This is a genomic window from Phenylobacterium composti DSM 19425, from assembly GCF_059568645.1.
This window is the reverse complement of the sequence record NZ_JCANTT010000011.1, coordinates 1-55,601: the sequence shown is the minus strand read 5'-3', so window position 1 is coordinate 55,601 and position 55,601 is coordinate 1. Positions and strand designations below refer to the sequence as shown.

52 protein-coding genes and 1 tRNA gene (1 of these 53 running past the window's edge) are annotated in these 55,601 nt (G+C 71.0%); 37 read left to right on the top strand and 16 right to left on the bottom strand.

The window, feature by feature from the left end; all coding sequences use genetic code 11:
* Positions 1 to 171, top strand: the 3' end of a protein-coding gene (locus tag BO64_RS03200) for a ParA family protein (protein WP_496401829.1). The gene continues 654 nt to the left of window position 1, outside the view; only the last 171 of its 825 coding nucleotides appear in the window; its start codon lies beyond the left edge, outside the window; its stop codon occupies positions 169 to 171.
* 4 nt (positions 172 to 175) lie between these two features.
* Complete coding sequence (locus BO64_RS03195) at positions 176 to 1,051, top strand: ParB/RepB/Spo0J family partition protein (RefSeq protein WP_496401828.1); 876 nt, start codon at positions 176 to 178, stop codon at positions 1,049 to 1,051.
* Between the two features lie 130 nt (positions 1,052 to 1,181).
* Here the strand turns inward: BO64_RS03195 and holA are convergent, their stop codons facing one another.
* From holA to BO64_RS03175, 4 genes are all read right to left on the bottom strand, one after another.
* Entirely contained in the window at positions 1,182 to 2,234 is a 1,053-nt protein-coding gene (holA, locus tag BO64_RS03190) for a DNA polymerase III subunit delta (protein WP_496401827.1), read from the bottom strand.
* 4 nt (positions 2,235 to 2,238) lie between these two features.
* Positions 2,239 to 2,766 (bottom strand): LPS assembly lipoprotein LptE, encoded by a 528-nt coding sequence (gene lptE / locus BO64_RS03185; RefSeq protein ID WP_496401826.1) that lies wholly within the window; start codon positions 2,764 to 2,766, stop codon positions 2,239 to 2,241.
* Entirely contained in the window at positions 2,763 to 5,357 is a 2,595-nt protein-coding gene (gene leuS / locus BO64_RS03180) for a leucine--tRNA ligase (RefSeq protein WP_496401825.1), read from the bottom strand. Before leuS ends, lptE begins: the two co-directional genes overlap by 4 nt.
* Before the next feature lie 155 nt (positions 5,358 to 5,512).
* Positions 5,513 to 5,980, bottom strand: a complete 468-nt coding sequence (locus BO64_RS03175; protein ID WP_496402447.1) for a DUF3576 domain-containing protein — start codon at positions 5,978 to 5,980, stop codon at positions 5,513 to 5,515.
* Positions 5,981 to 6,255: 275 nt separating this feature from the next.
* Here BO64_RS03175 and BO64_RS03170 point away from each other — a divergent pair, with 275 nt between their 5' ends.
* On the top strand, positions 6,256 to 6,639 hold the full coding sequence (locus BO64_RS03170) for an NtrZ family periplasmic regulatory protein (RefSeq protein ID WP_496401824.1): 384 nt from the start codon (positions 6,256 to 6,258) through the stop codon (positions 6,637 to 6,639).
* On the opposite strand, the gene BO64_RS03165 is transcribed toward BO64_RS03170, so the two are convergent.
* A complete protein-coding gene (locus BO64_RS03165) occupies positions 6,629 to 7,114 on the bottom strand; it encodes a thiamine phosphate synthase (protein WP_496401823.1) in 486 nt (161 codons plus the stop codon). The two genes, BO64_RS03170 and BO64_RS03165, sit on opposite strands and share 11 nt — an antisense overlap.
* Before the next feature lie 118 nt (positions 7,115 to 7,232).
* Here BO64_RS03165 and BO64_RS03160 point away from each other — a divergent pair, with 118 nt between their 5' ends.
* The gene (locus tag BO64_RS03160; RefSeq protein ID WP_496401822.1) at positions 7,233 to 7,889 is read left to right on the top strand and encodes a YggS family pyridoxal phosphate-dependent enzyme; all 657 of its coding nucleotides are present in this window, start codon (positions 7,233 to 7,235) and stop codon (positions 7,887 to 7,889) included.
* 42 nt (positions 7,890 to 7,931) lie between these two features.
* Here the strand turns inward: BO64_RS03160 and BO64_RS03155 are convergent, their stop codons facing one another.
* Positions 7,932 to 8,435 carry a L,D-transpeptidase family protein gene (locus BO64_RS03155; RefSeq protein WP_496401821.1) on the bottom strand — a complete coding sequence of 168 codons (504 nt, stop codon included), beginning with the start codon at positions 8,433 to 8,435 and terminating at the stop codon, positions 7,932 to 7,934.
* Positions 8,436 to 8,483: 48 nt separating this feature from the next.
* Between BO64_RS03155 and BO64_RS03150 the strand changes: the two genes are divergently transcribed.
* A complete protein-coding gene (locus BO64_RS03150; RefSeq protein WP_496401820.1) occupies positions 8,484 to 9,167 on the top strand; it encodes a response regulator transcription factor in 684 nt (227 codons plus the stop codon).
* Between the two features lie 107 nt (positions 9,168 to 9,274).
* Here BO64_RS03150 and BO64_RS03145 read toward each other — a convergent pair whose 3' ends face one another.
* Positions 9,275 to 10,081: an exodeoxyribonuclease III gene (locus tag BO64_RS03145; protein WP_496401819.1), complete on the bottom strand. Its 807-nt coding sequence runs from the start codon at positions 10,079 to 10,081 to the stop codon at positions 9,275 to 9,277.
* A 256-nt stretch (positions 10,082 to 10,337) separates the two neighbouring features.
* Positions 10,338 to 11,000, bottom strand: a complete 663-nt coding sequence (locus BO64_RS03140; protein WP_496401818.1) for a LolA family protein — start codon at positions 10,998 to 11,000, stop codon at positions 10,338 to 10,340.
* Positions 11,001 to 11,082: 82 nt separating this feature from the next.
* Between BO64_RS03140 and BO64_RS03135 the strand changes: the two genes are divergently transcribed.
* Positions 11,083 to 11,355, top strand: coding sequence for a UvrB/UvrC motif-containing protein (locus tag BO64_RS03135; RefSeq protein ID WP_496401817.1), 273 nt, complete (start codon positions 11,083 to 11,085; stop codon positions 11,353 to 11,355).
* A 54-nt stretch (positions 11,356 to 11,409) separates the two neighbouring features.
* Here the strand turns inward: BO64_RS03135 and BO64_RS03130 are convergent, their stop codons facing one another.
* A complete protein-coding gene (locus BO64_RS03130; protein ID WP_496401816.1) occupies positions 11,410 to 13,791 on the bottom strand; it encodes a DNA translocase FtsK in 2,382 nt (793 codons plus the stop codon).
* A 143-nt stretch (positions 13,792 to 13,934) separates the two neighbouring features.
* Here BO64_RS03130 and BO64_RS03125 point away from each other — a divergent pair, with 143 nt between their 5' ends.
* Positions 13,935 to 14,339: a hypothetical protein gene (locus BO64_RS03125; protein ID WP_496401815.1), complete on the top strand. Its 405-nt coding sequence runs from the start codon at positions 13,935 to 13,937 to the stop codon at positions 14,337 to 14,339.
* Between the two features lie 12 nt (positions 14,340 to 14,351).
* On the opposite strand, the gene BO64_RS03120 is transcribed toward BO64_RS03125, so the two are convergent.
* Positions 14,352 to 15,224: a dienelactone hydrolase family protein gene (locus BO64_RS03120; RefSeq protein WP_496401814.1), complete on the bottom strand. Its 873-nt coding sequence runs from the start codon at positions 15,222 to 15,224 to the stop codon at positions 14,352 to 14,354.
* A gap of 115 nt (positions 15,225 to 15,339) precedes the next feature.
* On the opposite strand from BO64_RS03120, the gene BO64_RS03115 reads away from it, so the two are divergent.
* The 4 genes from BO64_RS03115 to BO64_RS03100 all read left to right on the top strand — a co-directional run bounded on the left by BO64_RS03115 (position 15,340) and on the right by BO64_RS03100 (position 20,043).
* Entirely contained in the window at positions 15,340 to 15,843 is a 504-nt protein-coding gene (locus BO64_RS03115; RefSeq protein WP_496401813.1) for a hypothetical protein, read from the top strand.
* A 203-nt stretch (positions 15,844 to 16,046) separates the two neighbouring features.
* A complete protein-coding gene (gene dnaK / locus BO64_RS03110) occupies positions 16,047 to 17,963 on the top strand; it encodes a molecular chaperone DnaK (RefSeq protein WP_496401812.1) in 1,917 nt (638 codons plus the stop codon).
* Positions 17,964 to 18,138: 175 nt separating this feature from the next.
* Positions 18,139 to 19,302 (top strand): molecular chaperone DnaJ, encoded by a 1,164-nt coding sequence (dnaJ, locus tag BO64_RS03105; protein WP_496401811.1) that lies wholly within the window; start codon positions 18,139 to 18,141, stop codon positions 19,300 to 19,302.
* A 111-nt stretch (positions 19,303 to 19,413) separates the two neighbouring features.
* Positions 19,414 to 20,043, top strand: a complete 630-nt coding sequence (locus BO64_RS03100) for a response regulator transcription factor (RefSeq protein WP_496401810.1) — start codon at positions 19,414 to 19,416, stop codon at positions 20,041 to 20,043.
* 27 nt (positions 20,044 to 20,070) lie between these two features.
* Here the strand turns inward: BO64_RS03100 and BO64_RS03095 are convergent, their stop codons facing one another.
* Positions 20,071 to 22,011 (bottom strand): outer membrane protein assembly factor BamB family protein, encoded by a 1,941-nt coding sequence (locus tag BO64_RS03095; RefSeq protein WP_496401809.1) that lies wholly within the window; start codon positions 22,009 to 22,011, stop codon positions 20,071 to 20,073.
* 172 nt (positions 22,012 to 22,183) lie between these two features.
* On the opposite strand from BO64_RS03095, the gene BO64_RS03090 reads away from it, so the two are divergent.
* From BO64_RS03090 to BO64_RS03010, 17 genes are all read left to right on the top strand, one after another.
* Positions 22,184 to 22,260: transfer RNA gene (locus BO64_RS03090), tRNA-Arg, on the top strand.
* 256 nt (positions 22,261 to 22,516) lie between these two features.
* Positions 22,517 to 24,331 carry an amidohydrolase family protein gene (locus tag BO64_RS03085; protein WP_496401808.1) on the top strand — a complete coding sequence of 605 codons (1,815 nt, stop codon included), beginning with the start codon at positions 22,517 to 22,519 and terminating at the stop codon, positions 24,329 to 24,331.
* Positions 24,332 to 24,420: 89 nt separating this feature from the next.
* Positions 24,421 to 27,456: a TonB-dependent receptor plug domain-containing protein gene (locus tag BO64_RS03080; RefSeq protein WP_496401807.1), complete on the top strand. Its 3,036-nt coding sequence runs from the start codon at positions 24,421 to 24,423 to the stop codon at positions 27,454 to 27,456.
* A 150-nt stretch (positions 27,457 to 27,606) separates the two neighbouring features.
* Positions 27,607 to 28,110: a MarR family winged helix-turn-helix transcriptional regulator gene (locus tag BO64_RS03075; RefSeq protein WP_496401806.1), complete on the top strand. Its 504-nt coding sequence runs from the start codon at positions 27,607 to 27,609 to the stop codon at positions 28,108 to 28,110.
* A gap of 442 nt (positions 28,111 to 28,552) precedes the next feature.
* Positions 28,553 to 30,496, top strand: a complete 1,944-nt coding sequence (locus BO64_RS03070) for a methyl-accepting chemotaxis protein (RefSeq protein WP_496401805.1) — start codon at positions 28,553 to 28,555, stop codon at positions 30,494 to 30,496.
* A 2-nt stretch (positions 30,497 to 30,498) separates the two neighbouring features.
* Positions 30,499 to 30,783, top strand: a complete 285-nt coding sequence (locus BO64_RS03065) for an STAS domain-containing protein (RefSeq protein ID WP_496401804.1) — start codon at positions 30,499 to 30,501, stop codon at positions 30,781 to 30,783.
* Positions 30,780 to 31,154 carry a response regulator gene (locus BO64_RS03060; protein ID WP_496401803.1) on the top strand — a complete coding sequence of 125 codons (375 nt, stop codon included), beginning with the start codon at positions 30,780 to 30,782 and terminating at the stop codon, positions 31,152 to 31,154. Before BO64_RS03065 ends, BO64_RS03060 begins: the two co-directional genes overlap by 4 nt.
* 10 nt (positions 31,155 to 31,164) lie before the next feature.
* On the top strand, positions 31,165 to 33,402 hold the full coding sequence (locus tag BO64_RS03055; protein ID WP_496401802.1) for a chemotaxis protein CheA: 2,238 nt from the start codon (positions 31,165 to 31,167) through the stop codon (positions 33,400 to 33,402).
* A 5-nt stretch (positions 33,403 to 33,407) separates the two neighbouring features.
* Entirely contained in the window at positions 33,408 to 33,875 is a 468-nt protein-coding gene (locus BO64_RS03050; protein ID WP_496401801.1) for a chemotaxis protein CheW, read from the top strand.
* A complete protein-coding gene (locus BO64_RS03045; protein WP_496402446.1) occupies positions 33,875 to 34,744 on the top strand; it encodes a CheR family methyltransferase in 870 nt (289 codons plus the stop codon). The genes BO64_RS03050 and BO64_RS03045 overlap by 1 nt, the downstream gene beginning before the upstream one ends.
* The gene (locus BO64_RS03040; RefSeq protein ID WP_496401800.1) at positions 34,741 to 35,781 is read left to right on the top strand and encodes a protein-glutamate methylesterase/protein-glutamine glutaminase; all 1,041 of its coding nucleotides are present in this window, start codon (positions 34,741 to 34,743) and stop codon (positions 35,779 to 35,781) included. Before BO64_RS03045 ends, BO64_RS03040 begins: the two co-directional genes overlap by 4 nt.
* On the top strand, positions 35,781 to 36,170 hold the full coding sequence (locus BO64_RS03035) for a response regulator (RefSeq protein ID WP_496401799.1): 390 nt from the start codon (positions 35,781 to 35,783) through the stop codon (positions 36,168 to 36,170). Before BO64_RS03040 ends, BO64_RS03035 begins: the two co-directional genes overlap by 1 nt.
* Positions 36,167 to 36,730, top strand: a complete 564-nt coding sequence (locus tag BO64_RS03030) for a chemotaxis protein CheD (RefSeq protein WP_496401798.1) — start codon at positions 36,167 to 36,169, stop codon at positions 36,728 to 36,730. The genes BO64_RS03035 and BO64_RS03030 overlap by 4 nt, the downstream gene beginning before the upstream one ends.
* A gap of 11 nt (positions 36,731 to 36,741) precedes the next feature.
* Positions 36,742 to 37,092: a DUF8776 family protein gene (locus BO64_RS03025; protein WP_496401797.1), complete on the top strand. Its 351-nt coding sequence runs from the start codon at positions 36,742 to 36,744 to the stop codon at positions 37,090 to 37,092.
* Entirely contained in the window at positions 37,089 to 37,694 is a 606-nt protein-coding gene (locus BO64_RS03020; protein WP_496401796.1) for a response regulator, read from the top strand. The genes BO64_RS03025 and BO64_RS03020 overlap by 4 nt, the downstream gene beginning before the upstream one ends.
* Entirely contained in the window at positions 37,694 to 38,149 is a 456-nt protein-coding gene (locus tag BO64_RS03015; protein WP_496401795.1) for a hypothetical protein, read from the top strand. The genes BO64_RS03020 and BO64_RS03015 overlap by 1 nt, the downstream gene beginning before the upstream one ends.
* A gap of 35 nt (positions 38,150 to 38,184) precedes the next feature.
* Positions 38,185 to 39,777 (top strand): phytoene desaturase family protein, encoded by a 1,593-nt coding sequence (locus tag BO64_RS03010; protein WP_496401794.1) that lies wholly within the window; start codon positions 38,185 to 38,187, stop codon positions 39,775 to 39,777.
* A 17-nt stretch (positions 39,778 to 39,794) separates the two neighbouring features.
* On the opposite strand, the gene BO64_RS03005 is transcribed toward BO64_RS03010, so the two are convergent.
* Positions 39,795 to 40,187: a response regulator gene (locus BO64_RS03005; protein WP_496401793.1), complete on the bottom strand. Its 393-nt coding sequence runs from the start codon at positions 40,185 to 40,187 to the stop codon at positions 39,795 to 39,797.
* A complete protein-coding gene (locus BO64_RS03000; protein ID WP_496401792.1) occupies positions 40,184 to 42,826 on the bottom strand; it encodes an ATP-binding protein in 2,643 nt (880 codons plus the stop codon). The genes BO64_RS03005 and BO64_RS03000 overlap by 4 nt, the downstream gene beginning before the upstream one ends.
* A gap of 197 nt (positions 42,827 to 43,023) precedes the next feature.
* Between BO64_RS03000 and BO64_RS02995 the strand changes: the two genes are divergently transcribed.
* Both BO64_RS02995 and BO64_RS02990 read left to right on the top strand, forming a co-directional pair.
* Complete coding sequence (locus tag BO64_RS02995) at positions 43,024 to 44,406, top strand: pyridoxal-phosphate dependent enzyme (protein WP_496401791.1); 1,383 nt, start codon at positions 43,024 to 43,026, stop codon at positions 44,404 to 44,406.
* Complete coding sequence (locus tag BO64_RS02990) at positions 44,403 to 45,575, top strand: cystathionine gamma-synthase (protein ID WP_496401790.1); 1,173 nt, start codon at positions 44,403 to 44,405, stop codon at positions 45,573 to 45,575. The genes BO64_RS02995 and BO64_RS02990 overlap by 4 nt, the downstream gene beginning before the upstream one ends.
* A 120-nt stretch (positions 45,576 to 45,695) precedes the next feature.
* Here the strand turns inward: BO64_RS02990 and BO64_RS02985 are convergent, their stop codons facing one another.
* Positions 45,696 to 48,065 carry a thiamine pyrophosphate-binding protein gene (locus BO64_RS02985; RefSeq protein ID WP_496401789.1) on the bottom strand — a complete coding sequence of 790 codons (2,370 nt, stop codon included), beginning with the start codon at positions 48,063 to 48,065 and terminating at the stop codon, positions 45,696 to 45,698.
* Between the two features lie 227 nt (positions 48,066 to 48,292).
* Between BO64_RS02985 and BO64_RS02980 the strand changes: the two genes are divergently transcribed.
* Positions 48,293 to 49,795, top strand: a complete 1,503-nt coding sequence (locus BO64_RS02980; RefSeq protein WP_496401788.1) for an MFS transporter — start codon at positions 48,293 to 48,295, stop codon at positions 49,793 to 49,795.
* Here the strand turns inward: BO64_RS02980 and BO64_RS02975 are convergent.
* The gene (locus BO64_RS02975) at positions 49,772 to 50,113 is read right to left on the bottom strand and encodes a VanZ family protein (protein WP_496401787.1); all 342 of its coding nucleotides are present in this window, start codon (positions 50,111 to 50,113) and stop codon (positions 49,772 to 49,774) included. The genes BO64_RS02980 and BO64_RS02975 overlap by 24 nt on opposite strands.
* A 70-nt stretch (positions 50,114 to 50,183) precedes the next feature.
* Here BO64_RS02975 and BO64_RS02970 point away from each other — a divergent pair, with 70 nt between their 5' ends.
* The 3 genes from BO64_RS02970 to BO64_RS02960 all read left to right on the top strand — a co-directional run bounded on the left by BO64_RS02970 (position 50,184) and on the right by BO64_RS02960 (position 52,006).
* Entirely contained in the window at positions 50,184 to 50,831 is a 648-nt protein-coding gene (locus tag BO64_RS02970) for an HAD-IA family hydrolase (RefSeq protein ID WP_496401786.1), read from the top strand.
* Positions 50,832 to 50,845: 14 nt separating this feature from the next.
* Positions 50,846 to 51,154 carry a 4a-hydroxytetrahydrobiopterin dehydratase gene (locus BO64_RS02965; RefSeq protein ID WP_496401785.1) on the top strand — a complete coding sequence of 103 codons (309 nt, stop codon included), beginning with the start codon at positions 50,846 to 50,848 and terminating at the stop codon, positions 51,152 to 51,154.
* Between the two features lie 75 nt (positions 51,155 to 51,229).
* Complete coding sequence (locus BO64_RS02960; protein WP_496401784.1) at positions 51,230 to 52,006, top strand: SDR family oxidoreductase; 777 nt, start codon at positions 51,230 to 51,232, stop codon at positions 52,004 to 52,006.
* Between the two features lie 54 nt (positions 52,007 to 52,060).
* On the opposite strand, the gene BO64_RS02955 is transcribed toward BO64_RS02960, so the two are convergent.
* Positions 52,061 to 52,483, bottom strand: a complete 423-nt coding sequence (locus BO64_RS02955; RefSeq protein WP_496401783.1) for a Tat pathway signal protein — start codon at positions 52,481 to 52,483, stop codon at positions 52,061 to 52,063.
* Between the two features lie 94 nt (positions 52,484 to 52,577).
* On the opposite strand from BO64_RS02955, the gene pseB reads away from it, so the two are divergent.
* The 3 genes from pseB (at position 52,578) to BO64_RS02940 (ending at position 55,538) form a co-directional block, all read left to right on the top strand.
* Positions 52,578 to 53,627, top strand: coding sequence for a UDP-N-acetylglucosamine 4,6-dehydratase (inverting) (gene pseB / locus BO64_RS02950; protein ID WP_496401782.1), 1,050 nt, complete (start codon positions 52,578 to 52,580; stop codon positions 53,625 to 53,627).
* A 7-nt stretch (positions 53,628 to 53,634) separates the two neighbouring features.
* Positions 53,635 to 54,792, top strand: coding sequence for a UDP-4-amino-4,6-dideoxy-N-acetyl-beta-L-altrosamine transaminase (gene pseC, locus BO64_RS02945; protein WP_496401781.1), 1,158 nt, complete (start codon positions 53,635 to 53,637; stop codon positions 54,790 to 54,792).
* A 188-nt stretch (positions 54,793 to 54,980) separates the two neighbouring features.
* On the top strand, positions 54,981 to 55,538 hold the full coding sequence (locus BO64_RS02940) for a hypothetical protein (RefSeq protein ID WP_496401780.1): 558 nt from the start codon (positions 54,981 to 54,983) through the stop codon (positions 55,536 to 55,538).
* Positions 55,539 to 55,601: the final 63 nt, after the last annotated feature.

The following is a 55,601-nucleotide window of genomic DNA, read 5'->3' as shown; positions in this document are numbered from 1 at the left end:
CAGACGGTGATCCCCCGCAACGTGCGGGTCTCCGAGGCGCCGTCGTTCGGCAAGCCGGTGTTGGTCTACGACCTGAAGTGCACCGGCAGCCAAGCCTATCTGAAGCTCGCCCGCGAAGTGGTGCTGCGCGAGCGTGAACGCCGCAAGCGTGTCGCGGCAGAGGTGATTTGAGGTTATGGCGGAGAAGCGTGGACTGGGCCGGGGCCTGTCGGCCCTGCTGGGCGAGGCCGAGGAGATCGAGCATGCGGCCGATCCTCAGGCCGGGGTGCGTGAAATCCCCATCGAGCTGATCCACCGCAACATCGACCAGCCGCGGCAGCATTTCTCGGACGCCGAGATCGCCGAGCTGGAAGCCTCGATCCGCGAGCGCGGCGTGCTGCAGCCGATCCTGGTGCGGCCGTCGCCGAAGACCCCCGGCGAATTCGAGATCGTGGCCGGGGAACGCCGCTGGCGGGCCAGCCAGCGCGCCGGCCTGCACGCCATTCCGGCCCTGGTCCGCAACGTCGACGACAACCTCTCGTTCGAGATCGCGGTGGTCGAGAACGTCCAGCGCGCCGACCTCAACGCCATGGAAGAGGCTAGGGCCTATCAGGCCCTGATGGGCCGGATGGGTTACACCCAGGAACAGGCCGCCGAGCGTGTGGGCAAGAGCCGCAGCCATGTGGCCAACACCATGCGTCTGCTGCAGCTGCCCGAGCGGGTGCAGGAGTATGTTGTCACCGGCCAGCTCACGGCGGGTCACGCCCGGGCGCTGCTCACCGCCGCGGACCCCGAGGGCCTGGCCGAGCAGATCATCGAGAAGGGCCTGTCGGTCCGCGACGCCGAAGCCCTGGCCAAGCCGGCCGCCGGCGGGGGCGGGGAGGGCGCCAGGAAGGCCAGCGGCCCGAAGCGCGCCAAGGACGCCGACACCGCCGCCCTGGAGGCCGATCTGGAGGACGCCCTCGGCATGGCGGTGGACATCGCCGACCGCGGCGGCGTGGGCGAGCTGAAGATCCGCTACGCCAACCTCGAACAGCTGGACGAAATCTGCCGGCGCCTGACCCGCCGCTGAGCAAGGCGGCGCGGAGCCCCCCTCTGGGGGCGGCGGCCCGAAGGGCCGGAGGGGGCCCCGTCCGCGGCCTCAGGCAGGCCCCTCAGTCGCTTCGCGACAGCTCCCCCGGAGGGGGAGCCTCTGTTTTCCTCTAAAGCCCCAGTCGCCGGGCCCGGCCGGCGATGGTGAGGGCCAGGCGCTCGGCGATCAGGCGATCAGGGGAGCCGGCGGTCTTGCAGGCCTTGTCCGCCGCCAGCACCTCGGGCTGGATGCGGTCGAGCTCCTCCAGGCTCCAGGTCCGCGCCTGGCGCAGGAACTCCCGCTCCTGCTTCCAGAACACCCCTGAGGCCTTGGCGGCCTCCTGCAGGCCGGCGCCGGCCTTGGCCAGGGTCAGGGTGCGGCGAAGCTTCGCCAGGTGCATGCCGATGGCCCGCACGGCGGCGGGGCCGCTCTCGCCCTCCTGCGCCGCCCGGCGGAGGCCGGCCTGGGCCTCGGCGAGGCGACCGCCGAAGGCGTCGGCGGCGGCGTCGAACAGGCTGGCCTCGGGCTCCACGCCCAGGAACGGCTCCAGGTCGGCGGGGGTGGCCACGGTCCCGCTGCCGGGGCCGAGGTAGAGGGCCAGGCGCTCGATCTCGGCCTTGGCGACCCCGCGCTCCTTGGGCAGGCGCTGGACGAACATCTGCAGGGCCTCGGCGCTGAGCGACACCTGGTCCCGGGCTAGGGTGTCGCGCACCAGCCGGGCCACGTCGCCGGGCTCGTCCTCGTAGCAGGGGATGGTGGCGCAGGCGTTCGCCTTTTCCCCGGCCTTGCGCAGGGCCGAACTGCGCTCGAGGTTGCCCGCCTCGATCAGGAAGAAGGCGTCGGGGTTCAGCTCTCCGGCCGCGTGACGCTCCAGCGCCTCGGCCACCGCCTTGTCCACGGCGGGTTTCTCATTGGAGAGGCGCAGGCGCACCAGGCGGCGTCCACCCATGAGCGACTGGGCGGCGAGCTCGCCCTCCAGCCGCGGCGGATCGTCGGCGACGTCGCCCTCGGTGAGGATCGCCACGTCGAAGGGATCGTCGGGATTGGGGACGATCCTGGCGGCCAGGGCGTGGCCCCGGTCGCGCACCACGCCGATATCGCGGCCGTAGATGAGCGCCGCGCGGATGGCCGGATCGGGCTTGCCGAGGAACCGCTCGATGTCGGGTCGGCGGCTGAGGATCATGCGGTCAGCTTGCCGCGCGGCTGCGGCCCGCCCCGGGCGGCGGCGCCCCGTTGGCGAGCCACACGGCCAGTTCCAGCTCGATGCGGCGGGCGGCCTCCTCGGCGGCCCGGTCCTGGGCGTCCTGCTGGGCCGAGATCGAGGCGTAGGGCTGATCGGCGGAGTCGTAGGTCAGCTCCACCCGCACCCGGCCGCGCTTGGCCACCGCGCCCGAGGCCCGCGAGACCAGGACATAGTCGGCGGTCAGGACGTATTCGTAGCGGGTCGCCACATTGTCGATGCGCACGCCCCGGGGGTAGCGGGCTTCGCCCACCGACAGCTGCATGGTGTAGGTGGTCGGCGCGCCCCGGTTGCGGCCGAGGGCGTCGTCCAGGTGCTGGCCGATCAGGAAGCCGGTGCGACCGTCCGGCGCCTCGACCTCGATCCCGGCCAGGTTCGAGGTCACCCCCGCCTCACCGTACAGCGGCTGAAACCCGGCGCAGCCCGAGAGGGCCAGGCCGGCGACGGTGAGGGCGAGGAGCGCAGCCTTCGTCATGCCGCCACGATATTCACGATCCGGTCCTTGACCACAATGATCTTGCGGATCGTCAGGCCCTCCAGGCGGGCGGTGATCTCGGGATCGGCGAGGACGATCTTCTCCACCTCGGCCGGCTCGGCGCCGGCCGGGGCGGTGATCTCGCCGCGGCGCTTGCCGTTCACCTGCACCGGCAGGATCTTCACCGCATCCTCGGTCAGGGCCGGGTCGTACTCGGGCCAGGGGGCCTCCACGACCATGCCCTCGCCGCCGATGTGCGCCCAGCATTCCTCGGCCAGGTGCGGGGTGAAGGGCGCAATCAGCCGGGCGAAGGCCTGCAGGGCCTCGTGGCGGGCGGCCAGCAGCACCGGATCGCCGTCGATCACCGGCGTCGCCTTCAGGACGTTGAGGAACTCGTACAGCCGGGCGATGCCCGAATTGAACCGGAACGCCTCGATGGCCTCGGTCACCGCCTTGATGGTGCGGTGGGTCTGGCGGCGCAGCTCGCGGGCGGCGTCGGTCTCGTCCTTCAGCGGATCCTTCCAATCGATCCCGCCGGCCGGGTGGGCGTCGAACTCGTCCCACACCCGGTTGACGAAGCGCCAGGCGCCCTGGACGCCGGCGGACGACCACTGGAAGTCCCGTTCGGGCGGGCTGTCGGAGAGCACGAAGAGACGGGCGGCGTCGACGCCGTACACCTGGAAGATCTCTTCCGGCGCCACCGTGTTCTTCTTGGACTTCGACATCTTCTCGACGTCGCCGATGATCACCGGCTCGCCGCCGTCGATCAGGCTGGCGCGGCGGCTCTTGCCCTCGACCACCACCTCGACGGCGCCTGGCTCGACCCATTCGCCGTTCTGCCGGCGGTAGGTCTCATGGGTGACCATCCCTTGGGTGAACAGGCCGGCGAAGGGCTCGCGCACGTTCAGCAGGCCTTCGTCGGCCAGGGCCTTGGTGATGAAGCGGGCGTAGAGCAGGTGCAGCACCGCGTGCTCGATGCCGCCGATGTACTGATCCACCGGCAGCCAGTAGTCGGCCGCCGCCGTGTCGATGGGCTCCTGGGCGTCCGGATTGGCGAAGCGGGCGAAATACCAGGAGCTGTCCACGAAGGTGTCCAGCGTGTCGGTCTCGCGGGTGGCCGGGCCGCCGCAGCCGGGGCAGGTGGTGTGCTTCCACGTCGGATGGCGCTCGAGGGCGTTGCCCGACTTGCCGAACTCGATGTCAGCGGGGTGGGTGACCGGCAGTTGCTCCTTCGGCACGCCGACCACGCCGCACTTTTCGCAATGCACCACCGGGATCGGGCAGCCCCAGGCGCGCTGGCGCGAGACGCCCCAGTCGCGCAGGCGGTAGACCGTCGCGCCCTGGCCAGCGCCCAGGGACTCGATGCGGTCGATGGCCGCGGCCTTGGCGGCCTCCACCTCTAGGCCGTTCAGGAAGTCGGAATTGTAGATCGCGCCGGGGCCCACATAGGCCTCGTCGCCCACGTGGAAGGTGGCCGGATCCCCGCCCGGGGGCAGCACCACCGGCTTCACCGGCAGGCCGTACTTGCGGGCGAAATCCAGGTCGCGCTGGTCATGGGCCGGGCAGCCGAAGATCGCCCCCGTGCCGTAGTCCATGAGGATGAAGTTGGCGATCCAGACCGGCAGCTCCCAGTTCGGGTCGAACGGGTGCTTCACGCGCAGGCCGGTGTCGTAGCCGATCTTCTCGGCGGTCTCGATCTCGGCCTCGGAGACCGCGCCCTTCCGGGCCTCGGCGATGAAGGCGGCGGCCTTGGGGTCCCGCGCCGCGACCAGCTCGGCCAGCGGATGGTCGGGCGCCACGCCCACGAAGCTCGCGCCGAACAGGGTGTCCGGCCGGGTGGTGTAGACCTCGACTCCGTCCGCAAACGTCTCGGGAGCCTCGCCGGCGAAGCGGAAGTGCAGGCGGCAGCCCTTGGAGCGGCCGATCCAGTTCTCCTGCATCGTCCGGACCTTCTCGGGCCAGCGATCCAGCTTCTCCAGGTCGTCCACCAGCTGGTCGGCGTACTGGGTGATCTTCAGGAACCACTGGGCCAGCTTGCGCTTCTCGACCGGCGCGCCCGAGCGCCAGCCCTTGCCGTCCACGACCTGCTCGTTGGCCAGGACCGTCTGGTCCACCGGGTCCCAGTTGACGACGCTTTCCTTGCGGTAGACGAGGCCGCGCTTGAACAGCTCCAGGAACCAGGCCTGCTGCTTGCCGTAGTATTCGGCGTCGCAGGTGGCGAACTCCCGGCTCCAGTCGATCGACAGGCCGAGCTCCTTCAGCTCGGCGCGCATGCGCGCGATGTTGTCGTAGGTCCAGGCCTTGGGGTCGACGCCCCGCTCCATGGCCGCGTTCTCGGCCGGCAGGCCGAAGGCGTCCCAGCCCATGGGATGCAGCACCGAGAACCCGCGGGCCCGCTTGAACCGCGCGATCACGTCGCCGAGCGCATAGTTGCGCACATGGCCCATGTGCAGGCGTCCCGACGGGTACGGGAACATCTCCAGCACGTAGTACTTCGGCTTGTCCGGATCGATCTCGGCGCGGAACGACTGCGCGGCGGTCCAGCGCTCACGCCACTTGGGTTCGGTTTCTTTGGGATTGTAGCGGGCCATGAGGGGCCTTTGGACTGAGGTTGGTCGTCCGGTCAACCATTCCTCCCCATAGGGGAGGCGGCCCGAAGGCCGGAGCGCGCTTCAGGCCGCGGGGCCGAGGCCCCGTTTCGGGTCGCTTCGCCGGTGGCCGCCCCAAGGGTGCGACCGGCCGGGCGTCAGCCGCGGATGTTCGAAAGCCGAAGCTGACGGGCGCGCGAGAGAATGGCGTTCTCGAGGTCGGCCTCAGTCTGGCCGGCGGCCTGGGCGTCCACCCAGTTGCCGGCGGCGTCGCGCACCTGCTTGAACACCGACACGTTCAGGCCGTCGGCCCGCAGCCGCGAGTCCAGGATGTAGACGGTGGCCTTGAAGCGCTCGTTCGGCGTTTCCGGGTTCACGTACCAGTCGGTGATGATCACGCCGCCGTAGGGGTCGGCCGACGCCAGGGGCATGAACGCCAGGGTGTCGAGGCTCGCCCGCCACAGGTAGCCGTTCACCGAAATCGGGGACTGCGCGGTCTGGGAGGACTTGCCGCCGCCGGTGAAGGGCAGTTTCGGCCCGCTGGAGCAGGCGGTCAGGGCGAGGGCGCCCAAGGCCGCCACGCCGAACATCAGACCACGCTTCCACTCAACGCGCACAAACGGCATATGCATCCGTCTCCAATGATCTTTCCGCAGCGCAAGGACGCCACGGCGCCGCCCCGCGCCGCGCCCTCTATAACAACGCCGAGACTGACGCCAAACAGGAATCGCGTGGCGGCAGCGCCACAGCTTTAGGCGATCTGACATGGTTGGGAGCCAAGCGCTTAAGAGTCGGTTGACCTGTCCGGTGCGGCATCTCTAATCGGCCGCGAGATCGCAAACCTTCGCCGTGGGGGCGGCCTGGGGATGCGGTGATGGGGCTTAGGGGTTATATGTTGGTCATGTCGGTTGGCCGCATCAGTGCGATCCTCGCCGCCGCCGCGCTGCTCGGCGCGACGGGTGGAGCGGCGCACGCCGCCGACAAGGGCAAGCGCATCGACTTCTCCGTGAAGTCCGAACCGGCCGCCGCGGCGCCCGAGGCGGGCCGGGTGCAGGTCTATGACGCCAGCAAGGGGCGTTTCGGCGTCACCCTCGGGGTGCGCCAGTCCGAGGCCCGGGAATCCACCCTCAACGACGTCCAGGCCGGCGCCTATTTCCGCATCACCCCGTCGCTGCGGGTCGGCGGCTCGGTGGCCCTGGGCGAGCAGGAGCTGACCCCGCGCGCCAACCAGGCCCGCCCGGCCGACGCGCCGAAGGTCCGGCTGGAATCCAGCTTCAAGTTCTAAGGCCGTCCACGGCCGCCAGTCCGACCACGCCCGCGCCCAGCAGGCGGCGGGCGGTTTGCGCGTTCACCCCGCCAAGGGCGTAGGCCGGACGCCCGGACGCCCGCACCATCGCCGCCAGCCGCAACGGACCGAGGGGCGTCCCCGCCGAGGCGCTGCGCGAGGGAAACACCGCCGAGACCACCACCGCATCCGGCCCCGCCGTCCGCGCCGCGGGGAGGGAATGGGCGGCCGCAGTGACGATCCAGTCCGGACGCCGGCGCTTCAGCGCCGCCGCCCGATGGGCCAGGCGCTCGGGCAGGTGGACGCCGTCGGCGCCGACCCGCGCCGCCAGGGCCGCGTCCTGGCCGATCAGCAGGACAAGGCCCCGGGCCCGCGCTACCTCCTTCAACCGCCGGGCCGTGGCCTCGGCGGCGGCCGATCCGAAGCTGCGATAGACGATGGCGGCCCCGGCAGGCAGCCGGGCCGCGGCGGCCACGGGATCGGGCGTCCGCGCCGGGTCGGTGAAGCACAGCAGGGCGGGGAGGGCCTTCCGCAGCCGCCTGCGGGCCGGTAAGAGCCGGGCCGTCCGCTCCAGGGTCCAGAACGCCTCCGAAATGACTGCGCCTCCTGCCTATTCCGACGTCGTGGCCCGGATCGCCCGCGCCGCGCAAGCCTGTGGCCGCGATCCGGCCGAGGTCACCCTCGTGGCGGTGTCCAAGCAGCAGCCGTGGGAGGCCGTCGAGCCGGTCCTCGCCGCCGGCCAGCGGGTGTTCGGCGAGAACCGCGTCCAGGAGGCCATGGGCCGCTGGGACGGCCGGGCCGAGGGCCTGACCCTCCACCTGATCGGCCCCCTGCAGTCCAACAAGGCCAAGGAGGCGGTGGCCTTCTTCGACGTGATCGAGAGCCTGGACCGTGACCGGCTGGCCCGCGCCCTAGCCGACCAGGTGCAGAAGCAGGGCCGCAGCCCGCGCCTCTATGTGCAGGTGAACACCGGCGAGGAGCCGCAGAAGGCCGGGGTGATCCCCGCCGAGGCCGACGCCTTCATCGCCGCCTGCCGCAAGGACTACGGCTTCGCGATCGAGGGGCTGATGTGCATCCCGCCGGCCGCCGAGCCGCCGGGGCCGCACTTCGCCCTCCTGGCGAAGATCGCCGCCCGCAATGGCGTCGAGAAGCTTTCCATGGGCATGAGCGACGACTTCGAGACCGCCATCCGCTTCGGCGCCACCAGCGTCCGGGTCGGCTCGGCGGTGTTCGGGGCCCGGGCCGCCTAGGGTCGTCTCGCAGGACGCCGGCCCCGCCGGATCACCACGGCGTCAGGGCCGGATCTCCAGCGCGTCGCCCGGCTGGGCATGGGTCAGGAGTTCCTCGAGGTCGGCCCGCTCCACCGCCACGCAGCCTTCCGTGGGCGGATAGCCCGGCCGGCACAGGTGCAGGAAGATGCACGAGCCCAGCCCCGGGACCGGCGGGTCGTCATTGTGCCCCAGCACCACCACGATGTCGTAGACGTCATCCTCCCGCCACAGCCGCTCGGCGCTGGCGGGGTAGGGCAGCTTCACATGCCGGTTGTAGGCGGGGTCGGCCGGGTCGTCGCACCAGCCGTCGTCCTCGCTCATGGTGTGGACGCGCAGGGCGCTGGCGGGCGGCGGCCCCTTGTCCGGCCGGTACCAGACCTCCCGCAGGGGCCAGATTCCCGCCGGCGAGGCGCCGTCGCCTTCCCGCTTCTCGGCGGCCGGTTTCACGCCTGCGGGGCCCAGGGCGCAGCGCACCTTCCGCTCGCCCAGGTCCAGCCATCCGTCGGAGGTCGCCGTAAAGATCAAGACGCAAACCCTTTGCCCGGGAGCCTGCATATGGTGTTTGTTCTAACCATGGCTCAACGCAAGACCCTCCTCATCGTCGACGACGACCAGGACCTTCGCGGGGCGATCGCCGAACAGCTTCAGGCCGAGGGGTTTGAGACGGTCGAGGCGCCGACCGCCGGTGACGGCGTCCGTCTCGCCTCGGAGTGCAAGCCCGACCTCGTGCTGCTCGATGTGGATCTGCCCGACATGGACGGCCGCAGCGCCTGCCGGCAGATGCGCCAGAACGGCGTCGCCGCCCCGGTGATCATGCTGACCGCCGCCGCGGGCGACGATGACACGGTCCAGGGCCTGGAGGCGGGGGCCAACGACTATGTCACCAAGCCCTACAAGTTCGCCGTGCTGCTGGCCCGCATCCGCGCCCAGCTGCGCAGCCACGAGCATTCCGAGGGCGCGGTCTTCCGCCTGGGCGCCTACGAGTTCCGCCCGGCCGCCAAGCTGCTGATCGACGAGAAGCAGAAGAAGATCCGGCTAACCGAGAAGGAAACCAACATCCTCAAGTACCTCTACCGGGCCGGCGACAAGGCCGTCTCGCGGGAGGAGCTGCTGGCCGAGGTCTGGGGCTACAACGCCGGGGTCACCACCCACACCCTCGAGACCCATGTCTACCGGCTGCGGCAGAAGATCGAGCCCGATCCGGCCAACGCTCGCCTGCTGCTCACCGAGGCCGGCGGCTACCGTCTCGCGCCCTAGCCGAGGTGGTTGATCGTCCCCCACGGGGGGACACGGCCCGCAAGGCCCGAAGGGCCCGGGCCGTTCGCGAGGGCCTCCGGAAAGGTCGCCTCTACAGCCCGTCGCCTCTACAGCACCAGGTCGGCGGTCACCGGCGCGTGGTCGCTGGGGCGCTCCCAGGCCCGGACGTCTTCATGCACCCGGCTGGCGGCCGCGCCGAGCCGGAAGGCGGCGTCCTTCAGGCCCGGACTCACCAGGATATGGTCCAGGCGCAGGCCGCGGTTGGACTTGCGGAAATCCGCCGCCCGATAGCTCCACCACGAGGCCATCTTGGTCGGCTCGGGGATCGTCTCCCGGGGCAGGTCGATGAAGTCGAGCGAGGCCTTCAGGGCCGCGAAGGCCTCCACCTCCACCGGCGTGTGGCTGACGATCTTCGACATGTACTTGTGGTTCCAGACGTCGAACTCGCCCGGGGCCACGTTCAGGTCGCCGACGATGGCGATGGGCTCCTTGCGGTCGCGCCTGGCCAGCTCGGCGGTGAGCTTCTCGTAGAAGTCGAGCTTGTGGTCGAACTTGGGGTTCTCCGCCCGGTCGGGGATGTCGCCGCCGGCAGGGATGTAGAAGTTGTGGATCTCGACCCCGGCCACCTTGGCGCCCACGCAGCGGGCGTGACCCTCGCGGCAGACGTCCAGCCTGGGCGCGTCCTCGATCGGCAGGCGTGAGGCGATGGCCACGCCGTGCCAGCCCTTCTGGCCGGCGATCCGGACATGGGGCAGGCCCATCTCCTTGAAGGCGTTGAGAGGGAAGTCGCCCTCGCGGCACTTGATCTCCTGCAGCGCCAGGACGTCGGGCGCCTGTTCCTGGACGAAGCGGGCGACCTGCTCGACGCGCAGGCGGACGGAGTTGACGTTCCAGGTGCAGAGGCGAAGGCGCATGGCGCTCATTTAGGGCGTCGCGCCGGTTTCGGGAACTTGCGCAAAGAAAAGCCCGGGCGATGGCTGGCGCCCGGGCGTTGAAAGTGGTCTCTCATGCCGCCGCCGGGAGGGGATAGTTCCGGCACGGACACGCCCGCACACCCTGCGCGAGCGACGTGGTGGCAATATCGCAACAGTTCGACAGAAAGTCAAAGGGCTTCCGCGATATCGCTTGCCTGTGATTCAGAAATCACATTCGCCGGGCAAATCACCCGACTCAGACCTTGCCGCGGCCGACATTCTTGGGCCGCGGGTCCTTCAACACGAACAGCGAGCTGGCGAGGCCCGAGACGCGCTGCAGGTCCTGCAGCTGCACCCGGGTCTGGCGGTTCTGGGCGTCGGTGACGGTCCAGCCCGTGAGGGTGAGCTGGGGCGTCTCGCGGAAGGTGAGGGTGATCTGGCCCGCCGTGCGCTTGGTCCCGTCCCGGGCGGTGATCGAGAAGCCGTCGGCCTGGCGGGTCACCCGGGTCACTGACACGCCCTGGTCCAGGCGGATGTTCTTGGCCAGGAAGACGGCCAGCGGCGTCGCCGACAGCGGATAGCGGTCGAAGGTCTTCAGGCGGGTGTCCTGCACCGACACCACGCCCCCGTCCGAGACCACCAGCAGGCCCGAGGGCGGGTCGTAGTCGAACCGCGCCTTGCCCGGCCGCTTCAGATAGACGTCGCCGGTCACCGAGCGGCCGCGGCCGTCGGTCTGGACGAACCGCGCCTTGGCCTCGGTCAGGCCCTGGAGATAGGTCGCCGCGCGCTCCACCAGGGCCCGGTCGGCGGGCGACAGAGCCCCTTGCGCGCCCCTTGGCGCGCTCCCTTGCGCGAAGGCGGGGGCGGCGAAGGCGCTGGCGACGAGCGCGAGGCTCAGGCTGCGGCGGTCGAGCGTCATGCGAAACTCCATGCGCGGGCTTCCTATCGGGCGCAAGCGGCGGCAATAGGGCTCAAATAGGGAGGCTGCCGCAACGCTTCCCATGACAGGGTGTTCCGAGGCCATGGGCGCGATCGAGGAGCTGGAGCGGCGGATGGCCGAGGCGGCGCAGGCCGGCGACTTCGAGACCGCCGCCCTGTTGCGGGACGCCATCGGTCGCCTGAAGCGGGGGGAAAGCAACCTCGTGGAACAGACCCCCGGACGGATGGGCCTCGGCTCCAGCCAGGAGATGTACCGCCGCGACCCGAAGGCGCCCCTGCCGCGAAAGCCCGATCCCATGACCAAGGGCCACAAGCCGGGCGGCCGGCGCCGCTAGGCGATCCGCCCGCGCCGGGGCAGGCGGCCCTCGGCGCCCGGAGGGGTCGCGAACCTATGGCGGGGCGCTGACCAGGATCTCCCGCTTGCCGGCGTGGTTGGCCGGGCCGACGACGCCTTCCTGCTCCATGCGCTCCATGATCGAGGCGGCGCGGTTGTAGCCGATCTGCAGGCGGCGCTGGATGTAGCTGGTCGACGCCTTGCCGTCCCGGGTGACGATGGCCACCGCCCGGTCGTAGAGGTCGTTGGCGTCGCCCGTGTCGCCGCCGAAGCCGAGGTTCGGGCCCTCGTCGCCCTCCTCGTCGCCGCCGGCCGTGACCTCCTCGAGATAGCTGGGCGCGCCCTGTTCGCGCAGGAACTTGGCCACCGCCTCCACCTCGCCGTCCGAGACGAACGGGCCGTGCAGGCGGGTGATGCGGCCGCCGCCGGCCATGTAGAGCATGTCGCCCTGGCCCAGCAGCTGCTCGGCGCCCTGCTCGCCCAGGATGGTGCGCGAGTCGATCTTGGACGTGACCTGGAAGCTGATCCGGGTCGGGAAATTGGCCTTGATGGTGCCGGTGATGACGTCCACCGACGGCCGCTGGGTGGCCATGATCAGGTGGATGCCGGCGGCCCGGGCCATCTGGGCCAGCCGCTGAACGGCGCCTTCGATGTCCTTGCCGGCCACCATCATCAGGTCGGCCACCTCGTCGATGATCACCACGAGGTATGGCATGGGCTCAGGCACGATCTTCTCGGACTCGAAGATCGGGCGGCCCGCGTCGTCGAAGCCGGTCTGCACCGTGCGCTCGAAGTGTTCGCCCCGGGCCACGGCTTCCCGGGCCCGCTCGTTGTAGGAGGCCACGTTGCGGACGCCGATCTTGGACATCCGCCGGTAGCGGTCCTCCATCTCGCGCACGGTCCACTTCAGGGCGACGATGGCCTTCTTCGGGTCGGTCACCACCGGGGCCAGCAGGTGCGGGATGCCGTCATAGACCGACAGCTCCAGCATCTTGGGGTCGATCATGATCAGCCGGCACTGCTCGGGCGGCAGCCGGTAGAGGATCGACAGAATCATGGCGTTGACGCCCACCGACTTGCCCGAGCCGGTGGTGCCGGCGATCAGCAGGTGGGGCATCTTCGACAGGTCGGCCACATAGGGCTCGCCGCCGATGGTCTCGCCGAGAACGACCGGCAGGGCCTGGCCGCCCCGCTCATATTCCGGCGAGGCCAGCAGTTCGCGCAGATAGACCGTCTCGCGCCGCTGGTTGGGAAGCTCGATGCCGATGGCGTTGCGGCCCGACACCACCGAGACGCGGCAGGCGGCGACGCTCATGGAGCGGGCGATGTCGTCGGCCAGGGCCACCACGCGGGCCGACTTCACCCCGGCGGCCGGGACCAGTTCGTAGAGGGTGACCACGGGGCCGGGTCGGATCTGGTCCACCTGGCCGCGGACGCCGAATTCGGCGAGCACGCTTTCCAGCAGCTGGGCGTTCTGGCGCAGGGCGCCCTCGTCGAACTGCGCGGCCCGGGCGGGGGCCTTGGCCAGCATGGACAGCTCGGGCAGGCGGAAGCCGCCGGGCTGGACGAATTCGAAGGTCGCCTGGGCTTCCTTCTGCTCCCGGGCGCTTTCCCGGGGCGGCGCCTTGGGCGCCTTCACCTTGGGCTCGGAGCCGGAGGCCACGGGAACCACGGGCGGGGCGGGCGCCTCGTCGGCCTCGAAGGGGGCGGCGTCGGGAATGACGCTGTCCAGCGGCCGGCGGCGGGCGGCCCGGGGCTGCTTCTCCGGCTTTTCAGGCCTAGCGGCCTTCAGTTTCGGCTTGAAGGCCTCGGCCGTGGCGTGACCCACCCCGGCGCTGATCCCGCGCAGGTCGAGGCGCGAGAGGCCCAGGGCGTAGCCATAGGCCACGAGGCCGGCCGCGGCCAGGACGCCGCCGGCGACGCCCTCGGCGAAGGGGATCCGGGCATAGGCGATCAGGGCGGCAAGGCCGCTCAGCATCGCCTCGCCCCAGAAGCCGCCCAGGCCCTTGGCCAGCGGCCAGGCGGCGGGCGGGGCGGGCCAGGCGAGGGCGGCGGCGATCGCCAGCACGCCCAGGGTCCCGAAGAGGCCCCGCAGGCGCAGCCGGCCGCGGCTGGCGTCGGGCGTGGGGTCGGCCACGCGGGCGAGGCCCAGGACCACCAGCAGCAGGGCGAGGAGCCCCGACACGATCCCGAGGGACTGCACGCCGATGTCGGCCAGCACCGCCCCGGCGCCGCCGAGGGCGTTCCTGGGTTCAGCGCCGCTGGCGGCGTTCAGGCTCGGGTCGGCGGCGTTGTAGGTCGCAAAGGAGACCGCCAGGATCACGCCCACGGCCGCCGTCAGGCCGCCGCGCAGCCGGGCGGTGTTGGGGTGGGCCCATACGAGCCTGGCGATATGGAGGATCAGCTCCACGCCGGTCTTCCGCGCCACGCGCGCCATGCCCTCGAATCCCCTGAAGACGAACCTTCGCCGAAGGCTCCTGTTTGGCGGTCCAGGCGTTAATGGGCGTTTACCAAAACCCCGCCTCTGCCCCGCCGCTTGCCGCTTCCGCTAAGGCGGGCCGCGCATTAGGGTCGCCGGCCATGAACTGGTCCATGCCCCGCCCCGTGCTGCAGCTTGTGGCCGCCCTGATCGGCGTCGCCGCCGTGGGGGCGTTCGCCGTCGGGATCCTCACGGCGGATGCGCCGGCCCGCCTGCCCGGCGAGCGCCCGGCGGAGGGCTATGGCCAGGCCATCGAGGCCCAGGAGGCCGCCCCGCTCACCGACGAGCGGATCGAGGGGCCGCCGCCGCCGGAGCTGACGCCCGAAGAGAAAGCCCGGCTGGAAGAGGAGCGGAAGGCCCGCGAGGAGGCCGCCCGGCTGAAGGCCGAGGCCGAAGCGGCCGCGCCCGCCCCGCCGCCGCCTGCGCCGCGCGACAGCATCGGCGACCTGCTGCAGCGGCCGGCCCCGGCGCCGGCCCCGCCGCCGGTGGACGAGCCGCTCTTCTAGAGCCCTCTGTTCCTAGACCCCGTGGGCCCGGAAGTGGGCCAGCATGCGGGCCCAGCCGTCCTCCGCGGCGGGCCGGCTGTACGAGGCGCGGTAGTCGGCGTGGAAGCCATGCTGGGCGTCGGGATAGACGATGATCGTGCTGTCGGTCTTGCCCGCCGCCGCCAGGGCCGCCCGCATCTGCTCCACGTCGGTGAGCGGGATGCCGTTGTCCTTCTCGGCATAGAGACCCAGCACCGGCGCCTTCAGCTCGGCCGCGAGGGCGATGGGGGTGCGGTTGTCCGGCCCGCCCGCGGTGTGATCGGCGGCCAGGCGGCCGTACCAGGCGACCCCGGCCTTGAAGTCGGGCAACCGCGCGCAGGCCTCCCAGACTACATTGCCGCCCCAGCAGAAGCCGGTGATCCCGGTGCGGCTTACGTCCGCAAACGGCTGGTCGGCCAGATAGGCGAGACCGGCCCGGATGTCGCCGGCGACCTGGGCGTCATTCGCCGTCGCGACGATCTTCAGGATCTCCTGGAAGTCGGTGAGCGTCGACGGGTCCCCGGCCCGGACGAAGAAGTCGGGCGCCAGGGCCACATAGCCGGCCTTGGCCAGCCGGCGGCAGGTGTCGCGGATATATTCGTGCAGGCCGAAGATCTCGGAGATCAGGATCACCACCGGGCGGCGCCCCGGCCCCGCCGGCCGGGCGAGGTAGCCGGGGATCTTCCGGTCGGCGGCGGGCGGCTCGACCATGCCGACCACGATGCCCTCGGCGTCGGTCTTCACCGGCTGGGCCTTGGCCGACCACGCCGCCAGGGCGTAGCCGCCGGTGAGCGCCAGGGTCAGGCCCCGGCGGGACAGGTGAAGATCGCCGGGCCGCGTGCCGTCGGGACGGGTGAGGGTGATCATCGTTGGAACGTCCTCCAGGCTTGGCCCGGGGAACACTGACGCGGCGTTCTGTCGCGAGTCAAAGCGGAACGGGCCGCCCGGGCCCATGTAGTTGGCGAAAGGTGCTCACGCCGCCATGACTTCGCCCCGGACGCCGCCTCTGGCCCTGCGCCGCCTGACCCCGGGCGAGCGCGCCCTGGCGGCCGAGATGTTCGGCGACGGCCTCGACGCCGGTCGCGTGCGGCTCCTCGCCATTCCCGCCTGGAACCGCGCCTTCGTGGCGGGCCCCGGCCTGATCGTCTGGCCGGCGGCCACGGCGCGGCCGGATTTCGCCGCATCCGATGTCCCCCTGCGGCTGCAGGCGGTCTTCGTCCATGAGCTGACCCATGTGTGGCAGGCCCAGAACGGGGTCTGGCTGCTGGCCGCCAAGCTGCGGGCGGGGGACGGCGCCGCCGCCTACGCCTACGACCTGTCCGCGGGCGGAGCCTTCGCCGACCTCAACATCGAGCAGCAGGCCATGGTGGTGGAGCACGCCTTCCTGGCCTCGCGGGGTCGCCGTACGCAGCACCCGCCGGAACTCTACGCCGCCGCGCGTCCGAACTGGCGGCGCGACGACGCCGACAGTCCCGGTCGGGGTTGAGCCATGCCCCTCACGCCATTAGGGACATTCCCACTTGCAGGGCGCCTATCTTTCCCCATATCGGCTGGCGACGCCGGTTCCCGCGAGCGAAAGCCCGAGGGACTGGCCGAGACTGATCGAACCGGGGGCGTCGGCAACATAGGGCGCTTCACCAGAAGGCCCACCCGCGGCGTCCGCCAACAAGGAGCGAGCAAGACTCGATTATGAGCAAGATCATCGGCATCGACCTCGGCACCACGAACTCGTGCGTCGCCATCATGGACGGCAAGTCGCCGAAAGTGATCGAGAACGCCGAAGGCGCGCGGACGACGCCCTCGGTCGTGGCGTTCATGGACGACGGCGAGCGCCTCGTCGGCCAGCCGGCCAAGCGCCAGGCGGTGACCAACCCGGCCAACACCTTCTTCGCGATCAAGCGCCTGATCGGCCGCAACTTCTCGGACCCGATGGTCGAGAAGGACAAGGGCATGGTGCCCTACGAGATCGTCAAGGGCCCGAACGGCGACGCCTGGGTGCGCGCCCACGGCAAGGACTACTCGCCCCAGCAGATCTCCGCCTTCATCCTGCAGAAGATGAAGGAAGCCGCCGAGCAGCACCTCGGCGAGAAGGTCGAGAAGGCGGTGATCACCGTCCCGGCCTACTTCAACGACGCCCAGCGTCAGGCCACCAAGGACGCCGGCAAGATCGCCGGCCTCGAGGTCCTGCGCATCATCAACGAGCCCACCGCGGCGGCGCTCGCCTACGGCCTTGAGAAGAACGACGGCAAGAAGATCGCCGTCTACGACCTCGGCGGCGGCACCTTCGACGTCTCGATCCTGGAGATCGGCGATGGCGTGTTCGAGGTGAAGTCCACCAACGGCGACACCTTCCTGGGCGGCGAGGACTTCGACCTGCGGATCGTCGACTACCTGGCCGACGAGTTCAAGAAGGAGCAGGGCGTCGACCTGCGCAAGGACAAGCTGGCCCTGCAGCGCCTGAAGGAAGAGGCCGAAAAGGCCAAGAAGGAGCTGTCCAGCGTCACCCAGTACGAGGTGAACCTGCCCTTCATCTCGATGAACGCCTCGGGCCCGCTGCACCTGAACATCAAGCTGTCGCGCGCCAAGCTCGAGGCCCTCGTGGAGGACCTGATCGCCAAGACGATCATCCCCTGCGAGAACGCCCTGAAGGACGCCGGCCTCAAGAAGTCCGACATCGACGAGGTGATCCTGGTCGGCGGCATGACCCGCATGCCCAAGGTCGTCGAGACCGTGAAGGAATTCTTCGGCCGCGAGCCCCACAAGGGCGTGAACCCGGACGAGGTCGTGGCCCTGGGCGCCGCGGTCCAGGCGGGCGTGCTGCAGGGCGACGTCAAGGACGTGCTGCTGCTGGACGTGACCCCGCTGACCCTGGGCATCGAGACCCTGGGCGGCGTGTTCACCCCGCTGATCGAGCGCAACACCACCATCCCGACCAAGCGCAGCCAGGTGTTCTCCACCGCCGAGGACAACCAGTCGGCGGTGACCATCCGGGTGTTCCAGGGCGAGCGCCCGATGGCCGCGGACAACAAGCTGCTCGGCCAGTTCGACCTGGTGGGCATCCCGCCGGCCCCGCGCGGCGTGCCGCAGGTGGAGGTGACCTTCGACATCGACGCCAACGGCATCGTCAACGTCTCGGCCCGGGACAAGGCGACCAACAAGGAGCAGTCGATCCGCATCCAGGCCAACGGCGGCCTCTCGGACGCGGACATCGAGGCCATGGTCAAGGAAGCCGAGTCCAACAAGGCCGAGGACGAGAAGCGCAAGGCGGCCGTCGAGGCCAAGAACCAGGCCGACGCGGTCATCCACTCGACCGAGAAGGCCCTGGCCGAACACGGCGACAAGGTGGGCGAGGCCGAGCGCTCCGCCATCCAGTCGGCCCTCGACGACCTGAAGGGTTCGCTGGACAGCGGTGACGCCGAGACCATCGCCGCCAAGACCCAGACGCTGATCCAGGCGTCCATGAAGCTGGGCGAGGCCATGTACAAGGCCCAGCAGGAAGCCGGCGCCGAGGCCTCGGGCGACGCCGGCGGAGCTTCCGCCGGCTCGGACGACGTGGTCGACGCCGAGTTCGAGGAAGTGGACAGCGACGGCAAGAAGTCGGCGTGACAACGCGCCCCATGGCGGCGTTCCGCAAAAAATGCGATGACCGCCGCCATGGGGACGTCGCCGCCGCCTTCGCGGTAGTAGGTTGCCCCCGTCCGCTCGGCTGCCGTAGCCTTGCAGTCGGGCGGGGGCCCACCCACTTGATTTCCAAGCCCAATTTTGAGCGCCTGACAGTTTGATGCGGGACTATTACGAGATCCTGGGCGTCGATCGCGGCTGCGATGAAGCGGCCCTGAAGAGCGCGTTCCGCAAGCTGGCGATGCAGCATCACCCCGACCGCAACGGCGGTTGCGAGGAGGCGGCGGCGCGGTTCAAGGAGATCAACGAGGCCTATTCGGTCCTGTCCGACCCGCAGAAGCGGGCGGCTTATGACCGCTTCGGCCACGCGGGCGTCAACGGCATGGGCGGCGGCGCCGGCGGCGCCCAGTTCCACGACGTCCACGACATCTTCAACGAGGTGTTCGGCGACGTCTTCGGCGACATGTTCGGCGGTCGCGGCCGCGGCGGGGCGCAGCGCGCCGGCCCGGCCCGGGGCGCGGACCTGCGCTACGATCTGGAGATCACCCTCAGCCAGGCCTACGCCGGCGCCGAGGTCGAGATCACCGTCCCGGCCACCCTCACCTGCGAGACCTGCGAAGGCTCGGGCGCCAAGCCGGGCACCAGCCCCACCACCTGCGGCAGCTGCGGCGGCGCGGGCCGGGTGCGGGCCAGCCAGGGCTTCTTCACCATCGAACGGGCCTGCCCCCGCTGCGGCGGTTCGGGCCGGGTGGTGCTGGACCCCTGCGGCGACTGCCACGGCATGGGCCAGGTCCGTCGCCAGCGCACCCTGGCGGTGCGCATCCCGCCGGGCGTCGACGACGGCGCCCGCATCCGCCTGGCCGGCGAGGGCGACGCGGGCCTGCGCGGCGGTCCGCGGGGCGACCTCTACATCTTCATCTCCGTGGCCCCGCACGAGCTTTTCGAGCGCGACGGCCTCGACCTGCTCTGCACCGTGCCGGTGCCCATGTGCGTGGCCGCCCTCGGCGGCGAGATTGAGGCCCCCTGCCTCATGGGCGGCGACAATTGCGACGGCGAGTGCAAGGTCACCGTCAAGGTGCCCGAGGGCGCCCAGACCGGCCGCACGGTCCGCGTGAAGGGCCGCGGCATGCCCTCGCTCCGCTCGCGCGAGCGCGGCGACCTGGTGGTGGAGCTCTTCGTCGAGACGCCCACCAAGCTCACCCCCCGCCAGAAGGAGCTCATGCGTGAGCTCGCGGGCCTCTGCGGCGAGCAGCAGCACCCGAAGTCGGCCAGCTTCCTCGGCAAGGCCAAGCGCTTCTGGGACGACGTCACCGGCGCCGCCTGACCGTTCCGGGCCGACAAGCGGCCCGGAATTCCCCTTCAACCCCGGGGGACTGGTCTCGGAGCGCCGAGGTCCTTAAGGTCCAGCCAGTTCCCGCTGCCCCGAGTACCCTGGATGGTCGATAGCCGCACGGTCCACGTCGTCGACGACGATGAGCTGCTACGGGCCTTCGCCGACCAGACCCTGACCGGGGCGGGCTACCGGGTGCTCCAGTACGACACCGGCGACGCCTTCCTGGCCGCGGTGGACGAGGCGCCTGCGGGCTGCATCGTCCTCGACATCCACATGCCCGGCCGCAGCGGCCTGGAGGTCCAGGCCGAGCTCAACCGGCGCAACCTGGGCTGGCCGGTGGTGGTGCTCACGGGCCGGGGCGACGTGCGCATCGCCGTGGAGGCCATGAAGAACGGCGCCGTCGAGTTCCTCGAAAAGCCCTACAAGCCCGAACAGCTGGTCGCGACCCTTCAGGCCGCCTTCGAGGAGTTCGAGGCCGCTCGCGAGGCCCAGGCCGAGGTGGAGCGGGCCCGGGCGCTCATCGACACCCTTTCCGCCCGGGAGCTGCAGGTGCTGCAGGGCCTCCTCGCCGGGATGCCCAACAAGATCATCGCCTACGCCCTCGGCCTCAGCGTGCGCACGGTGGAGATCTACCGGGCCAACGTCATGGACAAGCTGCAGGCCCGAGGCCTCTCCACCGCCGTGCGCCTGGCCCTGGCGGCGGGGGTCGAGCCCCTTCCGGATCCGGAATAGGGCCGGCCCGCCGCGCAACCTCCGGCCCTACGGACGCTTGGGCCGGTAGGCCACCAGCACATTGCCGGGCTGCTGGCCGAACGACGCGTAGCCCGAGTTGACGAACACCATGCCGTCGCCGGCGAACAGGCCCGCCGCGTCGATGGCGCCGCCCGCGCCCGGGATGCCGTTCACCGGCTGGAACACCTGGGCGGTGTCGTAGCTGGCCAGCACCTTGCCGGTGGCGGCCTCGAACACCCACAGCCGCCCGTCCAGCGACCCCGCCAGCACCGCCCCGTCGATCACCAGGGGCGCGGCCGAGAGGCCGTACTTGGCGGCGCAGGTCGGCATGCGGGTCTTGCGGTCGCCTTCGCAGTCGGGGCTCGCGCGCCACTGCCAGGCGATCTTGCCGGTGGCCACGTCCACCGCATGCATCCCCGCCGCCGACTGTTCGGCCGGCACGCCCGGATCGTTGATCGGGGCGAAGACCCGGGTCCCGTCGGTGGCCACGCCCCAGTGCACGCCGCCGAGCACCGTGCCTTCGCCGAACTGATGGCGCCAGAGCTGGCGGCCGCCCTTCGGATCCAGGGCCCAGACATCGCCCGACTTCTGGCCGGCCACGATCACGTCCTTGCCACCTTTGCCGCGGAAGATCAGCGGCCCGCCGCCGAAGTCATGGTCGCGCAGGACGCTGCCCTCGTTGGCGAAGAAGCAGTTGGGCTTCAGCGGCTGGCCGGGCGGCGGCGGCCCCACCGGGCAGGCCATGTTCCAGACGTCGTTGGCCAGGGCCTGGAAGACCCACTTCTCCTTGCCGGTGTCGGCGTCGATGGCGATCACCGCGTCCGAGGTGCGGGTGGCGGGGGGCGAGGTGTTCTCCCCCGTCGAGGTGTAGACGAGGTTGCGCTTGGGATCGTAGGCCGGGCTCGACCAGATGGGCGCGCCCGAGGGGCCGTACATCTCGATCCCGGCGGAGTTCTTGCGGCCCAGGGGCTTGGCCATCTCCATGGTGTGCCAGGTCCACAGCGTGCGGCCGGTGGCGGCGTCCACCGCCACGATGTCGCCGTGGCTCTTGCAGCATTCGTGGGTGGGCCGCATGGCCGCGGCCACGTCCATGGCCGAGATCGGCACGATGATCTTGTCGCCCGCGAACAGCGGCGTGCCCGAAAGCGGCGAGGCCGGATCGTGGCGCGGATCCACCCGCCACAGGATCTTGCCGGTCTTGGCCTCCAGGGCCACCAGCATGCCGGCGTTGTCGCCGCCCACCAGGGCCATGGGGCCGCCCTTGCCGAGCTGGCCATAGGCCAGGCTGCCCCGCAGGCCGCTGGGCAGTTCGCTCGACCACTTCAGGCAGCCGGTCTGGGTGTCCAGGGCCACCACATGGCCGGCCTGGCCGGCGGGATAGAAGAGCGTGTCGCCCACCACCACGCCGTTGCCGCGCAGGCCCGTGGTCTTGGGCATGGCGAAGGTCCAGGCGACTTCTAGCCGGGCGAGGTCGGCGGTCTTCAGCCCGGCCTGGGCGGCGGTCTGGCGGCGGCTGTTGTCGGCGTCGACGCCGAACCCGGTCTGGGCCGGCTTGGCGGTCAGCTTCACCTCGGCCCGGTCCGCGGGGCAGCGGTTGTCGTCGAGCCAGCCGGTTCCCGTCGCCCCTTCCGGCGCGGCCAGATAGCTCACCAGCTCGCGCAGCTGGCGCCGGTCGAGCTGGTCGCCGATGGGCTTCATCACCCCGGTGGTCAGGACCGTGGTGATCGTCTCGGCGCTCATCTTGCGGATCGCCGAGACCGGCGCGGCGCGGTCGCCGGGGGCGGGCCTGTCATGGCAGGCGGCGCAGAACTGGTCATAGACCTGCTTGCCGGCCGGGACGTCGTCTATGGCCTGCGCCTGGGCTCCGGGCCCCAGGATCAGCCCTCCGCCGATCCCCACCGCCAAGGCCGCCGCCGCTATCGCGGCCGCCGCCGATCCGTCCCGCGCCATGCGCTTCCAGACGCCCATCGTTTCCCCCAAAACATACCGGCCGTTCGACGGCTCACTCTCGGCGAAAGCTAATCTGTCACCGTTCTCGAAAGATTGCCCTGCTGAAATTCGGGGGGACAAGTGCGATCATCCCGACGACGGTGTTTGCCGCGCGCCGCGCTTTCGGTTAGAGAGACCGCCCGCTGAAGACGCACCCGTAGCTCAGCTGGATAGAGCGTTGCCCTCCGAAGGCAAAGGTCACACGTTCGAATCGTGTCGGGTGCGCCAGCGACTTCCTGAAAGATCATCCGATTAGAGCCGGTCCCGCCGGCCTGACGCCTTGCCGGCGCAACTCGGCGCGTCCCTGCGCGACGGACGAACCGCGATTTCGACGCCGGCTGGGTCCTCTCAGCGGCCCCCGTTCGTCCCCCGCGCGAAACGTCGCACTTTGGTCACTACTCCGGAAAAACCGACCTTGGCCGGTTGCCGGGGGGCGGCCTGTGGGACAAAGAGCGCGCGAATCCGGCGGGGAGCCAGCAAAATTATGTCGGTCTTGGCGAAGATGTCCTTGAAGGCCCGGGGGCTCGTGGGGGCGGTCGTTCTGGCCATGGGCCTGGGCCAGGCGGCCGAGGCGCAGGCGCCTACGGGGCGGGCCACGGCGATCATCGGCGCCACGGTCTTCCCCGCCACGGGCGAGGCCCCGCGGGTCGCCAATGTGGTGATTCGCGACGACCGGATCGTCGCCGTCGGGCCGGACGTGCGGGCCCCGCGCGGCGCCGTGGTGGTCAACGCCAAGGGCAAGGCCCTGCTGCCCGGGTTCTTCGACCTGCACACCCACTGGACCCCGGCGGGCTCGCCCAACATCACCCCCGAGATCGCCAACGCCTATATCGCTGCCGGCGTCACCACGGTGAACGACTTCCATCAGTCGCCGGAAAGCTGGGAGCCGCGCCGGGCCTGGCTCGCGACCCTGGCCGCGCCGCATGTGAACTTCACCGCCCGCACGTCCACCCCGGGCGGCCACGGCGCCGACTGGGCTGACGTCAACACCACCAAGTGGGTGAACACGCCCGAGGCCGCCCGCAAGGCGATCCGCGAGCTGGCGCCCTACAAGCCTGACTTCATCAAGGCCTTCGCCGACGGCTGGCGCTACGGCATGTCCGCCGACAACACCAGCATGGACCAGGCCACCCTCTCGGCCCTGGTGGACGAGGCCCACAAGCACAACTGGAAGGTCGGCACCCACACGGTGACCGTCGACCGGGGCCGCATCGCCGGCCTCGCCAAGGTGGACGTCATCGCCCACAGCCTGCAGGACCGCGAGATCGACGCCGAGGCCATCGCCGCCATCAAGGCCGGCGGCTCGGCCTACGCCCCGACCCTTGCGGTCTACGAGCCGGTGAAGCCTGGCCAGACGCCGCCGGCCAATCCGGACGATCCGCGTTACCGCCAGTCGCTCCGCAAGTTCGGCTTCGCCCTGCACAACGCCAAGGCCCTGCACGACGCCGGGGTGACCATCGCCCTCGCCACCGACGCCGGCATGCCCGGCACCCCGCACGGCTCCTCCACCCTGCGCGAGATGGAGCTGCTGGTTCAGGCCGGCCTGACGCCCGCCGAGGCCCTCATCGCCGGCACCGCCAACAGCGCCAAGGTGATGGGCGTGCTGGACGATCGCGGCACCATCGAGCCCGGCAAGCGCGCCGACCTCGTGCTGGTGGACGGCAAGCCCTGGGAGCAGATCTCGGACGTGCGCCGCACCGTGCGCGTCTTCATCGACGGCAAGCAGGTTCATGGTCCTGGCACGGTGCTGCCCAAGGCCAACAGCGAGAAGGCCATGCCGGCGGTCGCCGTCCCGGCGCTGATCGACGATTTCGAACGCCCCGACGGGCGCACCGCCCTGGACACCCTGCGCACCGACGACATGGACGGCGGCCTCGACCGCACCGTCCAGGTCAGCCAGATCATCGACCGCGAAGGCGGCGGCAAGGCCCTGAGCCTGTCGGGCAAGCTGTCGGTGAAGGCCGAGCCGCAGGCCGCCGTGATCCTGCCGCTCAGCCGCGGCTCGGTCCGGCCGGTGGACGCCCGCGCCTACAGGGGCGTCCGCTTCGAAGCCCGGGGCGGCGAGGGCCGCTACCGCCTGATGATCAACACCCTGGCCGGCCGCTGGGCCGCCGAGGTTGAGGTCGGCCCGGGCTGGCGCACCATCGAGACGCCCTTCTCGGCCCTCGCCCGGGCGCCCGGCCGCGGGGGCGCCGCCGGCCCCTGGACCGGCGACAATCTCGTGGAGGTCGAGTTCGCCGTGACCGGCGAGGGCGGTCAAAAGGTGTGGCTGCAACTCGACAACGTGACTTTCTACTGAACACCGGCCGCTCCGGCGGCCGCTCATTCCGCCAGGCGGGGACAGACCGGAAACCGGCGACCCGCCCCATCCGAACGGGGATAACCACTATGAAGTTCGTATCGCTGCGGAGCCTGATGCTGGGCTCCACCGTGCTCTGCGGGGTCGCCGTCGCCGGCGCCGCCGCAGCCCAGGACGCCGAGTCGATGGTCGACGAGATCGTCGTCGTCGGCAGCCAGATCGAGGGCTCGAAGGTCACCGCGGCCCTGCCCGTGACCGTGGTCAGCGGCGAACAGCTGGCGGCCACCGCCGCCACCTCGGGCGACGACCTCTTCCGCTCCATCCCGCAGATGGGCGACGTGAGCTTCAACTCCAGCTACCTGCCGAACTCGTCGAACTCGGCCCGGGGCGACGTGGGCTCGGTGAACCTGCGCAACCTCGGCGTCGGCAACACCCTGGTGCTGCTGAACGGCCGCCGCGTGGTCGCCCACCCGACCAGCCGAGCCGACGAGAACCTGGTGCCGGTGCTGACCTACAACACCAACGCCATTCCGGTTCAGGGCCTGAAGCGCCTGGAAGTCCTGCGTGACGGCGCCGCCGCGCTGTACGGCTCGGACGCCGTGGCCGGCGTGGTCAACACCGTGCTGCAGGACCGCTTCGAAGGCCTGCAGATGGAGGCCCAGTACGGCGCCGCCGAAGGCACCCACCTGCGCGAGGCCGAGTTCAGCGTCCTGGCCGGCAAGAACTGGGATCGCGGCAACCTCACCCTGTTCCTCACCTACGCCGACAAGACCGCCCTGCGCGCGTGGGACCAGAACTACACCTCTTCGTCCGACCGTCGCGGCCTGTTCGTCGGCACCGACTTCGAGGGCCTGATCGGCCTCGACGGCCGCGCCACCACCTCGTCCTGGGCCTCGTTGCAGACCCTCGGCAACGTGGCCGTGCGCCAGAACGGCGGCCTCGTCACCTCGACGGCCGGCGCCTTCCACCCGCAGCCCACCGGCTTCGGCGGCTGCACCGTGATCCAGGGGGCGGTCTGCATCGACGACGGCGCGCCGGCGACCAGCGGCGTCGACCGTGACCTGCGCTACGACGCGGCCACCTTCAACACCTCGGTCATGCCCTCGACCGAGCGCTTCAACAGCTTCCTGACCGGCAACTGGGAGCTCACCGAGGACATCCAGGCCTTCGGTGAAGTGGGCTACTACAGCGCCGTCACCCACAGCGTGCAGGGCCCGACCAACACCCTGACCTCGCTGCCGCTGACCATCCCGGCGTCGAACTACTACAACCCCTTCGGCCCGACCGTGTTCGCCAACGGCCAGGTCAACCCGAACCGCCTGCCGGGCATCGACGCCCCGGCCGAAGGCCTGCCGGTGGTGCTGCGCAGCTACAGCTTCGTGGATGTCGGCCCGAACGAAGTGGACGTCAACCTGACGCAGACCCGCTTCCTGGGCGGCCTGCGCGGCGAGAAGTTCGGCTTCCGGTGGGAGAGCGCGCTGCTCTACTCGCACGCCAAGGCCAAGGACGTCTCGGACGGCATCAGCGCCACCCTGCTCCAGCAGCAGCTCGCCCTGTCGACCCCGGACGCCTACAACCCGTTCAACGGCGGCGACCCGGCCAATCCGAGCGTCGGCGACGCCTCGCCCTCGTCGCAGGCGGCCATCGACGCCATCTCGATCCGCACCAAGCGGGTGGCCACCAGCGCCCTGTACCTGGCCGACTTCAAGGTCTCCAAGGCTGACCTCTTCGCCCTGCCGGGCGGCGACATCGGCTTCGCGGCCGGCGTCGAGTGGCGTCGCGAGACCCAGAAGGACGACCGTGACGACCGCCTGGACGGCACCATCACCTTCACCGACATGGTCACCGGCGCGGTCTACGGCAACGACCTGATCGGCTCGTCGCCCTCGCCCGACACCAAGGGCAAGCGCGAAGTGGTCTCGGCCTATGCCGAACTGGCCATCCCGGTGGTCTCGCCGGACATGGAGATCCCCTTCGTCCATAACCTCGAGTTCCAGCTCGCCGGGCGCTACGAGGACTTCTCGGACGTGGGCGACGTGGCCAAGCCGAAGATCGCCGGCGCCTGGGACATCTTCGACGGCTTCCGCGTCCGCGGCTCGTGGGCTCAGGGCTTCAAGGCCCCGAACCTGGAGCAGATCAACGCCACCCTGGTCACCCGCTCGAACACCCGCACCGACTGGGTGAAGTGCGAGGCCGACCTGCGCGCCGGCCGGATCAACAGCTTCGCCAACTGCTCGCGCTCGCAGTCGACCACGGCCCGCCGGGCCGGCAACGCCGACCTGAAGCCCGAGACCAGCGAGACCCTGGGTCTGGGCGTGGTGTTCCAGCCGCGCTTCGTGCCGTCGGAATTCGGCCGCTTCACCTTCACCGTCGACTACTGGGACGTGAAGCAGAAGGGCATCGTCGGCCTGTTCGGCGAAGGCAACGCCCTGATCCTCGACTACCTCGAGCGCATGCAGGGCCGGTCGAACCCGGACGTGATCCGGGCCGCCCCGACCGCCGACGACATCGCCAACTTCGCCGGCACGGGCCTCGAGCCGGTGGGTTCGGTGCTCTACGTCAACGACCAGTACCGGAACCTGCTGCCGCAGCACGCCAAGGGCCTGGACATCGGCGTGATCTGGAGCCTCGACACCGACCGCTACGGCTCGTTCGACTTCAACTTCAACGCCGCCCACCTGATCAAGTTCTACCGCTCGCCCTCGCCGGACATCGCCGCCCTTCTGGAGGCGCGTGACGCGGGGACGATCAACGCCGGGACCACCATCACCGGCGGCGGCGACCTGATCCGGCAGAACGGCCGTCCGGAGTGGAAGTGGTCGGCCTCGCTGACCTGGCGCTACGACCAGTTCCAGGTCGGCGCCTTCACCCAGTACATCGACGACGTGGAAGACACGGGCCTGCGCGACGCCCTCGGCAACGCCTGGGTCGTGGACAGCCAGCTGACGGCGAACCTGTACGCCCAGTACCAGTTCCAGGACGGCTGGGCGGGCGACACCCGCCTGCGCGTCGGCGTGCGGAACATCACCGACGAGAAGCCGCCGCTGTCGGTGGACGGCTACCTGGGCGCCCTCTACCAGCCCTACAGCCGCTATTGGTACGTGAACGTCCGCAAGACGTTCTAGTCGCCAGCCAGGCGAGCGATCCGAGCGCCCCGCCCCTGAAAAGGCGGGGCGCTTTTCTTTTTGGCCGTGAAGCTGCGCTGTTTTGACCTACTGGCCGGTTCCCGTTCTCGTTGTAATCGCGACCCAATACTAGGGTTAACGGGGTCGGGCATGAGCGTCGCCATTCAGTGCTCCCGCGAGGGAACGGACCGGAACCGCCTGCGCATGTTCTATGTGCTGGCGCACCTGTGGGAGCGGCGGGACCGGGTCCTTACCGAGATCCTCCGGCCCCACGACCTCACGCTCACCCAGTGGCGGCTGCTCTACAACCTCGCCAAGATGCCCAGCCGCACCATGAACGAGGTGGCGGACTTCCTCACCCTGGACCGCACCAGCCTGACCCGCGCCGTCGACCGGCTGGTGGCCCGGGGCCTTCTGCTGCGCGCGGAGGTGCCCCATGACCGGCGCCTCACCGAGATCACCCTCACCGCCGCGGGCCACGCCCTCCGGGCCACGGTGCTGGAGCACAATGTGGAGCTCTACGAGCGTCTGGTGGAGGGTATCGACGACGAGGCCCTGGCCGGCGCCACCGAGGTCATGGAGCTTATCCTGGAGCGCCTGGTGGGCCATCGCGCCGGGGCGCGGCGGATCGTCGAACTCTACGAGCGCCCCTGAGATCGCCCCCGATCGTAAACAAATAGCGACGGTATGTGCAGACGCCGATCATCGGCACAAGCACATCTTTTCGCATCTATTCTGCATACGATAACACAGATATTTTTCAGATACTTAGCCTGAATCCGGGCAACGTTAAGTTTACAGATCAGGCCTAGCCTTTGCCCCGATGACTTAAGGGGGCCCAGGTCTTTGTTCTTACGCTCCAAGAACGCTGTATTGGCAGCGCCGTTAACCGTCCTGTCGGATGCAGCCGCTTCGGCGGCCGGCCGGACCGGCGCCTGCGAAGGCGCCCTGCGCGATGGCGCCTTGCGCCGGCTCGCGGCCCTCGGGCGCGCCGACCCTGCCGGCGCCTTCGCCCCGAAGACCTGACGTCCCTTCCCACCGCCAACCGGAATTCCAGGCGCCGCCCGGCGCCCGCCCAAGACAGAAAGTCCCGACCATGCTGTCCAGACTGAAGATCTCCCAGAAGCTGACGGGCGGCTTCGGCCTGCTCATCGCCATCACCCTGCTCGCCAACCTGGCGGTGTTCTGGAACCTGAACACCATCAAGTCTCAGGCCGAGGCCAACGACCGCACCTACGACCGGTCGATCGAAGTGCAGACGATCCTGCGCGGTCTGGTCGAGCAGCAGAACGCCGTGCGCGGCTACGTGATCAGCGGCGGCGCCGAGTCCTTCGCCATCACCTACCGCGAGCAGGCAGCGGCCACCGACAAGGCCCTGGAGAGCTTCATCGCCAACACCGCCAGCGCGGAGCAGAAGGCCCTGGGCGAGAAGCTCCAGCGCCAGTTCGCCGAGTGGCGGCCGCAGCACGCCGACCGGCCGATGATCCTGGCGGCCGATCCCGCCACCCGCGGCCAGGCCATGCAGATCCTCGGCTCCGCCAGCCTGGGCGACCTGCGCAAGACCGTCGACGCCATGGCCACCTCGCAGGACCAGATCCAGGACGAGCGCATGCGGGCCCAGGAGCAGGCGATATCCACGGCCCTGTTCATCTTCCTGATCAGCTCGGCGGCCGCCGTGCTCACCGCCGTGGCCCTGTCCTTCGCCGCCTCGCGGATGATCGTCACGCCGGTGGCGGCCATGACCAACGCCATGCGCCGGCTGGCCGGCGGCGACCACAGCATCGAAATCCCCGGCCGCGGCCGCAAGGACGAGCTCGGCGAGATGGCCGGCGCCGTCCAGGTCTTCAAGGAAGCCGCCGTCGAGAAGCTGCGCCTCGAAGCCGAGGCCAAGGAACAGGCCCGCCTCGTCGAGGCCGAACGCGCCGAGCACGAGCGTCAGATGGCCGAGGAAGCCGCCCAGGACGCCATCGCCATCGGCGCCCTGGCCAAGGGCCTGTCGCTGCTGGCCAGCGGCGACCTGACCCATCGCATCACCGAGGAGTTCCACCCCAAGGCCCAGTCGCTGAAGCTCGACTTCAACGCCGCCATGGACAAGCTCCAGGACGCCATGAAGGTGATCACCGGCGCCACCCAGGGTCTCCGCTCGGGCGCCGACGAGATCAGCCAGGCCGCCGACGACCTGTCCAAGCGCACCGAGCAGCAGGCCGCCTCCCTTGAGGAGACCGCCGCCGCCCTCGACGAGATCACCGCCACGGTCCGCAAGACCGCCGAGGGCGCCCACCACGCCCGGGACGTGGTCTCCACCGCCAAGAACGACGCCGAGCACTCCGGCCAGGTGGTGCGCGACGCCGTGGCCGCCATGAGCGAGATCGAGAAGTCGGCCCAGCAGATCAGCCAGATCATCGGCGTGATCGACGAGATCGCCTTCCAGACCAACCTCCTGGCCCTGAACGCCGGGGTGGAAGCGGCCCGTGCGGGCGACGCCGGTAAGGGCTTCGCGGTGGTCGCCTCGGAGGTGCGGGCCCTGGCCCAGCGTTCGGCCGACGCCGCCAAGGAGATCAAGGCGCTCATCTCCGCCTCGACCCAGCAGGTCGGTCAGGGCGTGGCCCTGGTCGGCGAGACCGGCGAGGCCCTGACCCGGATCGTCGCCCAGGTGGCCGAGATCAACAACGTGGTCTCCGAGATCGCCGCCTCGGCCCAGGAGCAGGCCACCGGCCTCAATCAGGTCAACACGGCCGTCAACCAGATGGACCAGGTCACCCAGCAGAACGCGGCCATGGTGGAGCAGTCCACCGCCGCCAGCCACAGCCTGGCCCAGGAGACCGAGGAGCTGGCGCGCCTGGTCAGCCGCTTCCAGGTCGGCGAGGTCGGCGCCCAGTCGCCCGTCCGCCGCGAGCCCCGCGCCGCCGCCGCGCCCGCCGCCCCGGCGCCGCAGCGCACGGTCGCCGCGCTGAAGAACGTCTCTACCCACGCCGGCGGCGGCGGGGCCCTGCCCAAGGCCCAGCCCGTGTCGGATCTGGATAGCTGGGAGGAGTTCTGACGGTGGACGGCGCGGACGCTCCTCTCGCCCTGCCGGCGGTGCTCGACCTGAACGCCGCCGCGCCCCTGGCCCGTGCGCTCACAGAGCGGCGGGGGCGGCCCCTGGTGCTGGACGGCTCGGCCGTCCGGCGTCTCGGCGGCCCCTGCCTGCAGGTGCTCCTCTCCGCCCGCGCCACCTGGGAGGCCGACGGCGCCAGCCTGACGCTCGCCGACCCCTCGCCTGAACTGTCCGCCGCCCTCGCTCTGATGGGGGCGTCCGCCTTCCCGAGCCCGGAGTCTGCCCAATGAACCGTGAGCCGAAGGTCGTCCTGACGGTCGACGACAGCCGCACCATGCGCGACATGCTGCGCCTGGCCCTGACCAACGCCGGCTTCACCGTCCTCCAGGCCGAGGACGGCGAACACGGGCTGCAGGTGCTGCGTGAGGGCGCCCCGGACGTCATTGTCACCGACATCAACATGCCGCGGCTGGACGGCTACGGCTTCATCGAGGGCGTGCGCGCCGATCCCCAGCACCGGACCATTCCGATCCTGGTGCTCTCCACCGAAAGCTCGCCGGAAAAGAAGATGCGGGCCCGCGAGGCCGGGGCCAGCGGCTGGATCGTCAAGCCGTTCAGCCCCGAAAAGCTCGTGGAAGCCATCCGGCGCGTGGCGCACTGAGGGCCCTCCCATGGATCCGATGCAGGAAATCCGGGAGACCTTCTTCCAGGAGTGCGAGGAGCAGCTGGCCGAGCTGGAGAACGGCCTGCTCGCCATGCAGGACGGCGAGGGCTCGGACGACACCGTCAACGCCGTGTTCCGGGCGGTTCACTCGGTGAAGGGCGGCGCCGGGGCCTTCGGCCTCGACGATCTCGTGCGCTTCGCCCACGTCTTCGAGACCACCCTGGACGAGCTGAGGGCCGGCCGTCTCGCCGCCACCCCGGAAATCGTCGGCGCCCTGCTGCGCGCGGCCGATGTCCTGTCCGATCTCGTCCGCGCCGCCCGTGACGGCGGGACCGTGGACCCCGCCCATTGCGACGCCGTGGCCGCCGAACTGGCGGTCTTCACCGGCGCGGACCCCAGCGCCGCCGCAGACGACGACGGCATGGGCGACCTCGACTTCGAGCCGATCCCCTTCACCCCGATCGCGGCGCCGGACTTCGACGCCCCGGCGCTCCCGGCCGCCGAAGCCGTCACGGAGGGTGCGTCGGACGGCGCCTGGATCATCCGCTTCCGGCCCCGCCCCGAACTCTACAAGAAGGCCAACGACAGCATCCTGCTGCTGCGGGAACTGTCCCGCATCGGCGAGGCGGAAATCGAGCTCGACGCCGCCGACGTGCCGCTGCTGCCGGACCTTGATCCCGAGGGCGCCTATCTCGCCTGGACCGTCCGCCTCACCGGCCCGACCGTCCGCGAGGACGTGGCCGAGGTGTTCGAGTTCGTGGAGGGCGACTGCGAGCTCTCCATCGAGGGCGGCCCGGCCCCGACCGCCGCCCTCACCGCCGTCCCGGCCGCCGAGCCGGCCCCCGAGCCGGCCCTGCCGGTCGTCGACGATCTCGACATCGCCGCCCTGATCAGCCGGGCCCAGGCCGCCGCGGACGAGGTTCCGCCGGACCCTGCGCCCGCGCCCGAACCCGCCCCGACCGCCGCCCCGCAAGCCGCTCCGGCGGCCGCCGCCGCCAGGCCCTCGGCGCCCGGCCCGGCTTCGGCCGCCAAGCCCGCCGGCGCGGCCAATCCCACCATCCGGGTCGATCTCGAGCGGGTCGACCGCCTGATCGACCTGGTGGGCGAGCTGGTGATCAACCAGGCGATGATGGCCCAGCGGGTCAGCGAGGCCGGCCTGATCCGCGACACCAACGTGGCCGTGGCCCTGGACGACCTGGAGCAGCTGACCCGGGAGATCCAGGACAGCGTCATGGCCATCCGGGCCCAGCCGGTGAAGTCCGTGTTCCAGCGGATGCCGCGCCTGGTCCGCGAGGTGGCCAGCGCCACGGGCAAGCAGGTCCGCCTGGTCACCGAGGGCGAGGGCACCGAGGTCGACAAGACCGTCATCGAGCGGCTCACCGACCCGCTCACCCACATGATCCGCAACGCCATCGACCATGGCCTGGAATCGCCCGAGGCGCGCCTCGCCGCCGGCAAGCCGGCCGAGGGCGTGGTGCGCCTCTCGGCCCTGCACCGGTCGGGCCGCATCGTCATCGAGGTCGCCGACGACGGGGCGGGCATCAACCGCGCCCGGGTCAAGGCCATCGCCGTGGAAAAGGGCCTGATCGCCCCCGACGCGGCCCTGTCCGACGAGGAGATCGACAACCTCATCTTCATGCCCGGCTTCTCCACCGCCGACACGGTCTCCGACATCTCGGGCCGCGGCGTGGGCATGGACGTGGTGCGCCGCTCGATCCAGGCCCTGGGCGGCCGCATCTCCATCTCGTCCCGCCCGGGCGAAGGCTCCACCTTCGTCATGAGCCTGCCGCTCACCCTGGCCGTCCTCGACGGCATGGTGGTCTCGGTGGCCGGCCAGACCCTGGTCGCCCCCCTCAGCGCCATCGTCGAGACGCTTCAGCCGCGGCCGGCCGACGTGCATCCCACCACCGGCGGCGGGCGGGTGATCTCGATCCGCGGCGCCTACACGCCCCTCGTCGATGTGGGCGTCGCCCTCGGCTACCGCAGCGAGCCGCTGGCTCCGGAACAGGGCGTCGCCCTGCTGGTCGAGGGCGAGGGCGGGGCCCGCTCGGTGCTCCTGGTCGAGGCCATCCAGGGCCAGCGCCAGGTGGTCATCAAGAGCCTGGAAGCCAATTACCGCCGCGTCCCGGGAATCGCCGCGGCCACCATCCTCGGCGACGGCCGCGTGGCTTTGATCCTGGACATGGACAGCCTCGTGGCCTCCGCCCGTACTGCCGAGCCGCCTCGGTTCCTCCAAGCAGGTTGACCCGCATGAACGATCTCACGAACGCCTCGGGCCTCGGCCAGGAGCTGATCTCCTTCCGCATCGGCCGTCAGGAATTCTGCGTCGACATCATGGACGTCCGCGAGATTCGCGGCTGGACGCCCGCCACGGCCCTGCCGGACTCCCCGCCCTTCGTGCGCGGGGTCATCAATCTGCGCGGCGCGGTGCTGCCGATCCTCGACCTGGGCGCCCGCCTGGGCCTGGGGGCGACCGATCCCACCGCCCGGCACGTGATCATCGTCGCCCAGGTGGAGAAGCGGGTCGTGGGCCTGCTGGTGGACGCTGTGTCCGACATCATCACCATCACCGAGGACCAGCTCCAGCCGACCCCCGACGTGGGCTCGGACCTGGCCCGCGCCTGCGTGCGCGGCCTGCTGGCCATCGACGGGCGGATGATCAGCTACCTCTCGCTCACCGGCCTCTTCCCGCAGGATGATCTGGAGGCGGCTGCGTGATGCACAGCTCGGCGTCTTCGGACGGTCAGCGGCTGGTGGACGGCGAGTTCGTCTTCCGCGCCGAGGACTTCCGGCGCATCGCCGCCATTCTTCATGAATCCGCCGGCATCGCCCTCTCGGAATCGAAGGCGACCCTGGTCTATTCGCGCTTGGCCAAGCGGCTGCGCAGCCTGGGGCTGGAGAGCTTCCGGGATTACTGCGCCCTGATCGCCGACGCCGAGGGCGCCGACGAGCGTCAGCGGATGATCGCGGCCCTGACCACCAACGTCACCCGCTTCTTCCGCGAGCCGCACCACTTCGAGCACCTGAAGGCCAAGGTGCTGCCGCCCCTGCTGCGGGCCGCCCGGGACGGGGCGCCGGTGCGCATCTGGTCGGCCGGCTGCTCCAGCGGCGAGGAGCCCTATTCCATCGCCCTGACCATCCTCTCGCTGGCGCCCGAGGCGCCCGAGTGGGACGTGCGCATCCTCGCCACCGACATCGACACCAACGTCCTCGCCAAGGCCCGCGCCGGGACCTACGGCGCCTCGAACATGCTGCAGATCCCGGGCGACCTGCGCAGCCGCTGGTTCGAGCGCGACGGCGAGGCCTGGACGGTCACGGCGCCGCTGCGCCGGCTGGTGGTCTTCAACGAACTCAACCTGATGGGCGAGTGGCCGATGAAGCGCCGCTTCGACGCCATCTTCTGCCGAAACGTCGTGATCTACTTCGAGGAAGCCACCCAGGCCCGGGTCTTCGCCCGCTTCGTGCCCCAGATGAACCCGGGGGCGCGCCTCTACATCGGCCATTCCGAGCGCATCAGCGGCCCCGCCGCCGACGTCCTGGAGAGCGACGGGGTGACCATCTACCGGCTCAAGGACGGCGTCCGATGATCCGCGTCCTCGTCGTCGACGATTCCGCCACCATGCGCAGCCTGATCTCGGCGGTGCTTTCCCGCGATCCCGAGATCGAGGTCGTGGGCCAGGCGGGCGACCCTTATGAGGCCCGGCAGGCCATCAAGGCGCTCAATCCCGACGTCATGACCCTCGACGTCGAGATGCCCAACATGAACGGCATCGAGTTCCTCGAGAAGGTGATGCGCCTGCGTCCCATGCCGGTGGTGATGGTCTCCACCCTCACCACCCGGGGCGCCGAGGTCACCCTGGCGGCCCTGGAGATCGGGGCCGTGGACTGCGTGGCCAAGCCCTCCACTGGCGGCCTCGAGGGCTTCCGCGAGCTGCCCGAGAAGGTGAAGATCGCCGCCCGGGCCCGGGTGCGGCCGCTCGACCGGCTGGCCACCCCGCCCGCCACCGTCAAGATCGACGCCGGGACCGTGGCCGGAGACGGCCGGCTGATCGCCATCGGCTCCTCTACCGGGGGGGTCGAGGCCCTGATCACCGTCCTTTCGCGCTTCCCGGCCGACTGCCCGCCGACGGTCATCACCCAGCACATGCCGGAGAGCTTCACCAAGAGCTTCTCCGAACGGCTCAACCGCCTCTGCGCGCCCCATGTGGAAGAGGCCACCGACGGCGCGCCGCTCGATCCCGGCCGGGTCTATGTGGCCCCGGGCGGCGAGACCCACCTCGAAGTCGCCGGTGGGAGCCGCCTGCGCTGCCGCATCGTCCCGGGCGACCGGGTCAACGGCCACCGCCCCTCTGTGGACGTGCTGTTCGCCTCGGTGGCCCGCGTCGCCGGCGCCCGCGCCGTGGGCTGCATCCTCACCGGCATGGGCCGCGACGGCGCCCAGGGCCTCCTGGAGATGCGCCGCGCCGGGGCCCGCACCGTCGGCCAGGACGAGGCGAGCTGCGTCGTCTACGGCATGCCCCGCGCCGCCTTCGAGATCGGCGCCGTGGAGCGCCAGCTGCCCCTCGACCGGATCGCCGCCGAACTCCTCAAGGCGCCTGCCCCCAAACTTTCGGAGAAAGCCTGATGCCCGCCGCGGCTTCGATGACCGTCGTCGTGGTCGACGACCAACAGACCATGCGCTCGCTGGTCCGCACGGGCCTGCAGGAGCTCGGGTTCCGCGAGATCCGCGAAGCCTCCGACGGCGAGGCCGCCCTGCGGATCCTGCTGACGACCAAGGTCCACCTGGTCATCTCGGACTTCAACATGCCCAAGCTGGACGGGCTCAGCCTGCTGCGGGCGATCCGCGGCCACGAGCCGATCCGGCAGACGCCCTTCATCATGCTCACCGGTCGGGCCGACCGCGAGCTGGTGCAGCGCGCCGTGCAGTTCGGCGTCAACAACTACCTCGTGAAGCCCTTCACCGTGGCCACGCTGAAGGAGAAGATCGAGGCGGTCTTCGGTCACATCACGTGAACACGGCCCGCCACGACGGCCTGGCGCTGCGTCCCGAACATGTGGTTCAGGGCGAGCACCGGGTGGCCTCCGGCCCCGACGCGGTGCTCACCACCGTGCTCGGCAGCTGCGTGGCGGCGTGCATGCGCGACCCGGCCCTGGGCCTCGGCGGCATGAACCATTTCCTGCTGCCCGGGACGCAGGGGACCGACGTGGGCGGCGCGGCCGAGCGCTACGGCGCCTACGCCATGGAGCTTCTGGTCAACGCCCTGCTCAAGCGCGGCGCCCAGCGCGGCCGGCTGGAGGTGAAGCTGTTCGGCGGGGCCCGGATGCTGAAGGGCCTCACCGACGTGGGCGCCGCCAACGCCGCCTTCGCCGAGTCCTATCTGCGCCGCGAGGGGCTCACCTACCTCGGCGGCTCCCTGGGCGGGGATCAGGCCCGCCGGGTCCAGTACTGGCCGGGCACCGGCCGCGCCCGCCAGATCCTCCTGCCCCGCCAGGACGCCGCGCCGTTCGAGGCCGAACGCGCCCGTTCCGCTCCGCCGCCGCCCCCCTCCGCCGGCGAGCTGGAGCTGTTCTGAAGGATCCCGCCATGACCGCCCCCGTCCGCCAAGTCCTGAGCGCCGCCGCCGGCGTTCTTCAGCAGCTGGAAGGCCGCTGCGTGGGGCTGCAGGACGCCCTCAGCCCGGTGGTGGCCGCCGGGCCGCCCGGGGCGATGGACGCGGCCCGGCCGATGGCCCTGCAGGACCTCGACTATGTGACCCAGGGCCTCGCCAGCCTCTCCTACTTCCTGGCCGCCCTCGCCGAGCGGGTGCCGGCCGAGCTGACGGTGGACGCCGCCGCCGCCGCCTCGGGCCTGCCCCTGGAGGACATGGCCGCGGTCCTCAGCCTCTCGCCGCCGCCTGCGGCGGCCGCGGGCGGCGAACTGGAGCTGTTCGAATGATCACTCGACCGGCCGGCCCCGACACGCGCCTCAACCTCTCCAAGACGGTCGTGCTGATCGTCCAGAACAACCAGACGGAGCTCGACATCCTGGGCCAGGTGTTCATCGGCTTCGGGGTCAAGGCGATCCGCAAGTATCTGTCCCTGGAGGAAGCCGAGGAGGTCGCCCGCCGGGTCGACTTCGACCTCATCGTCGTCGACGCCGACTTCGAGGATGGCGCCGGCTTCGACTTCGTGGAGCGCCTGCGCCGCGACCGCGAGGGGCGCAACCGCCTCGCGCCGATCATGCTGGTGGCCGGCCACGCCACCCAGAGCGCCATCTTCCGGGCCCGGGACTGCGGCGCCAACTTCGTGGTCGCCAAGCCGATCACCCCCAAGGTGCTGTTCGACCGCATCACCTGGCTGGTCCAGGACCAGCGCGAGTTCGTGGAGTGCGACACCTATGCGGGCCCCGACCGCCGCCGCAAGGCCTTCGGCCCGCCGCCGGGGATGAAGGGCCGCCGCAAGGACGACCTGCCCGTCGAGGTCGGCTATCCCACCGGCCCTGACCTCGCCCAGGCCGAGATCGACGCCCTGCTCACGCCCCGGAAAGCCTTCGCCTGATGACCGCGCGGACGTTCAAATACGTGAACCGCCTGGCCCAGGCGCTCAGCAAGCGGCACGGCCTCACCCTCGCCGAGGCGGTGAAGGCGGCGGACACGCGCCTGGAGGACCTGCGCGAGCGGACCCTTGCGGAGATCGACGGCGCCGTCCACGAGATCCAGACCCTGGCCCAGGACATCCGCGCGGTGGACGACCCGCGGGTGCAGCAGATCTACGGCGCCGCCAACCGCATCGTCGCCGTGGCCGGGGTGTTCGATCGCGCCGAGCTTGGCCAGGCCGCCTATAGCCTGTGCGAGCTGATCACCCGCTTCCGCGCCTCGGGCCGCTGGAGCGCGCCCATGGTGGCCGTCCATGTGGACGCCCTGCAGGTGATGCGCCACCTCCAGGACCAGGACCGCGACCACTGCCAGGCTCTGCACGAGGGCCTGCGCCAGGTGGTGGCCGCCGCCGGCTGATTGCCAACCGCCCGGGTCCGTAGCAGACCGGGGCCATGAGCCAGGACGTCATCGTCATCGGGGCCGGCCACAACGGCCTCACCTGCGCCGCCTATCTCGCGGCGGCGGGGCTGAAGGTCACCGTCCTGGAGCGGCGGCCCGTGGTCGGCGGGGCCGCCGTCACCGAGGAGTTCCACCCCGGCTTCCGCAACTCGGTGGCCAGCTACACCGTCAGCCTGCTCAATCCCAAGGTGATCCGCGACCTGGAGCTGGCCCGCCACGGCCTGAGGGTGGTGGAGCGCCGGGCCTCCAACTTCCTGCCCTTCGAGGGCGACAGCCTGCTTACCGGCCCCGGCCGCACCAAGGCCGAGGTGGCCCGCTTCTCGGCCCGGGACGCCGAGCGGCTGGACGCCTATGACGCGCGCCTGGAGGCCATCGCCGACGTGCTGCGGGCGCTGGTGCTGGAAACCCCGCCCAATCTGGCGGAGGGCGGCTGGGTCGCCGCCCTGCCCGAACTTCTGAAGTCCGCGCGCCTCGGCCGCCGGCTCGGCCGGCTGGACCTCACCGCCAGGCGCGACCTCCTGGCCCTCTTCGCCCAGTCCGCCGGCGATTGGCTGGACGGCTGGTTCGAGAGCGACCCCATCAAGGCCGTGCTCGGCTTCGACGGCGTGGTGGGCAACTACGCCAGCCCCTACACGCCCGGCTCGGCCTATGTCCTGCTGCACCACGTCTTCGGCGAGGTGAACGGGAAGAAGGGCGCCTGGGGCCACGCCCTCGGCGGCATGGGCGCCATCACCCAGGCCATGGCCGCCTGCTGCCGCGAGCGCGGCGTCGCCATCCGCACCGGCGAGGCGGCGGCCGAGGTGCTCACCGAGAAGGGCCGGGCGGTCGGCGTCGTCACCGAGGCCGGCGAGACGCTCAAGGCCCGGCTGGTGGTCTCCAACCTCCATCCGCGGCTGCTGTTCGCCAAGGTCGATCCGGGCCTGATCCCCGCCGACTTCGCCGAGCGCCTGGCCCGCTACCGCTCGGGCTCCGGCACCTTCCGTATGAACGTGGCCCTGTCGGAGCTGCCGCGCTTCGCGTCGCGGCCGGAGCCGGGCGACCATCACACCGCCGGCATCATCATCGCCCCGACGCTCGCCTACATGGACCGGGCCTACATGGACGCCCGGGCCCACGGCTGGTCGCGCGAGCCCATCGTCGAGATGCTGATCCCGTCCACCCTCGACCCGGGCCTCGCGCCCGAGGGCCGGCACGTGGCCAGCCTGTTCTGCCAGCACGTGGCCCCGGTCCTGCCGGACGGGCGCTCCTGGGACGACCACCGCGACGCGGTCGCCGACCTGATGATCGCCACGGTGGACCGCCACGCCCCGGGCTTCGCCCGCTCGGTCATCGCCCGCCAGGTCCTCTCGCCCCTCGACCTCGAGCGCACCTTCGGCCTCGTGGGCGGCGACATCATGCACGGCAACCTGAGCCTCGATCAGCTCTTCTCGGCCCGCCCGGTCCTGGGCGCCGGCCACTACCGCACGCCGGTCCCCGGCCTCTATCAGTGCGGGGCGGGAACCCACCCCGGCGGCGGGGTCACCGGGGCGCCGGGCCACAACGCCGCCCGGGAAGTCCTTAAGGACGTGCGCCGCCGCCGGGTCTGACGGAGGCCGCCTCGGCCTTACGTCCGGGCGATCGCCCGCACCTCGCCGGCCAGGGTCATGGGGTCGAAGGGCTTGGCGATCACCGCCACCGCCCCCAGGGCCGTCAGCCGCTCGGTCTCCTGGCGCTGGGCTCGGGCGGTGATGAACACCGCCGGCGCGGAGTCGAACGCCGGCCGCTCGCGGATCGCCTGCAGCAGGGTCGGCCCGTCGGTGCCCGGCATCATCACGTCCAGCAGGAAGAGGTCGGGGATCCAGCCGCCGGCCGCCGCCTCGGCGTCCAGCAGGGCCAGGGCGGCCTCGGCGCACTCGGCGGTGCGGACGTCCAGGTCGGGGTCCATCTCCAGCGACAGGCAGGCCACCTCGCGGATGTCGGGCTCGTCGTCCACGTAGAGGATTTTCAGCTTGCTCATGCGTTCGAGGTCTCCAGCGCCGCCTCCCGAGCCCGCCGCCGCGGGGCCGCCGAGGTCAGCCGCCGCACCGTGGCGATGAGCTGGTCCAGGGACGAGCGCGACTTCAGGAGCACGGCGTCCACCGCCTCGATCAGGGCCTCGTCGTCCACGGCCTGGGCCGAGAACACCACCACCGGCAGCGGCCGGCCGGCCTCGTCCACCAGCTCGGGCAGCAGGTCGAGGCCCGAGCCGTCGGGCAGGCCCAGGTCCAGGATCGCCAGGGCGGGACGGAGGGCCTTCAGCTGGTCCCGCGCCGCCGCCAGGCTCTCGGCCGACACCAGCCGGCAGCGGGCGCCCAGGGCCTCGTGCACCAGATGCCGAAGGTCCGGATCGTCGTCCACGTGCAGCACCACCGGCCGCGCCTGGCCGCCGCCGCGCGTGGCCTGGTCCAGGGCCGCCTGCAGGCGGCTCATGTCCACGGGCTTTTCGATCCAGTCCACGAGGTCGAGCCTGGCGCAGGCGGCGCGGTCGGCCGCATCGGCCGAGATGATGATCGCCGGCAGCCGCCGGGTCGCCGGATTGGCCCGCAGCCGGCGCAGCAGGTCGAGGCCCGAGCCGTCGGGCAGGCGCAGGTCCAGCAGCAGGGCGTCGAACCGCCCGGGCCCGGCCAGGGCCGCCGCGGCGTCCTTCAGGGTGTGGGCCGTCTCGGCCTGGAAGCCCTGCGCCTCCAGCGCCGCGCACAGCGTCTGCGCCACCCCGGCGTCGTCCTCGCACAGGAGGATCCGCGCCCCCTGGCCCTCGCCCTCCCGATCCGGCGTCGCGGCGCTCCGGGCCGGCAGCTCCACGAAGAAGGTGGCGCCGTCGCCGGGCGGGCTTTCGAACCAGATGCGTCCGCCGTGCCGCTCGACGATCTCCTTGCTGATCGCCAGCCCCAGGCCCGTGCCGCCCTTCTGCCGGGTGTCGGAGGAATCGGCCTGGGCGAAGCGGGTGAAGATGCGGTCGAAGAACTCGGGCGGGATGCCCGGCCCGTCGTCCTTCACCGACAGGCGCACGCGCCGCTCGTCGGCCCGCACCGTCACCTGCACGGCGCCCCCGCGGTTGGAGAACTTGGCGGCGTTGGACAGGAGGTTGGTGGCCACCTGGGTCAGCCGGTCGGCGTCGCCGTTCACCAGGGCCGGCCCGTCCGGGGTCTCCACGGCGAAGGCCAACCCGGTCTCGGCCGACAGGCCCAGCAGGCTCACCACCGCCTGACGGACGAGTTCGGTGAGGTCCAGCGGCCGCAGCGCCAGCGTCAGCTGGCCGGAATCGATCTTCTCGATGTCGAGGATGTCGTTGATCAGCCGCACCAGGCGGCGGCTGTTGCTCTCGGCGATGCCGATCAGCCGCCTGGCCTTGTCGGGCAGGGGGCCCGCCGCGCCGCCCATGAGCAGGCCCAGGGAGCCGGCGATCGAGGTCAGGGGCGTGCGCAGCTCGTGGCTCACCGTGGAGACGAACTCGGACTTGGCCTGTTCGGCCCGGCGCCGTTCGGTGCAGTCGCGCATCACCGCCACGGCGTGCATTCCGTCGGCCTGGGTCATCTCCCCGAAGTTGATGTCCACCGGGAAGGTGGAGCCGTCCTTGCGCCGGGCCTCCAGCTCGCACGGCTCCCCGGCCCGGGCCAGATGCTCCCGGCGCAGGCGCGCCAGGAACGGCTCGCCGGGGTCGATGGCGTTCGCCTCGGCCGCCGCCTCGGGCATCAGCACCGAGATGTCCCGCCCGATCAGCTCCTCGGCGCTGTAGCCGAACATCTGCTCGGCGGCCTTGTTCAGCGTCTCCACCCCGCCGCTGGGGCTGAAGGTGATGATGGCGTCCATGGCCGCATCCACGATCGCCCGCCGCCGGTCCGCCTCGGATCGGATACGCTGGATCAGGGCCGTGCGCATGGTCGTGTAGCGCAGGGCGATGATGGCCCCGAGCAGGATGGTGAGGATCACCAGGGCGAAGCTCAGGAGCGATACCTTTCGGGCGTCGGTGGCCTCGGCCTGAAGGATCGCCAGGTGCTCGGCGAGGTTGCGCGCCTCGGTCTCGGTGATCTGGTCGGTCTGGGCGCGCAGCGCCTCCATCAGGCGCTCGCCGTCGCCGTGGGCGACGATGGCCGCGGCGGAGGCCGGCCCGTCCCGGCGGTGGACCTCCAGCACCTTGTTCATCAGGGCGAAGCGCTCGCCCGTCAGGCGGCGGACCTCGGCCACCCGGGCCTTCTGCTGCGGCTGGTCGTCGAAGATGAGGTCGAGCTGGTTCAGGCGCTCGTCCAGGGTGGTTTCCGCGCCATGATACCGGCGCAGGAACCTGCGGTCGCCCGACAGCAGATAGCCCCGGTGGCTCGCCTCGGCGTCCTTCAGGGTCAGGGCGAAGTCCTGGATGGTCGTCCGCCGCTCGGTGGAATGCAGCAGCATCTCCTGGGCGGCGTCGGCCTGCCGCCGCTCCACGACGTTCGCCCGCCAGGCCACCATCACCAGGGTGGGCACTACGAACAGCACCGCAGCCGAGCAGGCCCAGAACAGAAGGTCCTGGGACAGACGCCGCCGGAAGCTGGCCATGAGGCTGGCGAACATGGGGAACTCCCGCACCGCGCCGGCCTTCTCCCTGAAGCCGGCGCCGCAACCACCTTCGCGGTACCGCATGCGCCGGCCTACGTCCAATTGCGGCGCAACTTGCCTTGATTTCGCGCCAGACCGGCAAGGAAATCCCATCTTGCGCGGGGCTTTCGCCTGTTGTCTACCTCCGATCGGTGAACGCGAAGCAATCCGGTTTCGTTGAAGGCCGCCTGCTTCCACCCAATGTGAAGGCCCGAACGAAGGCCAAATTCCGAGGAACGCCCGTGACGACCCCGCCCTTGCCGCCGATCGCGGCCTCAGCCCTCGACCTGATCGGCCGGACGCCCATGGTCGAGCTTTCCGGCTTCGACACCGGCCCGTGCCGGCTGTTCGTGAAGCTTGAGAACGCCAACCCCGGCGGCTCCATCAAGGACCGGATCGCCCGCTCGATGATCGAGGCGGCGGAGAAGGACGGCCGGCTCAAGCCCGGCGGCACGATCGTCGAGGCCACCGCCGGCAACACCGGCCTCGGCCTGGCGCAGGTGGGCCTGCTCAAGGGCTACAAGCTGCTGCTGGTGGTCCCCGACAAGATGGCCCGGGAGAAGATCCAGCACCTGCGCGCCATGGGCGTCGACGTGCGCATCACCCGCTCCGACGTCGGCAAGGGCCATCCCGAGTACTACCAGGACATGGCGGAGGCCATCGCCGCCAAGCTCAACAACGCCGTCTACATCAACCAGTTCGAGAACCCGGCGAACCCGCTCGCCCACGAGACCACCACCGGGCCCGAAATCTTCGAGCAGATGGACGGCGACGTGGACGCCGTGGTCGTCGGCGTCGGCTCGGGCGGCACGCTCACGGGCCTTGGCCGCTTCTTCGCCAAGGCCTCGCCCAAGACCCGCATGGTCCTGGCCGATCCGGTGGGTTCGATCCTCGCGCCCCTGGTCAATGAGGGGAAGCACGTCGAGGCCGGCTCCTGGATCGTCGAGGGCATCGGCGAGGACTTCGTGCCCGACAACTGCGACCTCTCCTTCGTCGAGAAGGCCTACGCCATCAGCGACCAGGAGAGCATCGCGGCCGCGCGCGAACTCCTGACCCGGGCGGGCATCCTCGCGGGCTCCTCGTCGGGCACCCTGCTGGCCGCGGCCCTGCGCTACTGCCGCGAGCAGACCGAACCCAAGCGGGTGGTCACCCTCGTGTGCGACACCGGCTCCCGCTACCTCTCCAAGATGTACAACGACAGCTGGGTGGCCGAGCAGGGCCTGGCCGACCGCCAGCTGCACGGGGACCTGCGCGACCTCATCGCCCGCAGCGAGGGCGAGGCCGTCACCGTCGGTCCCGACGACACCCTGCTCACCGCCTACAACCGCATGCGCCAAGCCGACGTCAGCCAGCTGCCGGTCATGGACGACGGGCGCCTCATCGGCCTGATCGACGAGAGCGACCTGCTGGAGGCCGTGGAGCGCCGCGACGCCGAGGGCCGCTTCAAGCAGCCGGTGTCCACGGCCATGACCGCCAAGCTCGTCACCCTCCAGGCCGGCGAGCCCCTCGAGGCGCTGCTGCCGATCTTCGAGATGGACCGCGTGGCCATCGTCATGGACGGCAAGGAGTTCCTCGGGCTCATCACCCGCATCGATCTGATCAACTATCTGAGGCGCACGGCGTGACCGAACAGAAGGGAAAGAACCGGCTGGACTTCGCCACCCGCGTGATCCACGGCGGCCAGAGCCACGACCCCGTCACCGGGGCGGTGATGCCGCCGATCTACGCCACCTCCACCTACGCCCAGTCCTCGCCGGGCGTGCACACCGGCTTCGAATATTCCCGCAGCCAGAACCCCACGCGCTTCGCCCTGGAGCGCGGCCTGGCGGACCTGGAGAGCGGCACGCGAGGCTACGCCTTCGCCTCGGGCCTGGCGGCCATCTCCACCTTGCTCGAGGTGCTCGACGCCGGCGACCATGTGATCGCCTCCGAGGATCTCTACGGCGGCAGCTTCCGGCTGTTCGACAAGGTGCGCCGCCGCTCGGCGGGCCTGTCCTTCAGCTTCGTCGACCTCGCCGATCTCTCGGCCATCGAGGCCGCCATCACGCCGCGGACCCGGATGGTGTGGGTCGAGACGCCCACCAATCCGCTCTTGCGCCTGGCCGACCTTGAGGCCATCGCCGACCTCTGCCGGCGCCGGGGCCTGATCGCCGCCGCCGACAACACCTTCGCCAGCCCCTATGTCCAGCGCCCCCTGGAGCTGGGCTTCGACGTGGTGATGCACTCCACCACCAAATACATCGGCGGCCATTCCGACGTGGTCGGCGGCGCCCTGGTGGTGGGCGACAACGCCGCCCTGCGCGACCAGCTCGTCTTCCTGCAGAACGCCGTGGGCGCCGTGGCCTCGCCCTTCGACAGCTTCCTGACGCTCCGCGGCATGAAGACCCTGGCCCTCCGGATGGAGCGGCACTGCGAGAACGGCCTGGCCATCGCCCGCTGGCTGGAAACCCGCCGGGACGTGCGCAAGGTCATCTACCCGGGCCTGGAGAGCCATCCGCAGCACGAACTCGCCCGGCGGCAGATGAACGGTTTCGGCGGCATGATCACCGCCGTCCTCGACCGCGATCTCGACGGAACCCGCCGGATGCTGGAGCGCACCCGCCTGTTCACCCTGGCCGAGAGCCTGGGCGGGGTGGAAAGCCTCATCGAGCACCCGGCGATCATGACCCACGCCTCGATCCCCCCCGAGACCCGGGCCCGCATCGGCATTGAGGACGGCCTGATCCGCCTCTCCGTCGGCGTCGAATCCACCGCCGACCTCATCGCCGATCTGGAACAGGCCCTGGCCGCCTAGGGACCGTTCGCCGCTCCCTTCTGGGAGAGCTGTCGCAAGTGACCGAGGGGGGCCGCCCACAAGCCGGCGACGCGCCCCTCGGACCCTCCAGGCCACATCCCCAAAGGGGGAGGATCGTCCCTACAAGAACAGCTCCGCCGCCGCGTCGACGATGGCGTCCACGTCCAGGCGGTAGTGGCGGTAGAGGTCGGGCAGGTCCCCCACCTGGCCGAAGGCGTCGAGGCCCAGGGCGCTGACCCGCATGCCCTTAACCCCGCCCAGCCAGGAGAGGGTCGCCGGGGCGCCGTCCACCACCGTCACCAGGCCCGCGCCGGGGGTCAGCCGAGACAGCAGCGCCTCGGCGTGACTCCGGCGGGTCTCGCCGCGTGTCCAGCGGGCGCGCCGGGCCGCCATCCAGTCCCGGTGCAGCAGCCCCGGCGAGACCACGTTCAGCACGCCCAGGCCCGGCAGGTCCTCGGCCAGCTGTTCCGCCGCGGCCAGCACCTCGGGCGCCACCGCCCCGCAGAAGACCAGGGTCGCGTCCGATCCCGCCGCCGGCGGCTTCAGCCAGTAGGCGCCGCGCAGGGCGTCGGCCTTCCAGGCCGCGTCCGGCCGCTCCGCCTGCTTCAGGGTCCGGGTCGTCAGCCGCAGATAGACCGAGCCGCCGTCCGGCGCCTGCATGTGCTCGAACGACCAGCGCATGACCAGGGCCAGCTCGTCCACGAAGGCCGGCTCGAAATAGGTCAGTCCCGGCTGGCCGATGCCGATCAGCGGCGTGTAGATCGACTGGTGCGCCCCGCCCTCGGGGCCCAGGGTCAGGCCCGACGGCGTCGCCACCAGCATGAAGCGGGCGTCCTGGTAGCAGGCGTAGTTCAGGGCATCGAGGCCGCGGCTGATGAAGGGGTCGTACACCGTCCCGATGGGCAGCAGCCGCTCGCCCCACAGCGGCGCCGAAAGCCCCAGGGCGGCCAGGTTCAGGAACAGGTTGTGCTCGGCGATGCCCAGCTCCACGTGCTGGCCCGCATGGCCCCCCGCCCACTTCTGCGGCGAGGGGATCTTGGCGTCGCGGAAAACGTCGGCGGTCTCGCGCCGCCGGAACAGGCCCCGCTGGTTCACGAAGCCGCCGAGGTTCGTCGAGACGGTCACGTCCGGGCTGGTGGTGACGATGCGGTCGGCCAGGGGCGCCCCCCACTTGGCGAGCTCCAGCAGGATTCGCCCGAACGCCGCCTGGGTGGACTGCTCCTCGCCCTCGGGGATGGGGAACTCGGCCTCGGCCGGGACCGGCACGGGCGCCGCCGCGGGCCGGCGCTCGGCGTCCTGGGCGAAGGGGGCCTGGGCCACGAAGGCCCGCAAGGCCTCGGCCTCGTCCGGCGGCAGGCCCGCATAGGGCTCCCACTCGGCCCCCGGCGGCACGCCCAGGCTCTCGCGCAGGGCCTCCACCTGGGCCGAGGTCATCAGGCCGGCGTGGTTGTCCTTGTGCCCCTGCAGCGGCAGGCCGAAGCCCTTGACCGTGTAGGCGATGAACAGGGTGGGCTTGTCGTCCTGGGCCGCCGCGTCGAAGGCCTCGGTGAGGGTCTCGATGCAGTGGCCGCCGAGGCCGATCATCAGCTGGTGCAGCTCGGCGTCGGTGAAGCTCTGCAGCAGGGCCGGGACGCCCTTCTGCCGGCCGAGGTCGCGCATCAGCCGCTGCCGCCAGGCGGCGCCGCCCTGGTAGGTGAGGGCGGCGTATTCGGCGTTGGAGCAGGCCTCGATCCAGTCCCTGAGCGCCGCCCCGCCCGGCCGGGCGAAGGCCGCCTCCTGGACCTTGCCCCACTTTAGCGTCACCACCCGCCAGCCGGCCGTCTCGAAGATGTCGTCGAACCGGTCGAACATCCGGTCGGCGGTGGTCGCATCCAGGCTCTGGCGGTTGTAGTCGACGATCCACCAGCAGTTCCGGATGTCGTGCTTGTAGGCCTCGATCAGGCACTCGTAGATGTTGCCCTCGTCGAGCTCGGCGTCCCCCAGGGTGGCCACCATCCGGCCCTCGCGCGCGGGGTCCAGCCAGCCGTGGGCCTTCAGATAGTCCTGGGTCAGGGAGGCGAAGGCGGTGATCGCCACGCCCAGGCCCACCGAGCCGGTAGAGAAGTCCACGTCGTCCCGGTCCTTGGTGCGCGACGGGTAGGACTGGGCGCCGCCGAAACTGCGGAAATCCTCCAGCTGCTGCCGGGTCTGGCGGCCCATCAGATACTGGGCGGCGTGGAACACGGGGCTGGCGTGGGGCTTCACCGCCACCCGGTCCTGGGGCCGCAGGGCATGGAAATAGAGCGCCGTCAGGATGGTGGTCATCGAGGCGCAGGAGGCCTGGTGGCCGCCCACCTTCAGCCCGTCGCGGCTCTCGCGCAGGTGGTTGGCGTTGTGGATCGTCCAGGTGGCCAGCCAGCGCAGCCGCTCGTCGATCCGCTTCAGGTGCGAAATCTCGGGGCGGGTCCCCAGATTGTGGCCGGCGGCGGGAGGGACGTGGGCGCGGGGCATGGAATGATCCGGCGTTCGCGCCGGCCGGGGCGCGTTCTTGCGCCCGACCTGACGTCTTGGGGAATGTCAGGCCCTCTTCTAGCAGGTCCAGGGGGCCAAAGTCAGCCGTTCGCCGCACGCCGGTCTCTGATCGAAAGGCGGGTATGGCGCGTTGACCCGGCGTCGGCCTTGAGGCTTGCTGCCTCCCGGAGAGCGCCGACAGAGCGCAACCTTCGGAGGAACCGACGATGGCCCGCGTCCCCCCAGCGGCCGACCGCCTGCCCATCCGGACCAAGCTCGCCTTCGGCCTCGGCGGCGCCGCCGAGATGGTGGCCCTCTATTCGGTCTCCAGCTTCGCCCTGCTGTTCTACAGCCAGGTGCTGGGCGTGCCCGCTCACCTGGTCGGCCTCGCCATCTCCGCCAGCCTGATCCTCGATGCGGTCTCGGACCCGATCATCGGCTCGATCTCCGACCGGACGAAGTCGCGCTGGGGCCGCCGCCATCCCTTTCTGTTCGCCGCCGCGATCCCCACGGGCCTCACCGCCTGGGCGATCTTCGCCCCGCCGGCCGGCCTGTCGCAGACCGGCCTGCTGATCTGGCTGACGGCGTCGGTCATCCTGATGCGCCAGGCCATGACCTTCTTCTACGTCCCGCACCTGGCCCTCGGGGGCGAGCTTTCGCCCCACTACACCGAGCGGTCCAAGGTCATGGCCTACTACAGCTTCTTCAACTGGGGCGGCGGGGCCCTGACCTTCGTGGGCGCCACCCTGATCTTCTTCCCGGCCACGCCCGCGTTTCCCCGCGGCCTGCTGAACCCCGAGCCCTGGCCCCGCTACGCCGCCGCCATCGGCCTGGTCAGCGTCTCGGCCATGCTGGTCTCGGCCTGGTTCACCAGGGACCGCATCCCCTATCTGCCCAAGGCCAGCCCCGACGAGCCGGCCTTCAGCCTCCGCGGCTTCGTCGGCGACTTCGGCAAGGCGCTGACCAACATCAACTACGTCTGGCTGCTGGCCGCCTATTTCTTCGCCGCCCTGATGATCGGCATGCGCGAGGGCCTGCGCATGTACGTCAACACCTTCTACTGGGACCTGTCGTCCAAGCAGCTGTCGCTGTTCGTCTTCGGCAGCCTGGCGGGCTACCTCACGGCCTTCATCTTCGCCCCGCGCCTGCACGGCCGCATCGACAAGAAGAAGACCCTGATGCTGGCGGCCCTGGTCTACGCCGTGGTCCCGCCGATCCCCCTGGTGCTCGGCATAGCCGGGGTGGTCTCTCCGCAGACGCCCGGCATCCTGCCCATGCTGATCGCCTTCGCCGCCGTCCAGTACGGGGCCGTCAGCGTCCTGCAGATCAGCGCCATGTCGGCCCTGGCCGACATCGCCGACGAGAACGAGCTCAAGTACGGCGTGCGCCAGGAGGGCATCCTCTATTCCACCCGCAACGTGGCCGGGAAGATCGACCTCGCCGTCGGCACGGCCGTGGCTGGGGCGGTGATCACCCTGATCGGCTTCCCCAAGGAGGCCCGCAGCATCGCCGACGTCCCGCCGCAGGTGCTGTTCGACCTCGCCCTCTGGGACAGCATCCTGGCCGCCATCCCCGGCGTCATCGCCGTGGGCTTCTATTCGCTCTACGGGATCAACCGGCGCACCTACGAGGCCACCCGGGCGGCCCTGGAGGCGCGCCGGGCCGCGGCTGCGCAGCCGCCCTCCGGTCCCCGGCCCGCCGCGGGCCTAGCCCCGGCGCCGGCGGAATAGGGCGAAGACGGCCAGCGCCGCCGCCACGCCCAGGACGTCGGCCGCCAGGTCGGCCGCCTCGCCGGTGCGGCCAAGGTCCATGGTCGCCTGCAGGACCTCCACCGCCAGGCCCAGCGCCGCGGCGGCCGCCGCCACCCGCCAGGGCCGCCGGGGCCACAGGGCGAGGCCGAACCCGGTCAGGGCGGCCCAGGTCAGGGCGTGCTGGGCCTTGTCCCACAGGCTGACGCCGGGCAGCGCCTCGGTCGGCGCAAGGCAGGCATAGAGCACCGCAGCCCAGGCGAGGCCGTAGGCGACGGGTCGGACGACGGATCGGGCCATGTCGCCTCATCTTGCATGCGAAGCTCCGCCTCTCTAGCGTCCGCCCGCGATTTTCGGAAAAGGCGTACGCATGGCGATCGAGGCGGTGATCTGGGATTTCGGCGGGGTCTTCACCACCTCGCCCTTCGAGGCGTTCAACCGTTTCGAGGCCGAGCGGGGCCTGCCCAAGGACCTGATCCGCACGGTCAACGCCACCAATCCCGACACCAACGCCTGGGCCCTGTTCGAGCGCAACGAGATCGACGCGGCCCGCTTCGACGAGCTGTTCCTCGCGGAGTCCACCGCCCTCGGCCATCCGGTCCGCGGGGCCGACGTCCTGCCGCTCATCTCGGGCGCCCTGCGTCCTCGGATGGTGGAGGCGCTCAAGGCCTGCAAGGCCGCCGGCTACAAGGTGGGCTGCATCACCAACAACGTGGTCTCCGAACACAGTCCCGGCCAGGACGAGGGCCAGCGGGCGGCCGGCGCCATGGCCCAGGTCATGCCGCTGTTCGACGCCATCATCGAAAGCTCCAAGGCCGGGGTGCGCAAGCCCGACCCGCGCATCTATCTGATGATGTGCGACCTGCTGGCCGTCCAGCCGCAGGCCTGCGTCTACCTCGACGACCTCGGCATCAACTGCAAGCCGGCCGCCGGCCTCGGCATGCAGGCCATCAAGGTCACCGGCGAGGCCCAGGCCCTGGACGACCTCTCGCGCATCCTCGGCATGACCTTCCCCTGACGGAGCCCGCGACCATGACCCGCCCCCTAAGGATCGGCGCCGAGGCGGCCCTGACGCGCCTCACCGGCTGGACGAAGGCGGAGGGCGGTCGCGACGCCATCGCCAGGACCTTCCGGTTCAAGGACTTCAACGCGGCCTTCGGCTTCATGACCCGGGCGGCGATCCGCGCCGAACAACTCGACCACCATCCCGAGTGGTTCAATGTCTACAACCGGGTGGAGGTGACGCTCGCCACCCACGACACCGCCGACGGCGAGGCCGGCGTGACCGAGCTGGACGTGACCCTGGCCCGGTTCATGGACGAGATTTCCGGGCATGGCTGAACGTCCTCCCGGATCGGCGCTCCGCTCCAGCCGGGACGACGCGAAATGATCAACGAACCCAGGGAGAGGACGCACATGGCAGGACGGGTCGCCGGCAAGAAGGCCTTCATCACGGGCGCGGCGCAGGGGCTCGGGGCGGCCTTCGCCCGCAAGCTCGCCGCCGAGGGGGCCAAGGTCAGCCTCGCCGACATCAACGCCGAGGGCGCGCGCGCCTTGGCCGCCGAGATCAACCAGGCCCAGGGCGAGGGGACCGCCTTCGCCTTCCCCCTCGACGTCACCCGCGAGGACCAGTGGATCTACGCCCTGGAGGAAGCCGATGCGGCCATGGGCGGCATCTCGGTGCTGGTGAACAACGCCGGCATCAGCCGGGGCGGGGACATCGAGAGCCTCAGCCTCGAGGACTGGAAGCTGGTGATGAGCGTGAACGTGGACTCGGTGTTCCTGGGGACCAAGCACGCCCTCAAGTACCTGCGTCAGAACCAGCCGGGCTCGATCATCAACATCAGCTCCATCGCCGGCCTGATCGCGGGCCACAACACCCCGGCCTACAACGCCTCCAAGGCGGCGGTCTGGCTGCTCAGCAAGGGCATCGCCCTGCACTGCGCCAAGCAGGGGATCGACGTGCGCTCCAACTCGATCCACCCCACCTTCATCGACACCCCGATCCTCGACCCCCTGCGCCAGCGCTTCGGCAAGGCCGAGGCCGAGGCCAAGCTGGCCCGCCAGGTGCCCCTCGGCCGCATCGGCGAGCCGGACGACATCGCCAACGCCGTGGTCTATCTGGCCTCGGACGAGAGCCGCTTCATGACCGGCGCCGAACTCAAGCTGGATGGCGGCATCAGCGCCATGTGACCGATCCTCCCCCTCTGGGGGAGGTGGGCCGAAGGGCGGGAATGGGCCGGGGCCCTAGTTGACCACCACCGCGCCCAGCAGCAGCCGGGCGCCCCGCCGCCCGAGCACGGCGTCGGTCTGCTGCTGCAGGGCCCGGGCAATGAAGTCCACGTTCGGCGGGGCGCCCACCGGCAGGCCGGCGGCGTAGGTCTGCACCGTCGACATGAAGGCCGAGCGCAGCCGGGGCAGGGAGGCCTCGGCCCGCTCGCGCAGGGCCGCGTCCGGCACGTCCAGGCCGCATTCCACCGACAGCACCCCGCGCCGCCCGTCCGCCCGCCGGGTGACGCCCAGCACCGCCGGCAGGGGCACATAGGTGGTTCCGCCCGCGGCGGCCTTTTCCCCCTTGCCCGCGGCCCGCGCCGGCCCGGCCGCCGACACGGCCAAGAGCGGCGCCAGGGCCAGGAGCCCGATCCGGCCGATGAGGAGGCGGCGATCCATGCCGCCCTTCTGCTGCAACCAGGGTTAGAGGTCTCTTTACGGCCCGCCCCGGACACTCGGGCCGCACTGACGAATCGCTGCTCCGGAGCGCCCCTTGGGCCGATTTGCGCCGCAAAGCCTCGACCTCGACGGCAAGGTCATCCTCGTCACCGGCGGCACCGGCAGCTTCGGCCGCCGGTTCGTCGAGACCGTCCTGTCCCGGGCCAACCCCCGCAAGCTCATCGTCTATTCCCGCGACGAGCTGAAGCAGAGCGAGATGCAGATCGACCTCGCCGAACGCTTCGGCCCGGAGAAGCTCGCCCGCCTGCGCTTCTTCCTGGGCGACATCCGCGACCGCGAGCGCCTCACCCTGGCCGTGCGCGGGGTGGACGTGGTGATCCACGCGGCCGCCCTGAAGCAGGTGCCGGCGGCCGAGTACAATCCCTCGGAGTGCATCCACACCAATGTCCTGGGGGCCGAGAACGTCGTCTGGGCCTGCCTCGCCAACCGGGTGCGGCAAGTGGTGGCGCTCTCCACCGACAAAGCTTGCAACCCCATCAACCTCTACGGCGCCACCAAGCTCGCCTCGGACAAGACCTTCGTGGCCGCCAACAACCTGTCGGGCGACATCGGCACCCGCTTCGCCGTGGTCCGCTACGGCAATGTGGTGGGCTCCCGGGGGTCGGTCGCCCCGCTGTTCCAGCGGCTGATCGCCAAGGGCGCCGCCGAGCTGCCGATCACCGACCCGCGCATGACCCGCTTCCTCATCACCCTCGACGAGGGGGTCGACTTCGTCCTCTCGTCCCTGGCGATGATGCGCGGCGGCGAGATCTTCGTGCCCAAGATCCCGTCCATGAAGATCACCGACATCGCCGCGGCCATGGCCCCCGACCTGCCCATCCGGGTCATCGGCATCCGCCCGGGGGAGAAGCTGCACGAGATGATGATCTCGTCGGACGACGCCCGCACCACCCTCGACCTCGGCGACCGCTATGTCATCGAGCCGGCCTTCGCCGAATACCAGCGCCCGCCGCTCCCCGGCGTGCCCGCCCCCGAGGGCTTCTCCTACGCCTCCGACACCAACGACGAGTGGCTCGACGCCGCCGCCTTCCTGGCCATGCTGGAGAGCGAGGGGCCGGTCCGCCGCCGCCGGGCTGGCGACTGACGCCGCCATGACGGCCCCGCTGATCCCCTACGGCCGCCAGACCATCGAGGACGACGACGTCGCCGCCGTGGCCGAGGCCCTGCGCGGCGACTTCCTCACCACCGGCCCCCTGGTGGAGCGCTTCGAACAGGCCTTCGCCGATGTGGTGGGCGCCCGCCACGCCGTGGCCTGCGCCAACGGCACCGCCGCCCTGCACCTGGCCATGCTGGCCCTGGACGTGCGCCCCGGCGAGGCGGTGATCGTCCCGGCCATCACCTTCCTCGCCACGGCCAACTGCGCCCGCTACGTGGGGGCCGAGGTGGTGTTCGCCGACGTCGATCCCGACACCGGCCTCATGACCCCCGACACCCTGCGCGAGGCCATGAGCCGGCTGCAGGGCCGCCGCCTGAGGGCCGTCCTGCCCGTCCACCTGCGGGGCGACGTGGCCGAGCTGCCGGCCCTCGCGGCCCTGGCCGCCGAGGCCGGCGCGGTGCTGGTGGAGGACGCCCCCCACGCCCTCGGCTCGACCATGGATTTCGGCCAGGGGCCCGAGCGGGTGGGCGATGTCCGCCACTCGGCCCTGGCCACCTTCTCGTTCCATCCGGTGAAGACCATCGCCACGGGCGAGGGGGGCATGGTGGTCGCCAACGACCCGGACCTGGCCGCCCGCCTGCGCCGCTTCCGCTCCCACGGCATGATACGCCCCGAGGGCGCCGAGCCCTGGTGGTACGAGATGGCCGAGCCGGGCTTCAACTACCGCCTGCCGGACGTCCTCTGCGCCCTGGGCCTCTCCCAGCTCGCCAAGCTGCCCAGGTTCGTGGCCCGCCGCCGGGCCCTGGCCGCCGCCTATGAGGCGGCCCTGGCGCCCCTGGCGCCCGTCGTCCGTCCGGCCGTCCGGCCGGCCTGGAGCGATCCGGCGCTTCACCTCCTGACCGTGCTGATCGACTTTGCAGCCGCCGGGACCACCCGCCGGGCGGTGATGGAGGCCCTGAAGGCCCAGGGGATCGGCAGCCAGGTGCACTACATCCCGGTCTATCGCCAGCCCTACTACCGGGCCCGCTACGGCGACCTGTCCCTGCCGGGGGCCGAGGCCTGGTACGCCCGCTGCCTCTCCCTGCCCCTGTTTCCCGCCCTCGCCGACGCCGACGTCCCCCGCATCGCCGCCGCCCTCCGTGCCGCCCTCTAGGCAGAACCTCCCCATCCTCCCGCTCTGGGGGATGCGGCCCGCAGGGCCGGAGGAGGGCGCCCGGGGTCAGCTCTCCGCCTTCTTGGTCCGCCCCGATCGTCCCTTAGCCGCTCCGGGCAGCCCCGTCAGGGGAAGCATCCGCACGGTTTGACTTGACTTTGCGGCCGATCGGTGTTCTCTTTTCGTTCATGGTGAGCGACGCCCAGCTGCTGGAGGAGATGGACGCAGGCCTCGCCCATGTGGCCCAGCTCCAGCTCGACCTCGCCGATCGCCTCCACAGGGTTGCCCAGGCCACCGAAGACGCTTCCGAACTCGAAGGCCTCGCCAAGGCCCTCGAAGGGACCGGCCGCTCCATCCGCCTCACCTACGCCCTGCGCGTGAAGATCCGGAAGGACGTCCGCGCCCTCCAGCGCGAGGAAGCCCGCATCGCCGAGGACGCCCGCGACCGCGCCAGCGCCCGCCACTGGGACGCCGTGCGCAGCCGCGTCGAGACCCTCGTCTGGAACGAGATCGACTGGGAGACCGAGGACGAGGACGACTTCGCCGACCGCCTCGAGCATCTCATGGACCTCGAGGCCCTCGACCCCGACTTCCGCGCCCTTCCCCTCGAAGCCCAGGCCGACCGCCTCATCCAGAAGCTCGGCTTCAGCCGGCCCCCGGGCCGCCCCGGGCCTTCGGCGGCCATGGCCCCACCGCCCGGCGGGGACCGCCCCCAGGCCAGTGCCCCCGCCCCAGCGCCCCCTTAAGGGCGCGCGCTCCCTTCCCGCCGCACATCACCCCCTCAGCCGCTGTCGCGACAACTCCCCCCA

Excerpts from the sequence above, each read along its gene's own strand:
- BO64_RS03195 (WP_496401828.1), top strand. The coding sequence starts at position 176 with ATGGCGGAGAAGCGTGGACTGGGCCGGGGCCTGTCGGCCCTGCTGGGC.
- holA (WP_496401827.1), bottom strand. The coding sequence starts at position 2,234 with ATGATCCTCAGCCGCCGACCCGACATCGAGCGGTTCCTCGGCAAGCCC.
- lptE (WP_496401826.1), bottom strand. The coding sequence starts at position 2,766 with ATGACGAAGGCTGCGCTCCTCGCCCTCACCGTCGCCGGCCTGGCCCTC.
- leuS (WP_496401825.1), bottom strand. The coding sequence starts at position 5,357 with ATGGCCCGCTACAATCCCAAAGAAACCGAACCCAAGTGGCGTGAGCGC.
- BO64_RS03175 (WP_496402447.1), bottom strand. The coding sequence starts at position 5,980 with ATGCCGTTTGTGCGCGTTGAGTGGAAGCGTGGTCTGATGTTCGGCGTG.
- BO64_RS03170 (WP_496401824.1), top strand. The coding sequence starts at position 6,256 with ATGTCGGTTGGCCGCATCAGTGCGATCCTCGCCGCCGCCGCGCTGCTC.
- BO64_RS03160 (WP_496401822.1), top strand. The coding sequence starts at position 7,233 with ATGACTGCGCCTCCTGCCTATTCCGACGTCGTGGCCCGGATCGCCCGC.
- BO64_RS03150 (WP_496401820.1), top strand. The coding sequence starts at position 8,484 with ATGGCTCAACGCAAGACCCTCCTCATCGTCGACGACGACCAGGACCTT.
- BO64_RS03145 (WP_496401819.1), bottom strand. The coding sequence starts at position 10,081 with ATGCGCCTTCGCCTCTGCACCTGGAACGTCAACTCCGTCCGCCTGCGC.
- BO64_RS03140 (WP_496401818.1), bottom strand. The coding sequence starts at position 11,000 with ATGACGCTCGACCGCCGCAGCCTGAGCCTCGCGCTCGTCGCCAGCGCC.
- BO64_RS03135 (WP_496401817.1), top strand. The coding sequence starts at position 11,083 with ATGACAGGGTGTTCCGAGGCCATGGGCGCGATCGAGGAGCTGGAGCGG.
- BO64_RS03130 (WP_496401816.1), bottom strand. The coding sequence starts at position 13,791 with ATGGCGCGCGTGGCGCGGAAGACCGGCGTGGAGCTGATCCTCCATATC.
- BO64_RS03125 (WP_496401815.1), top strand. The coding sequence starts at position 13,935 with ATGAACTGGTCCATGCCCCGCCCCGTGCTGCAGCTTGTGGCCGCCCTG.
- BO64_RS03120 (WP_496401814.1), bottom strand. The coding sequence starts at position 15,224 with ATGATCACCCTCACCCGTCCCGACGGCACGCGGCCCGGCGATCTTCAC.
- BO64_RS03115 (WP_496401813.1), top strand. The coding sequence starts at position 15,340 with ATGACTTCGCCCCGGACGCCGCCTCTGGCCCTGCGCCGCCTGACCCCG.
- dnaK (WP_496401812.1), top strand. The coding sequence starts at position 16,047 with ATGAGCAAGATCATCGGCATCGACCTCGGCACCACGAACTCGTGCGTC.
- dnaJ (WP_496401811.1), top strand. The coding sequence starts at position 18,139 with ATGCGGGACTATTACGAGATCCTGGGCGTCGATCGCGGCTGCGATGAA.
- BO64_RS03100 (WP_496401810.1), top strand. The coding sequence starts at position 19,414 with ATGGTCGATAGCCGCACGGTCCACGTCGTCGACGACGATGAGCTGCTA.
- BO64_RS03095 (WP_496401809.1), bottom strand. The coding sequence starts at position 22,011 with ATGGGCGTCTGGAAGCGCATGGCGCGGGACGGATCGGCGGCGGCCGCG.
- BO64_RS03085 (WP_496401808.1), top strand. The coding sequence starts at position 22,517 with ATGTCGGTCTTGGCGAAGATGTCCTTGAAGGCCCGGGGGCTCGTGGGG.
- BO64_RS03080 (WP_496401807.1), top strand. The coding sequence starts at position 24,421 with ATGAAGTTCGTATCGCTGCGGAGCCTGATGCTGGGCTCCACCGTGCTC.
- BO64_RS03075 (WP_496401806.1), top strand. The coding sequence starts at position 27,607 with ATGAGCGTCGCCATTCAGTGCTCCCGCGAGGGAACGGACCGGAACCGC.
- BO64_RS03070 (WP_496401805.1), top strand. The coding sequence starts at position 28,553 with ATGCTGTCCAGACTGAAGATCTCCCAGAAGCTGACGGGCGGCTTCGGC.
- BO64_RS03060 (WP_496401803.1), top strand. The coding sequence starts at position 30,780 with ATGAACCGTGAGCCGAAGGTCGTCCTGACGGTCGACGACAGCCGCACC.
- BO64_RS03055 (WP_496401802.1), top strand. The coding sequence starts at position 31,165 with ATGGATCCGATGCAGGAAATCCGGGAGACCTTCTTCCAGGAGTGCGAG.
- BO64_RS03050 (WP_496401801.1), top strand. The coding sequence starts at position 33,408 with ATGAACGATCTCACGAACGCCTCGGGCCTCGGCCAGGAGCTGATCTCC.
- BO64_RS03045 (WP_496402446.1), top strand. The coding sequence starts at position 33,875 with ATGCACAGCTCGGCGTCTTCGGACGGTCAGCGGCTGGTGGACGGCGAG.
- BO64_RS03040 (WP_496401800.1), top strand. The coding sequence starts at position 34,741 with ATGATCCGCGTCCTCGTCGTCGACGATTCCGCCACCATGCGCAGCCTG.
- BO64_RS03035 (WP_496401799.1), top strand. The coding sequence starts at position 35,781 with ATGCCCGCCGCGGCTTCGATGACCGTCGTCGTGGTCGACGACCAACAG.
- BO64_RS03025 (WP_496401797.1), top strand. The coding sequence starts at position 36,742 with ATGACCGCCCCCGTCCGCCAAGTCCTGAGCGCCGCCGCCGGCGTTCTT.
- BO64_RS03020 (WP_496401796.1), top strand. The coding sequence starts at position 37,089 with ATGATCACTCGACCGGCCGGCCCCGACACGCGCCTCAACCTCTCCAAG.
- BO64_RS03015 (WP_496401795.1), top strand. The coding sequence starts at position 37,694 with ATGACCGCGCGGACGTTCAAATACGTGAACCGCCTGGCCCAGGCGCTC.
- BO64_RS03010 (WP_496401794.1), top strand. The coding sequence starts at position 38,185 with ATGAGCCAGGACGTCATCGTCATCGGGGCCGGCCACAACGGCCTCACC.
- BO64_RS03005 (WP_496401793.1), bottom strand. The coding sequence starts at position 40,187 with ATGAGCAAGCTGAAAATCCTCTACGTGGACGACGAGCCCGACATCCGC.
- BO64_RS03000 (WP_496401792.1), bottom strand. The coding sequence starts at position 42,826 with ATGCGGTACCGCGAAGGTGGTTGCGGCGCCGGCTTCAGGGAGAAGGCC.
- BO64_RS02985 (WP_496401789.1), bottom strand. The coding sequence starts at position 48,065 with ATGCCCCGCGCCCACGTCCCTCCCGCCGCCGGCCACAATCTGGGGACC.
- BO64_RS02980 (WP_496401788.1), top strand. The coding sequence starts at position 48,293 with ATGGCCCGCGTCCCCCCAGCGGCCGACCGCCTGCCCATCCGGACCAAG.
- BO64_RS02975 (WP_496401787.1), bottom strand. The coding sequence starts at position 50,113 with ATGGCCCGATCCGTCGTCCGACCCGTCGCCTACGGCCTCGCCTGGGCT.
- BO64_RS02970 (WP_496401786.1), top strand. The coding sequence starts at position 50,184 with ATGGCGATCGAGGCGGTGATCTGGGATTTCGGCGGGGTCTTCACCACC.
- BO64_RS02965 (WP_496401785.1), top strand. The coding sequence starts at position 50,846 with ATGACCCGCCCCCTAAGGATCGGCGCCGAGGCGGCCCTGACGCGCCTC.
- BO64_RS02960 (WP_496401784.1), top strand. The coding sequence starts at position 51,230 with ATGGCAGGACGGGTCGCCGGCAAGAAGGCCTTCATCACGGGCGCGGCG.
- BO64_RS02955 (WP_496401783.1), bottom strand. The coding sequence starts at position 52,483 with ATGGATCGCCGCCTCCTCATCGGCCGGATCGGGCTCCTGGCCCTGGCG.
- pseC (WP_496401781.1), top strand. The coding sequence starts at position 53,635 with ATGACGGCCCCGCTGATCCCCTACGGCCGCCAGACCATCGAGGACGAC.
- BO64_RS02940 (WP_496401780.1), top strand. The coding sequence starts at position 54,981 with ATGGTGAGCGACGCCCAGCTGCTGGAGGAGATGGACGCAGGCCTCGCC.